The sequence below is a fragment of the Janthinobacterium sp. 13 genome, from assembly GCF_002749695.1.
Taxonomy (GTDB): Bacteria; Pseudomonadota; Gammaproteobacteria; order Burkholderiales; family Burkholderiaceae_D; genus Janthinobacterium; species Janthinobacterium kumbetense.
The window spans coordinates 6290702-6331742 of sequence record NZ_PEEQ01000001.1; the positions used below are offsets into that span (position 1 = coordinate 6290702).

Consider the following 41041-nt stretch of genomic DNA (forward strand, 5'->3'; position numbering starts at 1 on the left):
CTAGATCCCGGGGAGCGACGATGAGCAGCAAGGACAGCGGCAAGCAGGAACCCACCATCCTGGGCGTGGCCGAGGCCGGCGTGCCGTACGGCGTGGAGGGCGCGGCGGGTGCGGATGGCGCGGACGCGGCCCGGTCGCCCCAGTACCGCCCCCTGAACCTGGCCCGGCTGGCGGAGCAAGGCATGCTCACGCAGGAAGGCGGACGCAGCTCGGTGGCCGAGGATTTCCGCATCATCAAGCGCCCGCTGCTGCGCCAGGCGCGCGCCAGCGGCGCAGAGGCCATCCGCCACGGCAACCTGATCGTCGTCACCAGCGCCATGCCCGGCGAAGGCAAGACGTATTGCGCCGTCAACCTGGCCATGAGCATCGCCATGGAAATGGATATCACGGTGCTGCTGGTCGATGCCGACGTGGCGCGCCCGTCCGTGCTGAAAGTGCTGGGCCTGCCGCCGGAGCCGGGGCTGATGGACGTGCTGCTCGACCCGCAACTGGCCATGGGCGACGTGATCCTGAAAACCAACGTGGCCAACCTGAGCATCCTGCCCGCCGGGCGCAGCAACAAGCATGCGACGGAATTGCTGGCCAGCCGCGCCATGAGCCGCCTGCTGGCGGAAATTGCCAGCCGCTACAGCGACCGCGTCGTCATCTTCGATTCGCCGCCCCTCTTGATCACCAGCGAGGCGCACGCGCTGGTCGGGCAGATGGGACAAGTGGTGATGGTGGTCGAGGCGGAAACGACGACGCAGCACGCCGTCAAGGAAGCGCTGCGGCAGATCGAGTCGTGCGAACACATTCATTTGATCTACAACAAGACCAAATCGTTCCCCGGCAACGACTACTACGGCTATGGCTATTACGACTAGCGGCCGGGTTCCGCTGCCGCTGCTGCCGTTCCTGTCCCTGCTGCTGCCCCTGCCGGCCGGCGCCGTCGACTGGCTGGTGAAACCGTCGCTGCGCCTGCGCGAAAGCTATACGGACAATGCCTTGCGCGCGCCGCCCGGCCAGGCGCAATCGGACTTCATCACGGAAATCGCGCCCGCCATCGCCCTCATCGGAACGGGTCCCCGCCTGCGCGTGCACCTCGATTACAGCTGGCGCAAATACCTGTCGGGGCAGCGCGCCGATACGGATACCCACGAACTGCGCGCCTCGGCCGACGCCGAGCTGGTGCAGGACTGGTTCTTCATCGATGCGGACGCCAGCGTGAGCCGGCGCAACATCTCGCCATTCGGCCCGCAACTGATCGACGGCCTGCCCGACACGGACAATGCCAGCACCGTGCGCACGACGGGCATCAGCCCCTACCTGCGCCACCGTTTCCGCGGCCTGGCCTCGGCCGAGCTGCGCTACACGCGCAACACGGTCGACAGCGGCGGCGACCTGCTCTCCGTGCACAGCGATGAACTGGAGTTGCTGCTCAATGGCGAGCCGCGCGGCAACGGCTGGACCTGGAACGCCAGCCACGACGTGCGCCGCACGCAGGACAGCAAGCTGGCGCCCGTGCGCATGCAGCGCAGCAGCGCGGGCTTGCGCTATCCCATCAACAGCAAGTGGGCGGCCACGGCCAGCGGCGGCATGGAAAAGGAAGGCTATCTGTCGACCAGCGGCAAGGCGCCGGCGGGCCGCTTCTGGTCGCTGGGCGGCGTGTGGACGCCGTCGCCGCGCACCAGCGTGGCCTTCAGCACGGGCAAGCGCTTCTTTGGCACCACCTACAGCCTGGACGCCACCTTCCTGCAGCGCCATACCAACTGGCAATTGAGCTACGGCGAAAACATCACCACCATGCCGACGCAGTTTTCGCGCCTGGGCGACCGCGATGCGGGCCGGCTGCTCGATCAATTGTGGCGCGGCATCTTTCTCAATGCGCGCGACCGGCGCTTGCGCATCGACGCCTTCCTGCGCTACGCCAACAGCCTGGGGCCGGAACGGGGCGCCATCAATTACTTCAGCCACCGCTATTTCCTGCAAAAGCAGCTGAAGCTGACGATGGCGCGCGCCACGGCGAAAAGCACGATGATCGTCGGCGTCACGGCCGTCGACCGCACGGCGCAAACGGCCAGCGGCATCGACAGCGGCTTGCTGCCCGGCGTGGAGTTCGGCAGCGAAGACCGCACGCGCCAGGTCGGCGGCAACCTGGGCTGGGGCTGGCAAGCCAATTCGCGCACCACCGTCAATGTCAATGCCGGCTACGCCGGCGTGCGTTCGCTGAGCGCGCCCCGGCGCGACAACAACATCACCTTGACGGCCGGCTACACGCGCATCCTGCAGCCGGACATGACGGCCAGCATCGACGTGCGGCACACGCGGCACGCCAGCAACCGCGGCGGAGACTACCGCGAAAACGGCGTCAGCGCCACGCTCACCATGCAATTCTAAGGAGGCTGCAGCATGTCCGACCCTTCGCTGTCATCCGCCGCGCCGGCGCACCTGCTGTGCGTGGTGGCCGCGCGCCCCAACCTGATGAAGATGGCGCCCATCCTGGCCGCCCTGGCGCGCCATGCCCCCGCCGTGCACGTGACCTTGCTGCATACGGGCCAGCATTACGACACGGCCATGAACGAACAGCTGTTCATCGACCTGGACATGCGCCCGCCCGACATCGCCCTCGACGTCGGCTCCGGCAACCACGCGCAGCAGACGGCCGAAATCATGCGCCGCTTCGACGCCGTGCTCGACGCCTGGCCGCCGCTGGCGCCCGATGCCGTGCTGGTGGTGGGCGACGTCAATTCCACGCTGGCGTGCGCGCTGGTGGCGGCCAAGCGCGGCACGCCCGTGATCCACGTCGAGGCGGGCTTGCGCAGCGGCGACCGGCGCATGCCCGAGGAAATCAACCGCGTGCTGACGGACCAGTTATCCAGCCTGCTGCTGACCAGCGAGGAAGGCGCGCGCGCCAACCTGCTGCGCGAAGGCATCGCCGCCGAACGCATCCACTTCACGGGCAACGTCATGATCGACAGCCTGCGGCAGCAGTTGCCGCGCGCCGTAGCGCCCGCCGCCACCCTGCGCGCCCACGGCCACGCCTGCCCGCCCGCGTTTGGCCTGTTGACCCTGCACCGGCCATCGAACGTGGATGACCCGGCGCAACTCGAAGCGCTGCTGCAGGCGCTGGGACAGCTGTCCCGCCGGCTGCCGCTGCTGTTTCCCATCCACCCGCGCACCCTGGCCGGCCTGCGCCTGGCGGGCCTGGAAGCGCAGCTGGCGCGGCATGCCATCGTCAGCCTGCCGCCGCTGGGCTACCTGGAAATGCTGGGCCTGATGCAAGAGGCGCGCCTGGTGCTGACGGATTCTGGCGGCGTGCAGGAAGAAAGCACGGCCCTGGGCGTGCCCTGCCTGACCCTGCGCGACACGACGGAGCGGCCCGTCACCGTCAGCGACGGCACGAATACCCTGGCCGGCACGCAGCCGGCCGCCATGCTGTCGCTGGCGCGGGCCATCCTGGACACGGGCGGCAAGCGCGGTCGCCTACCGCCCCTGTGGGATGGCCACGCGGCCGAACGCATCGCCGCCGTCGTCGCGCCCTGGCTGGCGGCGCGCCGGGGCACGCCATGACGCCGCCGTCATCTTTGATCTTGCGCAATGCGCTGACCATCGACGTGGAAGACTATTTCCAGGTGTCCGCCTTCGCGCCGCACATCGCGCGCGCCGACTGGCCCCGCCTGGAATGCCGGGTCGAGGCGAATATCGAGCGCATCCTGCTGCTGCTGGAAGGCCGGCGCATCCACGCCACCTTTTTTACCCTGGGCTGGATCGCCGAGCGCTATCCGGCCATGCTGCGCCGCGTGGCGGACGCCGGGCACGAAGTGGCCAGCCACGGCTATGCGCACCAGCGCGCCTGCGACCAGTCGACCGCGCAATTCGCCCACGACGTGCGCCACAGCAAGACCATCCTCGAGCAGATAACGGGGCTGGCCGTGCACGGCTACCGGGCGCCCAGCTTTTCCATCGGCGCGGCCAACCTGTGGGCCTTCGACGTGCTGAAGGAAGCGGGCTACCGCTACAGTTCCAGCATCTACCCGATCCGCCACGACCACTACGGCATGCCGGACGCACCCCGCTTCGCCTGGCGCCCGCGGGGACCGCAGGGCGTGCTGGAGTTGCCCGTCAGCACCGTGCGCCTGCGCGGGCGCAACGTGCCGGCCGGCGGCGGCGGTTATTTCAGGCTGATGCCGTATGCACTGTCGCGCTGGCTTTTGCGACGCATCAATTCGCGCGACGGGCAAGCTGGCATATTCTATTTTCATCCTTGGGAACTCGATCCCGGCCAGCCGCGCCCGGCGGGCCTCGACGCCAGGACGCGCTTTCGCCACTACCTGAACCTGGGGCGCATGGAAGCGCGGCTGGCGCGCCTGACGGGCGATTTCTCCTGGGACCGCATGGACCGTATTTTTCTGGAAAGCACATGATGCACGAGGCCAGCCTTCCTCCCGACCCGCTACATGGCAGCGCCGCCATCGCCGTGCGCTCGCTGCAGGGGCACGAACATGCGCGCTGGGACGCCTTTGTCGACACGTGTCCGGAAGCGACCTTCTTTCACCGCGCCGGCTGGCACACCATCATGCAGCAGGGCTTCAAGCACGACAGCCATTTCCTGTACGCGGAACAGCACGGGCGCATCGCCGGCGTGCTGCCGCTGGCCCATTTGCGCAGCCGCCTGTTCGGTTCGTCCCTCGTTTCGCTGCCCTTTTGCGTGTACGGCGGCATCGCCGGCGGCGGCGCGGCCGTGCGCCAGGCCCTCGACGGCGCGGCGCTGGCGCTGGCCCGGCGCCTCGGCGTGGGCCACCTGGAATACCGCTGGCGCGAGGTGGAACAACAGCCGGACGCGGCCTGGCTGCACAAGCCCCTGTACGCCACCTTCCGCCGCGCCTTGTTCCCCGAGGCGGAACAGAATCTGCTGGCGATCCCCCGCAAGCAGCGCGCCGTCGTGCGCAAGGCCATGGCGGGCGGCCTGCACAGCGCCATCGACTATGACCTCGAGCGTTTCTACCCGCTCTACGCATCCAGCGTGCACCGGCTGGGCACGCCCGTCTTCGCGCGCCGCCACTTTGCCCTGCTGCGCACGGTGTTTGGCGGCGATTGCGAGATCCTCACCGTGTATCACGGCCAGCAGGCGCAAGCGAGCGTGCTGCTGTTCTATTTCCGCGACGAAGTGCTGCCGTACTATGGCGGCGGCAGCGTGCTGGCGCGCCGCACGGGCGCCAACGATTTCATGTACTGGGAAGCGATGCGCCGCGCCAGCGCACGCGGCTGCCGCCTGTTCGATTTCGGCCGCAGCAAGCTCGGCACCGGGGCATACGATTTCAAGAAGAACTGGGGTTTTACGCCGCAGCCGCTGCCGTATGCCTGCCGGCTCGTGCGCGCCAAGGCGTTGCCGGAAGTCAATCCCCTGAATCCGAAATACGCGCTGTTCATCCGCGCCTGGCGCCGCCTGCCGCTGCCGCTGGCCAACCTGCTGGGGCCGCACATCGTGCGGCAACTGGGCTAAGCAAGGAAATACACCATGCGCGAACTGCTCTTCCTCGCCCACCGCCTGCCGTATCCGCCCAACAAGGGCGACAAGATACGTTCGTGGCACATGCTGCAATACCTGAGCCGGCATTTCCGCGTGCACCTCGGTTGCTTCATCGACGATGACGACGACTGGCGGCACGCGAAAAGCGTGGCCGCCCTGTGCGCCAGCACGCGCTTCATCGGTTTGCAGCGCGGCACGGCCCGCTGGCGCGCCATGCAGGCGCTGCTGTCGCGGCAAGCCATGAGCGTGCACTATTACCGCGATGCGCGGCTGCTGCAATGGGTCGACGGCTTGCTGTCCGGCGGTAAGGTGCGCCATGCGCTGGCCTTTTCCGGGCCCATGGCGCAATACATCGACGGCAGCGCGGGCCGCGCCCTGCACCGCGTCATCGATTTCGTCGACGTCGATTCCGACAAGTGGCGCCAGTACGGCGACAGCAAACCCTGGCCCATGTCGCTGCTGTACCGGTGCGAAGCGCAGCTGCTGCTGCAGTACGAACGCCATATCGCCCAGCAATTCACGGCCGCCAGCTTCGTTTCGCCGGCCGAGGCGGCCCTGTTCCGCCAGTGCGCGCCGATGGCGCGGCGCAAGACGGGATACTTCAACAACGGCGTCGACACGGCGTATTTCACGCCCCAGCCGGGCCGGGCCAGCGTGTATCCGGCCGGCGTGCAGGCGCTGGTGTTTACGGGCGCCATGGATTACTGGCCGAATATCGACGCCGTGCAATGGTTCGTGCGCCACGTCTGGCCCGCCCTGCGGCGCGAGTTTCCCCGGTTGCAGTTCTATATCGTCGGCAGCGCGCCCGTGCCCGCCGTGACGGCGCTGGCCAGGATTCCTGGCGTGGTGGTGACGGGCAAGGTGCCCGACATCCGCCCCTACCTGGCGGGCGCGGCCCTGGCCGTGGCGCCCCTGCGCATCGCACGCGGCGTACAGAACAAGGTGCTGGAAGCGATGGCGATGGGCAAGATCGTGCTGGCCACGCCGCAGGCGCTGGAAGGCATCGTCGCCCAGCCAGGCCTGGAACTGCTGCTGGCGCGCGACGAGGCCGAATTCATCCACCATGCCGCGCGCGTGCTGCGCCATGCCCAGGATGGTGCGGCCGAAGCGAGCGGCGCGGCCATGGGCGCGGCGGCGCGCCAGCTGGTCTTGCAGGATTACGACTGGGAGCGCAACCTGCGCGGCCTGGGCGCCATGCTGGGCATATCGGCCGAGGCCGAGGCCGGGTCGAATACGCCTGCCGGCGCCGCCGCGCCCGTGCTGCCCGTGCGGGAACCCTCCACATGAGCGTGCAACTCGACCCGGTGGCCTGCTTGCCGGATGCGGCCGTCCGGCCGGACGGGCATGGCCAGCGGCATGCCCTGCCGCTCCTGCTGCTGGCCCTGGCCGCCGTCGTGCTGCTGTACCACGCCACCTTCTGGTCGATGCTGGAACTGTGGTCGCGCTCGCAGACCTTCGCGCACGGCTTCTTGATCGTGCCCATCAGTTGCTGGCTGGCCTGGCGCCGGCGCGCGCGCCTGGCCGCGCTGGCGCCCCAGCCGTCGCGGCCGGGCTTGCTGCTGCTGGGCGCGCTGGGCCTGGCCTGGCTGCTGGCCGACGCCGCCAACGTGCCCGTGGTGGAACAATATGCGGCCACGGCCATGCTGCCCGCCTGCGTGCTGGCCATCCTCGGCTGGCCGGCCGTGCGCCTGCTGGCCTTTCCCCTCGCGTACCTGTTCCTCGCCGTGCCGTTTGGCGAAGTCTTCCTCGAACCGCTGATCGACTTCACGGCCGCCTTCACCGTCACCGCGCTGCAATGGACGGGCGTGCCCGTGTTTCGCGATGGCAGCAATTTTTCTCTGCCCACCGGCAACTGGTCGGTGGTGGAAGCGTGCAGCGGCTTGCGCTACCTGATCGCCGCGCTGGCCCTGGGCGCCCTGTTCGCGCATGTCAACTTCCGCAGCACGCGGCGGCGCCTGGCCGTCATGGCCGCCGCGCTGCTCGTGCCCATCCTCGCCAATGGCGTGCGCGCCTATATGATCGTGATGCTGGGCCACCTGAGCAACATGCGCCTGGCCGTGGGCGTCGACCACCTGATCTACGGCTGGCTGTTCTTCGGCCTGGTGGCGCTGCTGCTGTTCTGGCTGGCCGCGCGCTGGCGCGAACTGCCGCCGGCGCGCGCCGTGCCGCCAGCTCAACCCGTACGCCTAGGCACCGGCGCGGCCAGCCTGCGCGCCGTCGTACGCGCCAGCGCCGCCTGCCTGCTGCTGGCGGCCCTGTGGCCCGCATTGGCGCTGGCCAGCCACCGCGACGACGGCACCGCGCTGCCTGCCATCGCGCTGGCCTTGCCCGATCCGCCCGCCTGGCGACGGCTGCACGATGCGGCAGCGGGGAGTATCGACTGGCAAGCGCCGTATGCGGGCAAGCCCGCGCTGTTTGCCGCCACGTATGCGCGCCAGGACGGCGACGGCGCGCCGGTGGGACTGCAACTGCGCTGGTATGCGCGCCAGGTGCGCGATGCCGAATTGCTGACGCATCTATCGTCGCCCTACGGCGCGCGCTGGACGGCCCTGGCGCAGCGCGTGCGGCAGGTCGGCTTGCCCGGCGGCGCCCTGGACGTTCGCGAAAGCGTGCTGGCCCACGGCGGCGAGCGCCTGCTGGTGTGGCGCGTCTACCGCCAGGGCGGCGTCGTCACGGCCCGGCCCGTGCTGGTGAAACTGCTGCTGGCGCAAGCCAAGCTGCTGGGCAAGCGCCAGGATGGCGCCGACCTCATCGTCTTTGCCGCCTACGACGAGCTGGCGCCGCCGCCGCGCGCGCACCTGCAAGCCTTCCTGCGGGCGGCGCTGCCCGTCATCGAACAACGCTTGCAGGAGTTGCCGCATGGCCCTTGACACCGACACGGGCCGCGCGCCGGCGGCCAGCACGGCCCCCTTGATCGTGCACGTGATCCACCAGCTCGACGTGGGCGGGCTGGAAAACGGCCTGGTGAACCTGATCAACCATTTGCCGCCGGAACGCTACCGGCACGCCATCGTCTGCCTGAAGAACGCCACCGCGTTTCGCCAGCGCCTGACCACGCCCGGTGTCGATGTCATCAGCCTGGACAAGCGCGAGGGCAAGGACTGGCGCCACTACCTGCACCTGTACCGCGTGCTGAAACAGCTGCGCCCGACGCTGGTGCACACGCGCAACCTGGGCTGCCTCGAAGCGCAACTGCTGGCCTGCCTGGCCGGCGTGCGCCTGCGCGTGCATGGCGAACACGGGCGCGACATGAGCGACTTGCACGGCACCCGCCGCAAGTACCGGCTGCTGCGCAAATGCATGCTGCCGCTGGTGCAGCACTTCATCGCCGTCAGCGCCGACCTGGGGCAATGGCTGGTGGACGCCATCGGCGCGGCGCCCGCGCAAGTGTCGCACATCGGCAATGGCGTCGACAGCGTGCAATTCCATCCACGCCTGGGCCCGCCGGCCGCCGTGGGCCCGCCCGGTTTTCTTTGCAACGGCGCCTTCGTCATCGGCAGCGTGGGCCGCATGGCGGCCGTCAAGGACCACGCCTCGCTGGTGCACGCCTTTCTGCTGTTGCTGGCGCAGCCGGGCGCCCGCGCGCGCCTGCGCCTGATCATCGTCGGCGACGGACCGTGCCGCCAGGCCTGCCTGGACTTGCTGCGCCAGTCCGGCGTGGCGCACCTGGCTTGGCTGCCCGGCGCGCGCGACGACGTGGCGCAGCTGCTGCGCGCCATGGACCTGTTCGTGCTGCCGTCGCTGGCCGAAGGCAGCTCGAACACCATCCTCGAAGCGATGGCGACGGGGCTGCCCATCGTCGCCACGCAGGTGGGCGGCAATGCGGAACTGGTGCAGTCGGGCTGGAGCGGCACCCTGGTTCCGCCCGGATCGCCCGAGATGCTGGCCGACGCCATGCTCGACTATTACAGCATGCCCGAACTGGGGCCGCGCCACGGCGCGCGCGGGCGGCGCCAGGTGCTGGCCGAACACAGCCTGCCCGCCATGGCCGGCGCCTACCTGGCCGTGTACGACCGCCTGACGGGCGCGCGCCAGCCCTCCCCCCTGTCCACCACTCCCTGAAAGGCCTCCCATGTGCGGCATCAGCGGCATCTTTGATTTGCAGGGCCAGCGCGACATCGACGTGCTGCTGCTGGCGCGCATGAACCACAGCCTGCGCCACCGGGGTCCGGACGAAGGGGGATTGCACCGCGAGCCGGGACTGGGCCTGGCGCACCGGCGCCTGTCCGTGATCGACCTGGCCAGCGGCCAGCAGCCGCTGTTCAACGCCGACCGCAGCATCGCCATCGTCTTCAATGGCGAAATCTATAACTATCGCAGCCTGATGGCGGAACTGCGCCAGTTCGGCCATGCCTTCCGCACCAGCAGCGACACGGAAGTCATCGTCCACGCGTGGGAACAATGGGGAGAGCAATGCGTGCAGCGCCTGCGCGGCATGTTCGCCTTCGCCCTGTGGGACCGCCGGCGCCACCTGCTGTTCCTGGCGCGCGACCGCCTGGGCGTCAAACCCCTGTACTACGGCGAGGCGGACGACGGCACCCTGCTGTTCGGCTCCGAACTCAAGGCCCTGCTCGCGCATCCGGCCATGCCGCGCGCGCTCGACCCGCTGGCCGTGGAAGAGTATTTCGCCTACGGCTACGTGCCCGAGCCGCGCAGCATCTTCCAGCACGCGCGCAAGCTGCCGCCCGGGCATACCCTGTCGATTCGCGCCGGCCAGCCGCTGCCCGCGCCGCAGTCGTACTGGAACGTTCCGTTCACGCCGAACCCGCCCGCCAGCGAAGCGCAGGCGGCCGACGAGCTGCTGGCGCGCCTGCGCGAAGCCGTGCGCATCCGCATGGTGGCCGAAGTGCCGCTGGGCGCCTTCCTGTCGGGCGGCGTCGATTCGAGCGCCGTCGTGGCGCTGATGGCGGGGGCCAGCAGCACGCCCGTCAACACCTGCTCCATCTCGTTCGGCGACCCGGCGTACAACGAAGCGCGCTACGCCGACCTGGTGGCGCGCCGCTACGCCACGGCGCACCATGCGCGCCAGGTCGAGCAGGACGACTTCGAGCTGATCGACCTGCTGGCCAACCTGTACGACGAACCGTTCGCCGACAGTTCCGCCATGCCCACCTACCGCGTCTGCCAGCTGGCGCGCCAGCGCGTCACGGTGGCCCTGTCGGGCGACGGCGGCGATGAAAGCCTGGCCGGCTACCGGCGCTACCGCCTGCACACGCGCGAGGAAAAGGTGCGCAAGGCCATGGACCCGCTGCTGCCGGCCGGCTTGCGCCAGTCGCTGTTCGGCACCCTGGGGCGGTGGTACCCGAAGGCCGACTGGGCGCCCCGCTTCCTGCGCGCCAAGACCACGTTCGAAGGCCTGGCGCGCGACACGACGGACGCGTATTTTCACGGCGTCAGCCTGCTGGGCGACGCCATGCGCGCGCGCCTGTTCAGTCCCGAGCTGCGGCGCAGCCTGCACGGCTACCGCGCCGTGGAAGTGCTGCGCCGCCACGCGCTGGCCAGTCCCGCGCAAGACCCGCTGTCACAGGTGCAGTACCTGGACTTGAAGACCTACCTGCCCGGCGACATCCTCACCAAAGTCGACCGGGCCAGCATGGCGCATGCGCTGGAAGTGCGCTCGCCCCTGCTCGACCATGAACTGGTGGCGTGGATGTCCGGCCTGCCGCCGCAGTTCAAGCTGCGGCGCGGCGTAGGCAAGTACCTGCTGAAAAAAGCCCTGCGCCCGCTGCTGCCCGACGCCCTGCTGTACCGCCAGAAGATGGGCTTTTCCGTGCCGCTGGCCGACTGGCTGCGCGGCCCGCTGCGCCAGCGCCTGCAACAGCGGCTGCTCGGCCCCACCCTGGCGCAGTGCGGCCTGTTCGACATGGATTACGTGCGCCTGCTGCTGGAACAGCATGCGAGCGGGCGGCGCGACTACAGCGCACCCCTGTGGGCGCTGCTGATGTTCGAGGCCTTCCTGCGCCAGGTATTGCCCGTCGATGGACGCCAGGCGCCGGCACCCGCGCCGGCCATGGCAATGGAGTAACTCCATGCGCATCCTGCACATCCTCGACCACTCGCTGCCCCTGCACAGCGGCTACACCTTCCGCACCCTGGCCATCCTGCGGCAGCAGCGCGCGCTGGGCTGGCACACGATGCAGCTCACCAGTGCCAAGCAGGGGCCGACGGATGGCGCGCAACAGCTGGTCGACGGCTGGCATTTTTACCGCACGGCGCCCGATGCGCGCTGGTGGGCGCGCCTGCCCGTGCTGCGGCAGGTGGCCGTCATCACCGGCCTGGCCGTGCGCCTGCGCCGGCTGGCGCGGCGGCTCAAGCCCGACATCCTGCACGCGCATTCGCCCGCCCTGAACGCCATCGCCGCCCTCAACGCGGGCCGCGCGCTGGGCATCCCCGTCGTATATGAAGTGCGCGCCTTCTGGGAAGACGCGGCCGCCGACCATGGCAGCAGCCGGCCCGGCAGCCTGCGCTACCGGCTCACGCGGGCGCTGGAAACCTACGCGCTGCGCCGCGCCGACGCCGTCACCACCATCTGCGACGGCTTGCGGCGCGAGCTGTGCGCGCGCGGCGTGCCCGCGCATAAAATCACGGTCATCCCGAACGCCGTCGATGCGGCCGCCTTCAGCGCCACCGCCGCGGAAGACCATTGGCTGGCGCACAAGCTGGGCCTGCATGGCCACCTGACGATCGGCTTCATCGGCTCGTTTTACGCCTACGAGGGACTGGCCCTGCTGCTGCGCGCCATGCCGCGCCTGCTGGCGGCGCAGCCGGCATTGCGGCTGCTGCTGGCCGGCGGCGGCCCGCAGGAAGCGGCGCTGCACGCGCTGGCGGCCCAATTGGGCATCGCCCACGCCGTGGTCTTCGCCGGCAGGGTGCCGCATGCGCAGGTGGCCACGTATTATCAGCTGATCGACATCTGCGTGTACCCGCGCCTGCCCATGCGCCTGACGGAGCTGGTGACGCCCTTGAAACCGCTCGAGGCGATGGCCCAGGGCCGCCTCGTGGTGGCGTCCGACGTGGGCGGCCACCGCGAACTGCTCCAGCATGGCAAGACGGGCATGCTGTTTCGCGCCGGCGACGCCGACGCGCTGGCGCACGCCATACTGGCCCTGCTGCTGGCGCCCGCCAGCTGGCCGGCGCTGCGGCGCCAGGCGCGCGCCTTCGTCGAGACGGAGCGCAGCTGGGACGCCAGCGTGGGCCGCTACGCGCCCGTGTATGCGCGCGTGGCCGCGGCACGCGTGGCGGCGGGAGCGATGCCATGATCTTCACGGGCCTGCGCATCGCACTGGTCGGCCCGCTGCCGCCGCCGGCCGGCGGCATGGCGAATCAGACGGCGCAACTGGCGCGCAAGCTGCGCGACGATGGCGCGCAAGTGCAGCTGCTGGCCGTCAACGGCCCCCTGCTGCCAGCCTGGCTGGCGCGCATCCGCTACCTGCGCGCCGCGCTGCGCCTGCCCGTGCACCTGTGGCGCCTGTGGCGCGCCGCCAATACGGTCGACCTGTTCCACATCATGGCCAATTCCGGCTGGTCCTGGCATTTGCAGGCCGCGCCCGCGCTGTGGATCGCCAGCCTGAAAGGCAAGCCGGCCCTGCTCAACTACCGCGGTGGCGAAGCGGCCGCTTTTTTCGCCCGCTCGCCGCGCCTGGTGGCCTTCAGCCTGCGCCGCGCCAGCGCCATCGTCGTGCCCTCGGCCTACCTGGCCGGCGTCTTCGAACGCCATGGCCATACGGCCCACATCGTGCCGAACGTGGTGGACTTGCAGCGTTTTACCCACGCCGCACGTGCCGCGCCGGCATCGGCCGATGGCCCGTGCATCCTCGTGGCGCGCCACCTGGAAAGCCTGTACGACAACGCCAGCGCCGTGCGCGCCTTCGCCCTCGTGCGACGGAGCTATCCCACGGCGCGCCTGGTGCTGGCCGGCGGCGGGCCGCAGCGCGCGGCGCTGGCGCGCCTGGCCAGGTCGCTCGGCGTTCTCGATGCCGTGCGCTTCGCCGGCCCCGTCGACAACGCCGCCATGCCGGCCCTGTACCAGGCCAGCGACATCGTCCTCAATCCCAGCCTGGCCGACAACATGCCCAATTCCGTGCTCGAAGCGCTGGCTTGCGGCGTGCCGGTCGTCAGCACCAACGTGGGCGGCATCCCCGCCCTGCTGCACGATGGCGTGACGGCGCTGCTGGTGCCGCCCGGCGAGCCGGCCGCCATGGCGCAAGCCATCGTGGCGCTGCTGCGCGACCCGCCCCGCGCGCGGGCCATGGCAGACGCGGGCCTGGCGCACGCCGCCACCTTCGGCTGGCCCGGCATCGCGCCCCGGCTGGCCGCCCATTACCGCCGCATCCGCGCCGCGCCGCGCCCCGGCGCCTACACGCGCTGCGTCGCCCGCTGGCTGTTTCCCCTGCACGAATGGTTGAAGGGGCACCACAGCGCGCGCCTGCTGCGCCGCCTGGAACGCTCGCAGTGGTGGAGCGCGCAGCAGCTGGAAGCGTGGCAGCTGGCGCGCCTGCGCGCGCTGCTGCGCCACGCGGGCGCGCACGTGCCGCATTACCGCGCCCTGTTCGCCCGCAGCGGCTTCGACCCGGAACAGGTGCGGCAGCTGGCCGATCTGGCGCGCCTGCCGCTGCTGCGCAAGCGCGACATCGCGGCTGCGCGCGACAGTTTCAAGTCCGCCCGCGCCGTGGGCTTGCGCCCGTTCGCCACGGGCGGCTCCAGCGGCGAGCCGCTGCAGTTTTTCCTGGGACGGCGCAGGGTCAGCCACGACATCGCCGCCAAGTGGCGCGCCACGCGCTGGTGGGGCGTCGACATCGGCGACCGCGAAGCCGTGTTGTGGGGTTCGCCCATCGAACTGCATGCGCAAGATCGCGTGCGCCGCCTGCGCGACGCGCTGCTGCGCACCACCCTGCTGCCCGCGTTTGCCATGTCGCCCGACCGCCTCGACGGCTACGTGCGGCAGTTGCGCCGCTGGCGTCCGCGCATGCTGTTCGGCTATCCGTCGGCCTTGTGCCGCATCGCCAGCCACGCCAGCGCGCGCGACCTGCCGCTCGACGGCCTGGGCGTGAAAGTGGCCTTCGTCACGGCCGAGCGCCTGTACGACGAGCAGCGCGCGCAGATCGCCGCCGCCTTCGGCTGCCCCGTGGCCAACGGCTACGGCGGGCGCGACGCGGGCTTCATCGCCCACGAATGCCCGGACGGCGGCATGCACATCACGGCCGAAGACGTGATCGTGGAAATCCTTGATGGCCAGGGCCAGCCGCTGCCGCCGGGAGCCACGGGCGAAATCGTCGTCACCCACCTGGCCACGCAAGACTACCCGTTCATCCGCTACGCCACGGGCGACGTGGGCGCGCTGGGCACGCAGCCGTGCGCCTGCGGCCGCGGCCTGCCCCTGCTGCAGAAAATCGAGGGGCGCAGCACGGATTTCCTCACCGCCGCGGACGGCACCGTCATGCACGGCCTGGCCCTCGTCTACATCGTGCGCGAACTGCCGCAGGTGCGCAGCTTCAAAATCATCCAGGAAACCCTGCTGCGCACGCGCGTGCTGCTGGTCTGCCAGCCCCGCCTGGACGACGCCACGCGCAACACCATCGTCACCGGCTTCCAGGCCAGGCTGGGCGCGCAAGTGGACGTCGCCATCGAGGAAGTCGACGAAATCGCGGCGGAGGCGTCGGGCAAATACCGCTATGTGCTCAGCAAAGTCGCCTAGCCAGGCGGCCTACGACGACATCAGATAATTCTTCCCCACCACGCGACCATGCCGGTCCAGTTCTAAGGACCATACCTCCAGTTCCGTGTTCAAGCGGTTCTCGAACCACAGCCGCTCGACGCAAGGCGCCGCGCATGGCGTGGTGGAATACTGTTTGAAAGAGACTCCCGCACGCTCCACATGCGTCGGCGCGCCGAAACGGTCAAGCACCGCTTGCCGCGTATCGCCCGTCTGGATTTGATAGAACGCCGCCTTGCGGCTGTTGGAAAACACGCAGCATGCGGCGACATACCAGGCCGGGCTGAGGATGAGCAGGCACAGCAGGATTTTTTTAGGCGATATCTTGATTGGCATGCCATATTGTCGATGACTTCATCCGGCGCGACAAGCGGGCCATGCTAGCGAAAGCGAGGCCACAGCTGGCGCAAACAGTGACGCTGGAGGAACCACATAAACCGCAAATCGCGCAGATGCGGTGTTCTTCCATATATTCCTGAAGCAAATCGGGCCTTCTATCTTAAAAGATTGCTAGTCATTACTATTTCCCTTATTTTTATTTCAAAATAGTAATGAAGGCCGCTATCCTCGCTATATTGATTTTCCAACACGACCACATCGACGTCTTTTTCAGGAAAATACACTTTAATCGATGCAAAGCCCAGGCCTTTTCCCGAGTGGCCTATATATTTGACGGGCGTTGTATCGCTCACATACACGCCGTAGCCATAACCGTTCTTTCCATCGCCGAAAGCGACATGCCGGCTGGATATGTCGTAACTCGTCATCCGCTGATAGGTTTCTGGTTTTAACATTCTGCCCCGATGCAGATTTTCATCCCAAATCGTCAAATCTTTTGCATTTGAAACAATACCGCCGGCCGGGATGAAGCCGATCCAGTCTTTTCCCTGCACGGGATGCGCCTTCAGCGCGAATACATTTTCCGTATTTACATAGCCATTGATGACCTTATTATTCTTATCTTCCTCATAGCAAAAACTGTTTTTCATCCCCAGTTCCTTGAACAAGTCATTTGCTGCCTCGATATACGTTTTCCCGCTGACTTTTTCAAAAATTTGACCCAGCATGGCATACGTTGTCACGCCATACAGAAAATCCGTTCCCGGCTTGAAGCTCAGCGGCTGGTCGATTTCAGTGATTCCCGCCGAAAAGTTGAGCAATTGATGCACCGTCACTTGATCGGCCCAGGCTTGCGGCAAATCGGGCAAGTATCGTCTTACGGGACTGTGCAAGTCTATCTTGCCTTTTTCAACTTCCCTTAAAATCAATACAGCCGTCATTTGCTTGCTGTTCGACATAATCCTGAAATTATCGTCCGGCCTTAACGGTATCCTGTTTTCAAAATCCGCATAGCCATACGCTTTCGAGTATTTTGTTTTTCCATTTTTCGTGATGAGAATGACGCCATTAAAACGTCGTGGACTGGTCGCCTGTACCAGCTTGTCAATCCTGGCGGAGTAATCATCGGCCTTTTCCGCATGGGCATGATCGCCGGCCTGGGCATGCACGAAGGCGGATGCCATCAGCAAGAAAAAAAACGCCACTGCTTTTAATGGCAGCAGCGTCTTGTTGTCCGTATCGGGATTTTTCATGGGAAATTGTCGGTTAGTTGTTTATTTCCAGGGAAACACCGTGCTCGACCGCAGCGTTCAGTCGTCCACCAGATCGAAGTCGGCAAACAAGCCGTCCGCCGTCAGGAAAACCAGCAGCGTACGCTCCGGCTGGATGCCGCTGACGTGGAAGGCAAGGACGCTGTCCACCTTGCTGCCATGCCGTTCGATCGCGCGGCCTGCAACAGCTTGCTCGTGCAAAAAAGTCAGCGACTTCACATTGGCGAGTTCGCCAATCGCCTGCGTGCCAAAGTTGCTCTTGATGCCAGATGTCGCAAAGTCCGAATTGGCCAGGGCGCTGCCGCCACGCGCAATGTCGGCCAGCAAGGCTTGCACACTCCGGGTACGCGCAGGCTTGGGGTCGGTGCGCGCTTTCAAGGTGTGCATCAGCGGGCCGATGCGCGGCGCCGTGCTGGCTTTGTCCTTGGTCGTCACGACGACGCCTGTCACCTCGCCCTGTGCATCGACGGCGAACGCCAGTTCGCAATTGCGCGACGTCGAATGGAAGCGGTGCGCGCCGACAGGCACGAAAGTTTCGTCCGGCAAGCCATCGTAAATGCTGCGCAGCTGGCCCCCCTGCATATCGAAGGTGCCTATCGTGTTGTTCGCCAACTCGTAGCGGCCCGTGTAGCGGCCGAGCGCCCTGGCATCGATCTTGATGGCGGGCTGCTTGCGCAAGACGGCGTAATCGGCATCCGGCCAGCGATAGGCGCGGCCGATGGCGTCGGTCAGGCGGTCCATCATGCGGGAATTGTCATTCGCGTTAATCATGATCACGGCGCCCTGGCCCGTGCGGGAAAATGCCGTCAACACGGTGTCGAAGCCTTCGTCACGCCCGCCGTGCGAGAAGCGTTGCGCGCTGCCGCTGCCGTGCAGGAAGACGCCCAGGCCCGCGTTCTCTATTTGCGGGGTCAGCATCTGTTGCGTCAAGGCTGCCGAAATGACCGGATTCGACGTGCCGGCCAGCGATTGCTGCACGCCGATGGCGAAGCGCGCCAGGTCCGACGCGTTGGTCCATAAACCGGCCGCCGCCATTTCCGGATACACATGCCAGCGTCCCGCCACCAGGCTGCGGTCGGCAAGGTGGCCGCTGGCATTCAGGCGCGCGCGCTCGGCTGGCGGCGGTTGCACATAGGAACTCTCATGCATGCCCAGGGGCGTGAGGACCGCGTCGCGCATGTAGTCGGGATACGCCTGGCCGCTCACGTCGGCCACCGTTTGTTGCATGACGGTATAGCCGCCACCGGAGTAACGCACCTTGCTGCCTGGAACCATGTCAACGCGGATGGGTGCCGTATTCGCCGGTTGCTCGCCGTTCAGCACCTGGATCACGGTGGGCAGCGGCGCATTGCTGGCGTAGCCGGGGAAGCCGTGCACGGTCAGCCCCGCGTTGTGGCTGAGCAGCCTGCGCAAGGTCACCTTCTGTTCGGCCGTCAGGGCGCTGTCCGGCAGCTTCCACGTGAGCAGGCGGGGATTGACGTCTTCGTCAAGGCCAAGCTTGCCCTGCTCTACCAGGTGCAGCGCCCCCAGCGCGGCAACCGGCTTGCTGACCGAACCGGCCTGGAACAGCGTGTGCGGGCTAACCGGCGTCTTGCCGCCTTTTTCCGTGACACCGTACCCTTGCGCCCTGACAATTTTGCCGTTCTCGATGATGGCCAGCGACAGTCCGGGGATTTGCCGCATCGTCATTTCAGCCTTGATGATGTCGTCCAATGCGTCCGCCCGGGCGCCACTTGCGAACAACAGGGGAAGGACCAGTGCCAGGGGATAAACTCGCATGAACGATTCTTTCAACGGTGATGGACGGATGCCAGGAAGGAAACGTTGACGATACGTCAGCGCACCCTGCCGCCATGCGGGATTGCGACAGGCCGTCAAATATCAGTCATGGACGGTCATTTTCCCGGATGAATTGCGGCCCGCATTTGCTGGCGCGGCGAATTCCGGCTGCTTGCCGCCGTTGGCAGGTTTTGCGCCGTTGTGGGCCTTCACGAATCGCCGGTACTTGAAATATTCTGCACCATACTTAGCTCCCAGTGCTTTTGCCATTTTTCTGAATCGTCCTGATCGAACCAGCCAGCTACGTAAGAGGATATTTCATCCGCATCCTGCAAGTTCGATTCTGCCAAATATGAAACTGTCGCTTGAAATCCCGCCCCAATAAAAAATTCCACGCCCATTGATGTTCCGACATCCATATTTATATGCTTTGCTACCCAAAGGCTATGGATATCGCTTGTGCTGCCGAGGCGATAAAGCAAGAAGGCACAACGATAAATTCCTTCGTAAGAATCACCATCATCCTTAATTGTCCCATTCCAAAGCGCAATTCTATACTGCACTTCCTTCTCGAAGACTTGTCGAATTAGCGTGGAGTATGGCGCGAGTGGCCGCTCCAGCAGAATTTTGTAGAGTTGTTGGCGTACCCGCGGCGAGTCGAGTTCACTCTCGCTGTCAGGTGTTGGAAATCCCTGGGAATGTTCAAAACACGCAAGAATTTTTTCAGCGCGCAAGAAGGATATTCTATTTGTTTCTGCAGACCTGTTTTGACCTGTCTCAACGTCAACCTGCGCCACAATCTGAGGCGTGATAGGCAATTCTGGCGTATTTTTACGCTTAAAAAAATTCCACATTCAACTTGGCCTTTTCCGTGTGAAAGCCGCCCACGCAAGCAGCACAATGCCGGCAACGACACATCCGGCCAGACTCACGGCGGCACCAAACATGTACCACGCCACATCGAATCCGTGACTGTAGAATGTTCCGACAAATGGGCCGCTCACCAGCCAGATCAACGCCGCCAATTTCAGCAGAAAGTACGTCGCTTTACGGAGCGGGCGAGCAAGGCGCATCTGTTGAATAGCAGCCATGCCCATGACTGAACAAGCCAAGCCAGCCGCAATGATCAAGCGTGAAAACGAATACTCCATGTCGCAACCTGACTTGTAGCTGAGCCAGCTGGCCCAGAAATTGAAAGACCGCGTAAAAGACCGTGGGGCTGCCGGTCATCGATCCTTGTCTACTTCTCGTAGATGGCCGGTCGGTTAATCTGCAAGAATAATTTGGGATTTTCCGGCGTCGAGAAGCCAAGCTTCTCATACAACCAATCGGCAGTCGTGGTCGCTAGAAGCAGCCGCCGGTAGCGGTCGACGCCAGGATAGCTCAGCATGCACTCGACAAGCCAGCGGCCAAGTCCCTTGCCACGATATTCTTCAATCACGAAAACGTCCGCCATGTAGGCAAAAGTAGCGTAATCGGTAATTAACCGGGCATATCCGACCTGCCGGCCTCTATGGTACAGACCAAAATTGAGACTATTCTTGACCGCCTCAGCCACGGTCTCCTCGTCAATTCCACGAGCCCAAGTGCTGCGGCTGAGATTCTCATGTATCACGTCGAGCTGTAACAATCCGTCTTCAGCAGAAACCTGGTAGTCCTCTTTCATCCAATTCATTCTTGATCCTGCATATCTAGTAAGTTGTGATGTGGGCATATAGGAGCAATGATGGCAAAGGCCTCTTTATACGAGGGAACAAATGCACACCACTGCCCGCTCCTGGCCGCCAGCGGACGATTACCATACCTCAGCAAAGATTTTATTACCATCCTGATAAAAAGAGATTTCTCAATCCCTTATATCACAGTGGCAAGGCGCCGATAAATTCTAAGGTGAACGGAAACAATCACTGCCCGAGCAGCTGTTCCAGTCTTTGCTGCTCCCCCGCCGTCACAAACCACGCCGCCTGCCAGCGCTGCGTGCGCTGTGCCTGGATGGACTCCGGCGCGCACCACGGCGGATACACGCGCAGCGCGCGCTTGCCGCCCTGGGCGGCGCGCGACATCACGCCGCGCTTGATCAGCACGCTGCGCGGGAAGATGAAAAAACCGTGCCGCGCGCCAACGTCGTCAGCCACGGCGATGATGACGATGTCGACGGGGTCCGCTTCATCCAGCGGGGCGATGTCGGCGTCGGGATGGGGGCGCTTCCAGACGGTGACGAACTGGCCGATCTTCGTCGGCGTGGTTTTCGCCACGCGCAAGACCAGGCGCTTGCCATGCAGCTCGGCGCGGCAGGCGCCGTAGTCCACGCTTTCCGCTTCCGGCACGGGCGCTTGCGGCAAGCCCAGGAAAGCCCAGGGACTGGCCTTCATTGCGCGCTGAACTCGGCTGCGGCCTTGGCCGCCCACAGCGCTTCGGCATGGCTGGCGAACGGGCTGTCATAACCGTCGACCTTGCCATCCTCGTCGACAAAGTACAGCCACCAGCCGTCGCCCTGCTCGCGGATGGCCGTCTGGCCCGGTGCGCAATGGGATTCGATGGCATCGCCAGCGGCCAGGGTGGCGATGCGGATGCCGCGGTGAACAAGATGCTGGGGTGTCATGGCAAAATAGCTAATGCAAAATAAATAATGGCGATAGTGTAGCCGCCGCGGCCCATCCTGGCCAGTGCGCTACACTGTTCTTTCACACGGAGGACGACATGGCATCACAGCAAGGCACGGTGGATTTTTTGCTCGACCAGATGGCGGGCGCGGGCAGCATCAGCGCGAAAAAAATGTTTGGCGAGTATGGCTTGTATTGCGACGGCAAGATGTTCGCCATCGTCGCCGACGACCAGCTGTTCATCAAGCCGACGGACGCGGGCCGCGCCTGGATCAGCGCACAAGGCACGCTGCTGGAAGCGCCGCCCTATCCGCAAGCCAAGCCGTATTTCCTCATCGATGGCGGGCTGTGGGACGAACGCGACTGGCTGAGCCAGCTGGCGCGGCGCACGGCGGACGCCTTGCCGCTGCCGAAACCCAAGCCGCCGCCCAAGCCCAGGAAGCAAGTATCAGCTAGTTAAGACGCTGTTTTCGCACGCCTTGCCCTGGCGGAAGCACGCGAGGTTGTGATACGTGATGGCGGCGATCTCGCGCAGCGCTTCCATGGTGAAGAAGCCCTGGTGGCCCGTCACCAGCACGTTCGGGAAGGTCATCAATCGCTGGAAGATGTCGTCGTCGATGATGTCGGACGAGCGGTCCTGGAAGAACAGATTGCTTTCCTGCTCATACACATCGATGGCCAGGGAGCCCAGCTGGCGCGATTTGAGCGCCTCGATGACGGCGCCCGTGTCGATCAAGCCGCCGCGCGACGTATTCACCAGCATGGCGCCCTTCTTCATCAGCGGCAAGGTTGCTTCGCTGATCATGTGGCGCGTGCTGTCCATCAGCGGGCAATGCAGCGAGACGATGTCGGACTCGGCCAGCAGCCGCGGCAACTCCACCATCGTGCCCAGGTCCGCGAACGCGGGCGCCGGATACGGGTCGTGGCCCAGCACCGTGCAGCCAAAACCCTTGAAAATGCGCGCCGTGGCCAGGCCGATCTTGCCCGTGCCGACGATGCCGACCGTCTTGCCGTGCAGGGTGGCGCCCAGCAAGCCGTCCAGCGAGAAATTGCCTTCGCGCACGCGGGCGTAGGCGCGGTGCGTGTGGCGGTTCAGGGTTTGCACGAGGGCCAAGGTGTATTCGGCCACGGCTTCCGGCGAATACGCGGGTACGCGGGCGACGAACAGGCCCAGGCGCCTGGCCGCTTCCAGGTCGAGGTTGTTGTAGCCGGCGCAGCGCAGCAGGATGGCGCGCACGCCGTAGCCATGCAAGGCTTCCAGCACGGGCGCGTCGAGCACGTCGTTGACGAAGACGCACACGGCATCGGTCCCTTGCGCCAGGACCACGGTTTCCTGGCTCAGCAAGGCGCTGTGGTAGACCAGTTCGATGCCGGCGGAATCGGGCTGGGCCGGCAAGGCTTCGTCGAAGAAACGGCGGTCGTAGGGCTGGCTGGCAAAGAAGGCGATTTTCATGGGGAGTCCTGGAACTTGCTGGATGGCAAAACATTATCATAGCGCAAGCGCCCTGCCCCACGCCGTACGGCTGGCGCCGTCGGTCGCCTATTTGGGTTCGCGGGGCAAGGTCAGCGCGTGGCGCAGGTAGGCCGTTTCCTCGGCGTGCTGCGCGTGGTAGCGCTCGCGCGCGGCGCGCATGGCCGCCTGGTGGGCGTCGATGCTGGCCTGCGTCAGTTCCACGCCGAAGTCCGCCGGCGGCGGCTCCGGGCCGCCGAACAGGCGCGCCAGGATGAAGCGGCCCACATTGTCGCGGTAGTGCGACGCTTCCCAGTAATAGCGCATCTCGCGCGCGCCCGTCACTTGGGGGATCGGCTCGCTGGTGATGCTGTTAAAGCCGGAAAAATCCAGCAGGCGCACGTCGCAACCCTGGCGCCGGTAGCGTCCGGCCATGTTCGCCAGGTCGCGCTGCCACGCTTCCATGGCAGCCCACTTGCCGCGCCAGTACAGGGCATCGAGCGTGAGCGCATGCGTGGGATTGATGTACAGGCGCAAGCGCGTGCCGCCGCGACACAGTTTCCCCACGCTCGCATCGAAGGCGTGCAGCGCGGACGCCGTGGGGCCCAGGCCGTCGCTGAATTCCTGCAGGCGCGGCGTGAACGCGCGCGCCGTGCCGGTCCAGGTACGGTTGCGGCTGGTGAGGCAGGATTCGTCGCGCTGGCCGTGCAAGGCCAGGCTGGACAGGCACACGCCGTCATAGCTGCCGCTGAGGATGCGCCAGGTGTCGCGCGTCATGTCGACCGTCAGGCCGCGCTTGATGTTGAGCAAGGCACGCCGCGCGAAAAACGCGGGGCCGGGGTCCGTCAGGCCCGGCTCCACGCCGGCCGAGCCCAGTTCCAGCGAGAACGAAGGCGCGTCGATGCCCCACACCATGGTGTCGACATGGCTGACCCTGGCCGCATGCTCGGCCAGGCGCATGGCTTCGCCGATGGAAGCGCCCGACACGGCGCTGTTGAAGACGCTCTTGCCTGCGAACAAGGTGCGCACGCGATGCGTCGGCAAGCCCATTTCCGTGCGCGAATTGCCGATGTAGACGACGGCCGGCCGGTAGCGCGCCACGGCATACGTCTTGCCCCACACGCTGAGCTTTTCGGTCGTCGGCCGCAATCGCTGCAGCAGCGGGCTGTCCCACTGGTGCAGCAGATATGGATCGACGTGGTAATTGACGGCGGACACGAGGGCCAGCGCGGCCAGCACGCAGGCGAAGAAGATGGCGAGGTAGCGGCGGGCGGTGGTATCCATGGTCGGCACGGGAAGTAACAACATGAGTAGATAAATGGCGTTCAGCGCCGGATCAGCGGCCCGTCCAGCACCCGCCGCGCATAGGCCGCCTCGCGCGCGTGTTCCACGCCATAGCGGTCGCGCGCCGCGCGCATGGCCTCCTGGTGGTCGTCGACGTTGGCCTGCGTCAGCTCCACGCCGAAATCGGCCGGCGGCGGCGTGTCGCCGCCGAACAGGCGCGCCAGGATCAAACGGCCCACATTGTCCCGGTAGTGCGACACTTCCCAGTAATAATGCATGTCGGGCTTGCCGCTGACGAGCGGGGTCGCTTCCGTCGTGATGCTGTTGAAGCCGGAAAAATCATGCAGGCGCACGTCGCAGCCGTGCAGGCGGTGGCGCTCGACGAGCTGCACCAGTCCCCGCTGCCAGGCTTGCATGGCATCCCACTTGCCGCGCCAGTGCAGCGCGTACAAGGTCAGCGCGTGCGTGGGGTTGATGTACAGGCGCAGGCGCAGGCCACTGCGGCACAACTTGCCGATGCTGGCGTCGAGCGCCAGTGTCGAGGGCGGCGTCGGCCCCAGTCCGTCGCCGAATTCCTGCAGCCGCACGGGAATGGCGTCCTTCGTTCCCAGCCAGTGCCGCATGCCCTTGCGGGTGCACGTCTCGTCGCGCTGCCCGTACAAGGCCAGGTTGGAGCGGCAGACGTCGCCGGCCTTGCCCGTGAGGATGCGCACGCTGTCTTCCGTCATGTCCAGGGTCAGGCCCCGCTTCAGGTTGACCAGGGCGCGCCGGGCGAAAAAGCCGTGCTCGGCGCCCGTCAGGCTGTCTTCCACCCGCGCCGCGCCCATGTCCAGGGAAAAAGTGGGCGCGTCGACGCCCCACACCATGGTCTCGACGCGGCTGACCCTGGCCGCATGCTCGGCCAGGCGGATGGCGTCGCCGATCGAGGCGCCCGACACGGCGCTGTTGAAGACGCTCTTGCCGTCGAACAAGGCGCGCACGCCCGTCGGCAAGCCCAGTTCCGTGCGCGAATTGCCGATGTAGATGACGGCCGGCCGGTAACGCGCCACGGCGTAGGTCTTGGCCCAGGCGCCGAGCTTTTCATTGAGCTGGCGCGGGCGCTGCAGCAAGGGACTGTCCCACTGGTGCAGCAGATAGGGGTCGACCTGGTAATTGAGCAAGGAGACGGCGCCCAGCACCAGGCAGACGCAGGCGAAAAAGCCGGTGAGGTAATGGCGGGCGGCGGTATCCATGCTCAGAACTGGAAGTAGAGAAACTCGGTGACCCGGTTCATGCCGAAGATGCAGGCGATGAACAGCGCGGCGAAACCCACGCTCCAGCGGCGCGTGGGGCGCCAGCTGAAGGCCCAGCGCCCTGCCGGCTGAAAGATTCTTTCAATGGCAGGCTCGTAGAGAAAGAATATTTCTTGCGTATTCGGCGCCTTGAAGGCCAGCAACATCGCCGCCAGCAGCACGGGCAAGCCCGGCCCCGCCAGTTCGATCCAGCGGATGCCGTCGAACGCGGGATGCAGGCCCCACTGCGCCAGGCTGGTCCCATGGCTGGCCAGGCCGCGCGGCAGGCTCACGCCGTTCGCGCCCACCAGCGCGCCCGCGATATCCCAGGCCGTGGCCACGTCGGGCGCGCGAAAAAAGATCCAGGCCAGCATGACGGCAAGAAAAGTCAACAAGCCCGGCCACCAGCGCAGCCAGCGGTACGCCCGCGCCGCGCCGAACACGCGCTGCCACGCCTGCTGCAGCACCAGGTACAGGCCGTGCAAGCCGCCCCAGATGACGAAAGTCCAGCCGGCGCCATGCCACAGGCCGCCCAGCAGCATGGTCAGCATCAGGTTGCGGTAGCGCATGACCTCGCCGCGCCGGCTGCCGCCCAGGGGAATATACAGATAGTCGCGCAGGAAACGCGACAAGGTCATGTGCCAGCGGCGCCAGAAGTCGGCGATATTGGCCGCCTTGTACGGCGAATTGAAGTTCAGCGGCAATTTCACGCCGAACAGGCGCGACAGGCCGATGGCCATGTCGGAATAGCCGGAAAAGTCGAAATACAGCTGGAAGGTGTAGGCCAGCACGCCGATCCACGCTTCGATCAGGGTGGGCGTGGCGCCGGCCGCGAAGACGGGAATGGCCAGCGGCGACAGGTTGTCGGCGATCAGCACCTTCTTTGCCAGGCCGATGGTAAAGATCGACAGGCCGATGGCGAAATTGGCTGCGCGCGGGTGGGCGTTGGCCGGGTCGGCGAATTGCGGCATCATGTCGCGGTGGTGCAGCACGGGCCCGGCGATCAGGTGCGGAAAGTAGCTGACGAACAGCACGTAATGGATGAAACGGTATTCGCGCACCTCGCCCCGGTAGCAATCGACGAGGAAGGCGATCTGCGTGAAGGTAAAGAACGAGATGCCAATCGGCAGGATGATGTCGAGGCCGGACCACGGCAGGCTGCCAGCGCCAGCACCAGCAAGCCCGGCGACGGCATTCACGCTGTCGATGAAGAAATTCGCATATTTATAGTAGGCGAGCAAACCCAGGTTCAGCGCCAGCGCCGCCAGCAGCACGCGCTTGCGGGCCGCGCCTGCGCGCGCGCCGATCAGGCGCCCGGCGCCATAATTGACGCAGATGGACGCCAGCAGCAGCGGCAGGTAGCGCACATCCCACCAGGCATAGAAGAACAGCGATGCGCCGGCCAGCCAAGCGGCCGGCGCCAGGCGGCGCCAGCTGGCGGGTGCGCCGGCGGTGGCCCAGCGGTCCAGCAGGAAATAGCCGGCCAGCACGATGGGCAGATAGCCGAACAGGAAGGCGAAGGAATTAAACAGCATGTTGCCTCCTGGCAGGCAGCGACTGCGCCTGGTAATAACACTCGGCGATCTGCGCCGCCACCCGTTCCCACGTAAAACGTTCCACCAGCGCTTGCACGCGGGCGCGTCCGGGGGGCAGCGCCAGCAATGCGAGGATGGCCTGGCGCTGCGCGGCGCCATCGTCCCAGCGCACCTTGCGCAGCGCAAACGCGGAATCGGGCAAGTCCAGCGCGCTTTGCGCCGTCATGACGACGGGCGTGCCGGCCGCCAGCGCTTCGAGCACGCTCAAGGGAAACACTTCGCCCTGGCTGGGCAAGGCCGCCACGGCCGCCGCATGGTAGGCGCTGGCCAGCAGCGGGTCGGCGTGGTCGAGCGCGCCCAGCCAGCTGACGTGCGGCAAGTCCAGCAATTGCTGCAGATACGCTTGCTGTTCGCGCGGCGCGGCGCCGATCAGCACCAGGGGCAAGCCGGCGCCCGCCAGCGCCTGGGCCAGCCCCAGCTGGTTTTTATACGGCGAAATGCTGCCCACCATCAGCACGAACGGCCCCGCGATGCCCGTCTCGCGCAGGAACAAGTCGCCATTGGCCGTGAAGAAATGCGGGTTGATCCCGTTCGGCAAGACGCGGATGGCTTGCGCCAGCATGCCGAAACCGTGCACGATGGCGTCGCGCTCGGCCTCGCCCAGGGCGATCACCACGTCGGCCAGCTGCAAGGCGCGCCGCGTCTGCGCATAGCTTGTCTGCACCATCCATTCCGTCAAGCGCCCCGCCAGCCGGTCGGCCAGCCGCGCGCGCCAGGCGCTGGCCCGGCCCCAGCCCGGCGACAGCAGCGGCGACAGCACCACGGGCACGCCTTGCTCGCTGGCCATTTCCATGATGCGGTAGGTGCCGTTGCTCGCCGAAAACACGTGCAGCACGTCGAAATCGGCCAGCCGCTGATGGTTGGCGTCGACCAGCTGCACGGCCAGGGGACGCGCCGGCAGCTGGGGCAACCGGTTCAGCGCGGCAATGGTTTCGCGTACCTGGATCTGCAAGCCGCCGTCGCGCTGGAACAGCATCGGGTAGGACAAGATACCGACACGCATGGTCATCCTTTCGTCCATTTGACTGCCAGCCAGCGTCCCGCCAGCTTGCGTTGCAATAACAAAAATTCTCCGGCCAGCTCATGCTGCAACAGGAAAATCCCCGCCAGCCAGCACAGCAAGGTGACGAGCGCCGTGCCCGCCAGCGCCAGCAGTGCCGGCGTGTCCACGGGCAGCCACAGCAGCGCAGCGACGGGCGCGACACTACTGACGCCGCAGAGCAGCAGGCTCTTGCGCAAGGCCCGCGCCAGGATGCGCCAGTCCAGGGCGCTCAAGCGCCGCAGACAGCCGTAGTTCAGCCAGCTGCGCAGCACGTTGCTGAGCACCACGGCCCAGGCCACGGCCACCAGGCCGAACGGCGCCGCGGCCAGCAGCAGCGCCACCTTGATGCCGCCGGCGCAGGCATCGAGCCGCACTTGCGCCTGCAGCTGCCCCGTCGCCACGAACAGGTAGCGGGCCATGCTGAACATGCTATACACGGCCGAGGACAGGCACATGATGCGGATCAAGGGCACACAGCCTAGCCATTGCGAGCCATACAACACCTTGACCAGGGGCAAAGCCATGCAGGCGAGAAAGAGAAAAAACGGCCAGGCCAGCGCCGTCATGTAGCTGATCGTGCGCAAATACACGAGTTCCGCCCCGCCCTGCCCCCCTTCCCCGCGGGCACGCGCCGCGAACAGGGGAAACACGACGGGAGAAATGGCGCTGGTAATGGCCTGGTTGAAGATATTGAGCACGCTTTGCGCCTTGCCGAACAGGGCCAGGCTTTCAATGCCGATCAGCTTGCCTATGATCAGGTCCGGCGCCGCCACGCCCGCCTCGTCGACGAGGCCGCCCCCCGTCGCATACGCGCCAAAACGGCCGATGGCGCCCATGCCCCGCCGTCCCGGCAGCCACGGCAGTTCCTTGGGACGCACCAGCAGGCTCACCAGCAGCGACGCGCAGGAACCGGCCAGCGCCGCCCACACCATGCTCATGTAACTGCAGCCCTGCAGCGCCAGCAGCACGGCCACCAGCAGGTTGACGGCGCTATTGGCCGCGTTGATGGCGTAGATGGCGCGAAAGCGCAGTTGCCGGCGCAGCATCGGCAAGGTCAGCGCGCTGAACGGGATCAAGACAAAATTGATGGCCAGCAGGCGCAGCACGAGGGTCAGCCGCGGTTCGCCATAGAATTGCGCGAGCGGCGCGCTGGCCAGCAGCACCACCCCCGCCAGCAGCCAGGCGACGAGCAGGCTGGTGGCCAGCGCGGCCCGCAATTTCACCGTATCGAGCTGCTTTTCCTGGATCAGGTATTGCCCCACGCCAAAGTCGCGCACCACTTGCGCCAGCGCCACCAGCACGGCGCCCAGCGAATACACGCCCACCTCGGCCGGCGTCAGCAGGCGCGACAGCACCATGGTGGCGATGATGCCCAGCAGCAGCACCGTGTATTTTTCGGCGAAGGAAAAGAAAAACGAATGGCGGGTGGCATTCATCCGCGTGACCGGCGCCTACACGAGACCGGCATAGAACTGGCGCAGCTGGCGCTCCAGGCGCGGCATCGAATAGCGCTGCACGGTTTCTTCACGGGCCAGCCGTCCCATGCGGGCGCGCCGTGGCGCATCCATCAGCAGCTGCGCCACGGCCGCGCAGGCGGCGTGTTCATCGTCCAGCGGCAGCAGCAAGCCGCCGGCGCTGTCGTGCAGGATATCGTGGGTTCCAGGCACATCCGTCCCCACGGCCGGCACGCCGCACGCCATCGCTTCGATGGTGGCGATGCCGAAACCCTCATTTTTGCTCAGCAACACATGCAGGTCGAAGGCGGGCATCAGCCATTCGACGCGCTGCTGGAAACCGGCAAACACGACTCTGTCCTGCAAGCCCGTCTGTTGCGCCTGCAGCCGCAGCATGGCATCCAGCGGCCCCGTGCCCACGAGCACCAGATACAAATGGGGAAACCGGGGCGCCAGGCGGGCGAACAGGGCCAGCAGCGCTTGCGGGCGCTTCTGTGCGGAAAGCCGCGCCACGCAGCCGAGCACGAGGGCGTCCGGCGGCAGCCCCAGCTGCTTGCGCGCCAGTACTCTCCGCTCCGGCGAGACGATGAAGGTCTCCGTATCGACGCCGTTGGGAATCACGGCCAGCCGCGTTTCCGGCGCCAGCATGTCGCGGTACAGGTCGAGGAAATGCTGCATGGACGAGGCCGACACGGCATACACGCCCTTGACGGCGCGAAACGCTTCCTGCAGCCGGGGCCGCTGCCAGTCGCTGAACGGTTCCAGGGGAAACGCATTGTGCACGCTGATCACGGCCGGCAGCCGGCATTGCCGGGCCAGCCACAGGATGGAAGCACCATATGCCGTCCAGCAAAACGCCACGTGGACGATGTCGGGCCGCAGCCGCCGCAACCGCCACGCGCCCGTGACCTTGGCGCGCAGCCAGTTCCAGCGCCGCCAGGCCCAGTGTTCGAGAAACAAGGGCGGCTCATACACGCACACCTGCAGCTGCTGCGCGCGCAAGCCTTGCGCCCATTGGTTGAAACCGGGAAAGCGCCGCAGGGCCAGCACGCTGTCATAACCGTTCGCGCCCAGCATCTTCGCCTCTTGCGCCATGCGCAGTTCCATGCCGCCCAGCTCGCCCGAATAACTGCTGATGATGATGCGCGGCAAGCGTTTGCGCCGTCCCCGCCACGCTTCATGGAAGAAGCCGCGCAGCCAGGCCCGTTCCCACTGGCGCAGGAACAGGTCGGCGTGGTCGCGCCGCAGCCAGGCCCGCACGGCGCCCAGGGTATCGCGCACGTATCTGCCCAGCATCCAGCGCGGCACGCCGAATAACTCCACGCTGGGGGCGAGGGTCGCCAGCCGGCATTGGCCACGGCCGAACAGCATGGCGCGGCGCAGTATCCAGGCGCGCCGCACTTGCGGGGCGCGGATGATGTGCGCCACTTGCGCCCGCGGACAGAACCAGGAAGGGTTGCCGGCCGCATGCATCTCCAGGTTGAGCCGGGTTTCGCTGCCCATGGCGTAATTGGCGCCCTGCGGGCCGATGCTTTCGTCATAGCGGGCGCCCGCCTCGAAGATGCGGCGGCGTATCGCCATGTTGGCGCCCCAGACGAGGCCAGGATAGACGGGGGCGTCGCGCAAGTCGGCGCTGGTGATGCCCCACGTCAAGCCGACGGGCGTCAGGCGCAGCAGCCACTCCTCCGGTTGCTGGCGCCAGGCGGGCACGATGGCGCCGCCGAACAGGGCGTAGCCGGGGTGGGCGCGCGCGCTGTCCTGCAGGCGGCACAGCCAGTCGGATGCGGGCATGGCGTCGTCGTCGCCAAACACGAACAGCTCGCCGCCGTCGCCGCCCTGGCGCAAGGCGTGTTCGACGGCGCCGTTCAGGGCGGGACTGCGTCCCCGCCGCGCCACGTAGAGATAGCTCAAGGGCAAGCGGCCGCGAAAGGCGGCGATCACCCGGGCCGTGGCGTCGGTGCTGCCATTGTCGGCGATGACCAGCCGCCAGCCGCCCCTGGGCGACTGCAAGCCCATGTAGGCGCGCAATACCTGGGGCAAGGTGCCGGCGCCATTGTAGGTCGCCATGAGAACGGTCAACAAGGACATGCCTCCTTGGTCTTACCATGACAAAACTGATTGGCAGTTTCAACAACGCCGGGCGGTATTGAACCAGTGTACTGAGCCTGCCCGCCAGCCCGTTGACAGGCATCAAGACCTTGGCAAGCCGGGCAACACCAGGAGCGTCCCCCTTCATGCGCGACATATTGATCACCGTCATCATCCTGGGTTCGCTGCCCTTCATCCTGAAGGCGCCGGCCATCGGCGGCCTGATGTGGGTCTGGGTCAGCGTCATGAACCCGCACACGCAGGGCTGGGGTTTCGCCACCCACATGCCGTTCGCCTTCATCATCGCCATCGCCACCCTGCTGGGCCTGCTCATGACGCGCGAACCGAAGAACCTGCCGCTGACCCCCGTCAGCGTGCTGCTGCTGCTGTTCGTCGCGTGGATGAACGTGACGGCGCCGTTCGCCCTGCTGCCCCAGTCGTCGTGGGTGCAGTGGAACAAGGTCATGAAGATCATGCTGATGAGCTTTGTCGTGATGATGGTGATACGCTCGCGGCGCGACATCGTGCGCCTGGTCTGGGTGCTGGTGGGCTCGATCGGCTATTACGGCGTGAAAGGCGGCATCTTCACCATCCGCAGCGGCGGCACGGAACGGGTGTGGGGGCCGGAAGACACGTTTATCGGCGATAACAACGCGCTGGCCCTGGCCCTGATCATCACCATCCCCCTCATGTATTACTTGCAGCAAAACACGGACCGGCGCTGGCTGCGCCACGGCTTGTCCGGGGCCATGCTGCTGTCGGCCCTCGCCGCGCTGGGCTCGTATTCGCGCGGCGGCTTGCTGGCCATCGCCGCCATGGGCCTGTTCATGTGGCTGAAAAGCGACCGCAAGCTGGTGCTGGGCGCGCTGCTCGCCGCGGTCACGCCGCTGTTGCTGGCCTTCATGCCCGAACGCTGGGCCGAACGCATGGACACCATCAATACCTACCAGGACGACGAGTCCGCCATGGGCCGCCTGAATGCGTGGCGCATGGCCTGGAACCTGGCGCGCGACCGCTTTTCCGGCGGCGGCTTCGACGTCTCCGACGCCGCCGTCTTCGCCCGCTATGCGCCGGACCCCATGGATGTGCACGCGGCGCACAGCATCTACTTCCAGGCGCTGGGCGAACACGGCTTTATCGGCTTGCTCATTTATCTGGCGCTGGGCATCGCCACCTGGCGCACGGCGGCCGCCATCATCCGCCGCACGCGAGGCAAGCCGGACCTGCGCTGGGCGCACGGCCTGGCCACCATGAGCCAGGCCAGCCTGATCGGCTTTGCCGTGGGCGGCGCCTTCCTCAGCCTGCTGTATTTCGACATGCCCTACTACCTGATGGCCGCCCTGATCGCCACGCGCATCGTCGTCGAGCAGCAGGCGCCGGCCCCGACATCGCGCCAGGCCAAGCCCCGCACGGCCATCGCGGAGCAGCCATGACGGCCGCCTTGTCCATCCTGATCTACCACCGCGTGCTGGCGCGGCCCGACCCGCTGTTTCCCGGCGAAGTCGATGCGGCCCTGTTCCAGCGCCAGTTGCGCCTGTTAAAGCGTTTCTATACGCCGCTGCCGCTGGGCGATGCCGTGCGGCGCCTGCAGGATGGCAGCCTGCCGCCGCACGCCGCCTGCATCACCTTCGACGACGGCTATGCGGACAATGCGCAAGTCGCCCTGCCGCTGCTGCAGCGCCACGGCTTGCATGCCACGTTCTTTATCGCCACGGGCTACCTGGACGGGGGACAGATGTGGAACGACACGGTGATCGACGCCGTGCGCCAGGCGCCAGGCGCCGTGCTGGACTTGCGCGCACAGGAATTGGGGGCTTTCCCCGTCGCCACCCTGGCGCAGCGGCAGGCGGCCATCGCCGCCTTGCTGGGCCGGCTCAAATACCTGCCCTTTGCGCAGCGCCAGCGCCTGGCCGTGCAGATCCGCCGCCAGGCGGGCGCCCGGGCAAGCGCGCCAGCCATGCTGAGCACGGCGCAACTGCGCCAGCTGCACGGGGCCGGCATGACGCTGGGCGGGCACACGGCCAGCCATCCGATTCTATCGACCCTGGCGGAGCGGGCCGCGCAGCTGGACATCGCGAATGGCAAGCAGCAGCTGGAAAGCCTGGTCCAGGCGCCCGTCACCCTGTTTGCCTATCCGAACGGCAAGGCCGGGCGCGATTATGGCGCGCCGCACGTGGCGATGGTCAAGCGCCTCGGTTTCCAGGCGGCCGTCGCGACGGACTGGGGCGTGGCGCGCCCCGGCGCGGATCTGGACCTGCTGCAGCTGCCCCGCTTTACGCCGTGGGATCGAGGACGGCTGGCGTTTCTGTGGCGCATGCGGCAAAACCGCCGGCAAGCGCACCCAGCGCGCCCGGATGCTGGCTGAGCCACTGTTCCAGCATCAGCAGCAGCCACACCATGGTGCCGTGATAGGCCGGGTGTTCCGCCAGCAAGCGCCCTTGCAGATCGTTGATGAAGGCGGGCCGCACGATGCCGCGTCCGCGCAGCTGCGTCAGGTTGTCGAAGGCAAACTCGCGCAGCGGCACGTGGCTGTGCAGCCACTGGCCGAAAGGCAGGCCGAAGCCGTGCTTTTTCTTGCGCACGATGGCCGGCGGCAAGATCTCGGCCAGCGCCCGCTTGAAGAACGGCCGCAAATTTTGTCCGTCGAGCTTGTCCCGCGGCGCCAGGCGCGCGGCAAACGCCACCATCGCATCGTGCAGGAAAGGAAACGCCGCTTCCACGCCGGCCAGCTCGCACGCCTTGCGCACCTTGAACAAGTCGTTGTCGGCCAGGGTGAAGCGCATGTCCAGGGCCAGCAGCTCATTGATCTGGCTCAAGCCCTGGCCTTGCCGCTCCCAATACGCGCCATTCACGCAGCCAGGCGCCATGCCGGGGTCGATGGTGTCGATGAAGCCAGTTTCCAGCACCGTGCGGTAACCATGGCGCAGCAGCAAGTTGTAGCCGTCGAGGCGGGCCGGCAGCGGCAAGCTGGCTTGCTCGATGTAGCGGCGCGCCTTGTCGCCCAGCCTCCACGGTTTACCTGTCTGTTCACGGAACAGCAGCGGTTCGATGATGGCCTGGCGCAAGATGACGGGCAAGCGCTCGTACTGCGACAGCAGGGCCTGGTGCGCATAGCGCTCGTTGCCGCCAAACAGTTCATCGCCGCCGTCGCCGCCCAGCAAGCGCGTCACGCCATCCTCGCGCGCCATCTGCGCGCAATAGTAGGCGGGAATGGCCGAGGCATTGCCGAAAGGCTGGTCGAAAATGGCCGCCATGGCGGGGATGGCGGCCAGCACGTCGCCTGGCGTCACATAGCGTTCGTGGTGCAGGCTGCCCGCATGGCTGGCCGCCAGGCGCGCATACGCCATTTCATCATAGCCGGGAAAGTCGAAGCCGATGGAATACGTGCGCGCAGGCCGGCCCGTCACCTGCCCCATGATGGCGGCCAGCGTGGAACTGTCCGTACCGCCGCTGAGAAACGCGCCCGTGTCCGCCCCATCCGCGCCCAGGCTGCTTTCCACGGCCAGTCGCAGCAGGCGCAGGAATTCCTGCTTGTTGCTGGCGAAGGTGGCCCGCGTGCGCGCCGCCGGCTCCTGGAAGGCCAGCTGCCAATAGCTGCCCTTGCATTGCTTGCCGCCCCGCATATGCAGGTATTCGCCGGGCAGCAGGCGCTGCTGGCCCAGGTAAGCCGTGGCCGGGCCCGGCACCATGTGGAAGTACAGGTAGTGATACAGGGCCTGCGGATCGAGCGCGCCCCGCACGGACGGATGGGCCAGCAAAGCGTCCGCCGAGGAGGCAAAGAACAGGCCTTGCGCATTGCTCGCATAGCTGAGCGGATGCATGCCGGCGCGGTCCACGGCCAGCAAAGCCGAGCCGGAAAAGGCGTCGAGGATGGCCAGCGCGAAGGGTCCGGACAGGCTGGCGCAAGCCGCCACGCCCCGGCTCAGCCACAGGGAAGCGAGGCGGCACGCCACGTCGTCGGCCGAACCGTCGAGCTCGGGCCGGCCCCACAGGGCCACTTGCAAGCCATCTTGCTGATACACATGGCGGCTGCCGTCGATGGCGGCCACGGCCACGCCGCCCACTTCGCTCAAGCTGCTGGCCAGCGGCGCGCCATCGAAACGCGACAGGGGCGCCGCCATGCTTGCCAGCGCGGTCGCCGCGTTGGGCGCGGCGCCATCGGACGCCATGCCGCCCTGCGCAGCGGCAAGGCTGGCAGCGCCGTGCGCCACCGCGCCAGGCGCGGCCAGCCAACCGCACAGGCCGCTCATACGAGCACCTCGGCCGGCAGCGGATGGCCGAGAAACGCCGTCGGGCTGGCCGTCAAGCCGTAGGCGCCCGACTGGAACACCACCACCAGGTCGCCTTCCTCGGCGCGCGCCATCTCCATTTGATCGGCCAGCAAATCCAGCGGCGTGCACAGCGGCCCCACGACGGACGCCACTTCGCGCGGCCCGCCCAGCAGCCGGTTGCCGATGGCGACCGGATAATTCTTGCGTATCAGCTGGCCAAAGTTGCCGGATGCGGCCAGGTGATGGTGCAAGCCGCCATCCGTCACGAGAAATACCTGCCCATGCGACACCTTGCGCTCAAGCACCTTGCACACATACACGCCCGCCTCGGCCACCAGATAGCGTCCCAGTTCCAGGTTCAGGCGCGCGCCGGGCGCTTCCTGGCCCAGGATGGCGAGCTGCCGCTGCAAGCCTTCGGCGACAAGCGCCAGGTCCAGCGCCTGGTCGCCGGGAAAATACGGCACGCCGAAGCCGCCGCCGATATTCAGGGTGCGCAAGGGCGACGGCGCGCTGTCGGCCAATTGCAGGGCCAGTTGCACGCTGAGCGCCTGCGCCTCGGCCAAGGCTGACGCCGACAGGCTTTGCGAACCCGCGTACAGGTGAAAACCGTGAAAATCCAGTCCCAGCTGGCCGATGCGCCCCAGCAGCGCCGGCACCAGGGCCGCATCGACGCCGAACGGCTGCGCCCCGCCGCCCATGCGCATGCCCGTGCGGCGCAAGGCGAAATCGGGATTCACGCGCACGGCCACCCTGGCCGTCAGGCCCAGCCGTTCGCTGGCCAGCGCCAGGCGTTCCAGCTGGGCGCCCGATTCCACGTTGACCAGCACGCCCGCGGCCACGGCCCGCGCCAGTTCCCCATCGCTCTTGCCCGGTCCCGCAAAACTGATGCGTTCGGCCGGCATGGGCGTATCGAGCGCGGTGGCCAGTTCGCCGCCGGACGCCACGTCGATGCCATCGACCAGGCCCGCCAGCGACTGCACCACGGCCGGCATGGGGTTGGCCTTCATGGCGTAATGCACGTGCACGCCGGCGGGCAAGGCGGCGCGCAAATCCGCCACGCGCCGCGCGATGTGCGCCCGTTCATAGGCATAGAACGGCGTACTGCCCACCCGCTGGGCCAGCCGGCGCAGGGAAACACCGCCCAGCTGCAGCATGTCGTTTTCCACCGCGAACTGGCGCAGCGGTTGGTGCGATGGCAATTCCGTATTGTTCGAGCGTATCAAGTCCTTCATGCCGCATCTCCTGATTGGACCGCATACGCATGCGCCAGTTCCCTGGCCAGCAAGGGGCGGTCGATCTTGCCGTTCGGGTTGCGCGGCAACACGCCGTCGCGGATCTCCACCCACAGCGGCACCATATAGCTGGGCAGGCGCGCGCGGCAGGCGGCCAGCACGCTGTCGCGCAGCAAGACGACGCCCGGCGCGGGCGTGACGAGCAAGGCGATGGCCTGGCCCAGCACGGCATGGGGCAAGCCCAGCGCGGCCGCCTCGCCCACCAGCCCGCTCGCATACACGACTTCCTCGATCTCGGCCGGGCTGACCCGGTAGCCGGACGTCTTGATCATGTCATCGCTGCGGCCCACGAAATACAGGTAGCCGTCCGCATCGCGGCGCACCGTGTCGCCCGACCAGACGGCCAGTTCCGGCAGCACCAGGCCGCTCGCCTGGGGCGGCAGCGGCTTGAAGCGCTCGGCCGTGCGCGCCGCATCGTTCCAGTAGCCGAGCGCCACCAGCGCGCCACGGTGCACGAGCTCGCCCGGCTCGTCCGTGTCGCACGCGCTGCCGTCCGGGCGCAGCACCAGCACTTCCGCGTTGGGGATCGCTTGCCCGATGGAATCGGGGCGCCGCTCCAGCTGTTCCGGCGCCAGGTAGGTCGAGCGGAACGCTTCCGTCAAGCCATACATCAGGTACACCTGCACGCGCGGCAGCGACTGGCGCAACCGGTCGAGCGTGGCGCGCTGCATCACGCCGCCCGAATTGGTGATATAGCGCAAGGGCGTGGACAAGGGCCAGCTCAGCTGCGACAGCTGCACCCACAGGGGCGGCACGGCGGCCAGGCCCGTGATGGCTTCCTGCTCGACGGCTTCGACGATATCGCGCAGCAGCAGGTAATTCATCAGCACGGCGCAGGCGCCGCTGGCAAACGCCGTCGTCAGCTGGCTCAAGCCGTAGTCAAAACTGAGCGGCAAGACGCACAGGATGCGGTCTTGCGGCGTATTGCGCAAATAGCCCGACACGCTGAGCGCGCCCGCCAGCATGTTGCGGTGCGACAGCACCACGCCTTTCGGCCGCCCCGTGCTGCCCGAGGTATATAGAATGGCGGCCATGTCCGCGTCGATCGCCGCATGCGGCCGGGGCGCGGACGCGCCGGCGGGCACGTTGGCGGGCACATTTGCGGGAACGGCGGTCCACGCCAGCACGCGCACCTTGCCCAGGCGCGATTCCGGCAGTGCTTCGCCCGTCAGCAGCACCGTGCGCAAGTCCGGACAGGCGGCCAGCGCGGGGCCCAGCTGCGCCAGGCGTTCGCGCGACGTGACGAGGATGTCCACGTTGCAATCGGCCAGGATGTACGCCACCTGCTCCGGCCTGAGCAGCGGGTTGACGGGCACGAACACGCCGCCGGCCGCCGCCGCGCCAAACATGGCGCTGACGTTTTCCGGGCGTTTTTCCAGGTACACGGCCACGCGCGCGCCACGCTGCAAGCCCAGGGCCAGCAGGGTGCAGGCCGCCTCGCGCACGGATTGCGCCAGCGCGGCATAGTGCATTTCTTCTCCCTGCCACGACAGGGCCGGCGCCTGCGGCGCGCGCTGCGCCGTTTCAAAGATCAGATCGTGTATCAGTGTCGCCATCGTGTCATCCCCGGGTTGCCATGATTGCCATGCATTCCCCTATGATTCAGACAAACGGCCACAGCGGTCTTGATTTTGATCAATTAACAGTTTCAGCAACACAGCTTGAGCCGGCGCAAGACCGCCGCTGGCCGCTGCGCTCTAATGGACAGCGTTGGCTGCATAGCCGCCCCATCCGTTACCGCCATGGCCCTGTCCCCGCAATTTCCCCTGCTGCAACGACTGGCCGCCAGCCTCGATCAACTGGGCTGGCGCGACAGCGCCTGGCTGGCCGTGGCGCGCTTGCTGGCGATGGCGCCGGGCGGACGCTGCGCGCTATATCGCTACCAGTTCGTCGCGCAGGCCGTGGCGCCCGGTTCGCTGTGCCGCGGGCGCGGCCAGTCGATCAAGGTGACGCCCTGCCTGGCGGAAGCGGACTTGCCGCCCGGTCCCGAACGCCGGCCCGGCGCCCTGCGCGAGCGCTACCGGCAAGGCGCGCAATGCCTGGTGGCGCGCGACGCGTCGGGCATGCTGGGCTGGATCTGGCTGCTGCGCCACGGCTACCAGGAAGACGAGGTGCGCGCCCGCTATGCGCTGGCGTCGCAGCAGTCGTCGTGGGACCTGGACGTGTGGGTGCATTCCGAACGGCGCGGCGGCCTCGTCTTCGCGCGCCTGTGGGAAGAAGCCAACGCCGTGCTGCACGCGCAGGGCGTGCGCTGGACGTGCAGCCGCATCTCGCGCTTCAACCGCGCCTCGCTGGGCGCCCATGCGCGCCTGGGCACGCACGCGCTGGGCACGGCCACCTTTCTTCGCTGCGGGCGCTGGCAAGCGATGGCCGCCAGCCTGCCGCCGTATCTGCACCTGTCGCGCCGTCCCGACGATATTCCCTGCCTGGCCTTCGATACGTCTTCCCTGCCGCACTACCCTTCCCTGGAGCTGACATGCCGCATCTTGAAGCAGTAAAGCACATCCTCGACACGACGCTGGGCTTGAACGGGCGCGTGCTGGAAGCCCACACGCCGCTGCTGGGCAGCGTGCCGGAACTCGACTCGATGGCCGTGATCGGCGTGATCGCCGCGCTGGAAGACCATTTCGGCATCGCGGTCGCCGACGACGACATCCATGCGCGCCACTTCGCCACCGTGGGCACCCTGCACGATTTCGTGTTTGCAAAGCTGCGGGCATGAACCGCGCCGCCCTCGACGCCCTGCCGCTGCTGCCCTTCTTCCTGCCCGCCAGCGGCGGCCAGCGCTACTGCCTGCTGCACCTGCCGCCGCCGGGCCAGGCCGCGCGCGGCGGCATCCTCTACGTGCATCCGTTCGCGGAAGAGCTGAACAAGAGCCGCCACGTGGCCGCCGCGCAGGCGCGCGCCTTTGCCGCGGCCGGCTACAGCGTGCTGCAGATCGACCTGTTCGGCTGCGGCGACAGCAGCGGCGACTTTGGCGAAGCGCGCTGGGACATCTGGCACAACGACCTGCACCTGGCTTGCGCGTGGCTGGCGCAGCGCGTCGACGGCCCGTTGAGCGTATGGGGCTTGCGCCTGGGCGCCCTGCTGGCCCTCGATTTCGCCAGCCGCGCGCCGCTGCCCCTGGCGCGCTTGCTGCTATGGCAACCGGAACTCGACGGACGGCGCAGCATCGACCGCTTCCTGCGGCTGCGCCTGGCGTCCCACATGCTGGCCGGGGCCTCGCAGGAAGCGCCCGGCCAGGCGCGCGCCGCGCTGGCGGAAGGTGAACCTGTGGAAGTGGCCGGCTACCTGCTGGCGCCCGAACTGGCGCAGGCCATCGACGGTGTCAACGCGTCGACGCTGCTGCCTTGCGTGCCCGTCTACTGGCTCGATTACCGCGCGGCGGAGCAAAAGGACGCCTGGTCGCCGCCGCTGCTGGCGCGGCAATGGCGCAAACGCGGCGCCGCCGTGCACGTGGCCAGCTTCGATGACGGCCCGTTCTGGCACAGCGGCGAGCTGCTCGCGTGTCCGCAACTGCTGTACGCCACGCGGGAACTGTGCCGCGACTGGCTCGACGAGGAAAGGCCCGCGCCATGAAGCGCGACGACAGCCGGCAGCACCCCGCGGCGCACGCCGTGCGCGAGCTGGCCCTGCGCTTTCGCAGCGCAGCCGAAGACGAGGAGGCGCAGGCGCGCCTGGCCGGCATCCTCAGCCTGCCCGACGCGCCTGGCCCGCGCGGCGTCCTGATCGTCACGGGCGGACCGCAGTACCGGGTCGGCAGCCACCGCCAGTTCGTCCTGCTGGCGCGCGCGCTGGCCGCGCAAGGCTGGCCCGTGCTGCGTTTCGACTTGCGCGGCATGGGCGACAGCGAGGGCGGCGCGCGCGATTACCGCGCCGCCGGTCCCGACATCGCCGGGGCGCTGGCACAATTCTTCGACGCCGTGCCATGCTTGCGCGAAGTGGCGCTGTGGGGCTTGTGCGACGGCGCCACGGCCGCCGCCTGCCATGCGCCGCGCGACGCGCGCGTCAAGGCGCTGGTCTTGCTCAACCCGTGGGTGCGCAGCAGCGCCGGCCTGGCGCGCGCCACCTTGCGCCATTA

Annotated in this window: 37 protein-coding genes (1 of these 37 only partly in view); 19 read left to right on the top strand and 18 right to left on the bottom strand. The window is 66.9% G+C overall.

Going from position 1 to position 41041, the window contains the following annotated elements; translation table 11 throughout:
* The 12 genes in view from CLU94_RS27695 to CLU94_RS27750 are tightly spaced (at most 16 nt apart) and all read left to right on the top strand, a layout consistent with a single transcriptional unit that may run on beyond the window.
* On the top strand, positions 1–4 hold the 3' end of the coding sequence (locus CLU94_RS27695; RefSeq protein WP_099668061.1) for an XrtA system polysaccharide chain length determinant. 1526 nt of this gene lie to the left of the window's left edge; the window shows 4 of its 1530 coding nt (coding positions 1527–1530); the start codon falls outside the window, past its left edge; the stop codon is at positions 2–4.
* Between the two features lie 16 nt (positions 5–20).
* The gene (locus tag CLU94_RS27700; protein WP_099668062.1) at positions 21–863 is read left to right on the top strand and encodes an XrtA-associated tyrosine autokinase; all 843 of its coding nucleotides are present in this window, start codon (positions 21–23) and stop codon (positions 861–863) included.
* Positions 847–2376, top strand: coding sequence for a TIGR03016 family PEP-CTERM system-associated outer membrane protein (locus CLU94_RS27705; RefSeq protein ID WP_099668063.1), 1530 nt, complete (start codon positions 847–849; stop codon positions 2374–2376). Before CLU94_RS27700 ends, CLU94_RS27705 begins: the two co-directional genes overlap by 17 nt.
* Before the next feature lie 12 nt (positions 2377–2388).
* A complete protein-coding gene (gene wecB, locus CLU94_RS27710) occupies positions 2389–3549 on the top strand; it encodes a non-hydrolyzing UDP-N-acetylglucosamine 2-epimerase (protein WP_099668064.1) in 1161 nt (386 codons plus the stop codon).
* Positions 3546–4403: an XrtA system polysaccharide deacetylase gene (locus tag CLU94_RS27715; RefSeq protein ID WP_099668065.1), complete on the top strand. Its 858-nt coding sequence runs from the start codon at positions 3546–3548 to the stop codon at positions 4401–4403. The genes wecB and CLU94_RS27715 overlap by 4 nt, the downstream gene beginning before the upstream one ends.
* Positions 4403–5482 (top strand): FemAB family XrtA/PEP-CTERM system-associated protein, encoded by a 1080-nt coding sequence (locus CLU94_RS27720; protein WP_099668538.1) that lies wholly within the window; start codon positions 4403–4405, stop codon positions 5480–5482. The genes CLU94_RS27715 and CLU94_RS27720 overlap by 1 nt, the downstream gene beginning before the upstream one ends.
* A gap of 15 nt (positions 5483–5497) precedes the next feature.
* Positions 5498–6796 carry a TIGR03087 family PEP-CTERM/XrtA system glycosyltransferase gene (locus CLU94_RS27725; protein ID WP_099668066.1) on the top strand — a complete coding sequence of 433 codons (1299 nt, stop codon included), beginning with the start codon at positions 5498–5500 and terminating at the stop codon, positions 6794–6796.
* Complete coding sequence (gene xrtA / locus CLU94_RS27730) at positions 6793–8379, top strand: exosortase A (protein ID WP_099668067.1); 1587 nt, start codon at positions 6793–6795, stop codon at positions 8377–8379. Before CLU94_RS27725 ends, xrtA begins: the two co-directional genes overlap by 4 nt.
* Positions 8369–9571, top strand: coding sequence for a TIGR03088 family PEP-CTERM/XrtA system glycosyltransferase (locus CLU94_RS27735; protein ID WP_099668068.1), 1203 nt, complete (start codon positions 8369–8371; stop codon positions 9569–9571). The genes xrtA and CLU94_RS27735 overlap by 11 nt, the downstream gene beginning before the upstream one ends.
* 10 nt (positions 9572–9581) lie before the next feature.
* Positions 9582–11534: an XrtA/PEP-CTERM system amidotransferase gene (locus CLU94_RS27740; RefSeq protein ID WP_099668069.1), complete on the top strand. Its 1953-nt coding sequence runs from the start codon at positions 9582–9584 to the stop codon at positions 11532–11534.
* Between the two features lie 4 nt (positions 11535–11538).
* Positions 11539–12768: a TIGR04063 family PEP-CTERM/XrtA system glycosyltransferase gene (locus tag CLU94_RS27745; RefSeq protein WP_099668070.1), complete on the top strand. Its 1230-nt coding sequence runs from the start codon at positions 11539–11541 to the stop codon at positions 12766–12768.
* Positions 12765–15203 (top strand): glycosyltransferase, encoded by a 2439-nt coding sequence (locus CLU94_RS27750; RefSeq protein ID WP_099668071.1) that lies wholly within the window; start codon positions 12765–12767, stop codon positions 15201–15203. Before CLU94_RS27745 ends, CLU94_RS27750 begins: the two co-directional genes overlap by 4 nt.
* A 9-nt stretch (positions 15204–15212) precedes the next feature.
* On the opposite strand, the gene CLU94_RS27755 is transcribed toward CLU94_RS27750, so the two are convergent.
* The 8 genes from CLU94_RS27755 to CLU94_RS27785 form a co-directional block, all read right to left on the bottom strand.
* A complete protein-coding gene (locus CLU94_RS27755; RefSeq protein WP_099668072.1) occupies positions 15213–15557 on the bottom strand; it encodes a hypothetical protein in 345 nt (114 codons plus the stop codon).
* 158 nt (positions 15558–15715) lie between these two features.
* Entirely contained in the window at positions 15716–16813 is a 1098-nt protein-coding gene (locus CLU94_RS27760; RefSeq protein WP_218965329.1) for a serine hydrolase domain-containing protein, read from the bottom strand.
* 57 nt (positions 16814–16870) lie between these two features.
* Complete coding sequence (locus CLU94_RS27765; RefSeq protein ID WP_099668073.1) at positions 16871–18610, bottom strand: serine hydrolase; 1740 nt, start codon at positions 18608–18610, stop codon at positions 16871–16873.
* A gap of 209 nt (positions 18611–18819) precedes the next feature.
* Positions 18820–19464 carry a hypothetical protein gene (locus CLU94_RS28265; RefSeq protein ID WP_143451580.1) on the bottom strand — a complete coding sequence of 215 codons (645 nt, stop codon included), beginning with the start codon at positions 19462–19464 and terminating at the stop codon, positions 18820–18822.
* Positions 19465–19761: a hypothetical protein gene (locus CLU94_RS27770; protein WP_099668074.1), complete on the bottom strand. Its 297-nt coding sequence runs from the start codon at positions 19759–19761 to the stop codon at positions 19465–19467.
* An 89-nt stretch (positions 19762–19850) separates the two neighbouring features.
* Positions 19851–20285, bottom strand: coding sequence for a GNAT family N-acetyltransferase (locus tag CLU94_RS27775; RefSeq protein ID WP_099668075.1), 435 nt, complete (start codon positions 20283–20285; stop codon positions 19851–19853).
* A gap of 229 nt (positions 20286–20514) precedes the next feature.
* A complete protein-coding gene (locus CLU94_RS27780; RefSeq protein ID WP_099668076.1) occupies positions 20515–20982 on the bottom strand; it encodes a MepB family protein in 468 nt (155 codons plus the stop codon).
* Positions 20979–21212: a hypothetical protein gene (locus CLU94_RS27785; RefSeq protein WP_099668077.1), complete on the bottom strand. Its 234-nt coding sequence runs from the start codon at positions 21210–21212 to the stop codon at positions 20979–20981. Before CLU94_RS27785 ends, CLU94_RS27780 begins: the two co-directional genes overlap by 4 nt.
* 98 nt (positions 21213–21310) lie before the next feature.
* Here CLU94_RS27785 and CLU94_RS27790 point away from each other — a divergent pair, with 98 nt between their 5' ends.
* Positions 21311–21673: a TfoX/Sxy family protein gene (locus CLU94_RS27790; RefSeq protein ID WP_099668078.1), complete on the top strand. Its 363-nt coding sequence runs from the start codon at positions 21311–21313 to the stop codon at positions 21671–21673.
* Here the strand turns inward: CLU94_RS27790 and CLU94_RS27795 are convergent.
* From CLU94_RS27795 to CLU94_RS27825, 7 genes are all read right to left on the bottom strand, one after another.
* Positions 21662–22666: a 2-hydroxyacid dehydrogenase gene (locus CLU94_RS27795; protein WP_099668079.1), complete on the bottom strand. Its 1005-nt coding sequence runs from the start codon at positions 22664–22666 to the stop codon at positions 21662–21664. The two genes, CLU94_RS27790 and CLU94_RS27795, sit on opposite strands and share 12 nt — an antisense overlap.
* An 87-nt stretch (positions 22667–22753) precedes the next feature.
* Positions 22754–23947 (bottom strand): hypothetical protein, encoded by a 1194-nt coding sequence (locus tag CLU94_RS27800; RefSeq protein WP_099668540.1) that lies wholly within the window; start codon positions 23945–23947, stop codon positions 22754–22756.
* Positions 23948–23988: 41 nt separating this feature from the next.
* Positions 23989–25179, bottom strand: coding sequence for a hypothetical protein (locus tag CLU94_RS27805; protein WP_099668080.1), 1191 nt, complete (start codon positions 25177–25179; stop codon positions 23989–23991).
* A 2-nt stretch (positions 25180–25181) separates the two neighbouring features.
* Positions 25182–26753 carry an MBOAT family O-acyltransferase gene (locus CLU94_RS27810; RefSeq protein ID WP_099668081.1) on the bottom strand — a complete coding sequence of 524 codons (1572 nt, stop codon included), beginning with the start codon at positions 26751–26753 and terminating at the stop codon, positions 25182–25184.
* A complete protein-coding gene (locus CLU94_RS27815; RefSeq protein ID WP_257219038.1) occupies positions 26743–27816 on the bottom strand; it encodes a glycosyltransferase family 4 protein in 1074 nt (357 codons plus the stop codon). Before CLU94_RS27815 ends, CLU94_RS27810 begins: the two co-directional genes overlap by 11 nt.
* Before the next feature lie 2 nt (positions 27817–27818).
* Positions 27819–29291 (bottom strand): lipopolysaccharide biosynthesis protein, encoded by a 1473-nt coding sequence (locus tag CLU94_RS27820; protein ID WP_099668082.1) that lies wholly within the window; start codon positions 29289–29291, stop codon positions 27819–27821.
* Between the two features lie 15 nt (positions 29292–29306).
* A complete protein-coding gene (locus CLU94_RS27825) occupies positions 29307–31391 on the bottom strand; it encodes a glycosyltransferase (protein ID WP_257219040.1) in 2085 nt (694 codons plus the stop codon).
* 152 nt (positions 31392–31543) lie between these two features.
* Here CLU94_RS27825 and CLU94_RS27830 point away from each other — a divergent pair, with 152 nt between their 5' ends.
* Both CLU94_RS27830 and CLU94_RS27835 read left to right on the top strand, forming a co-directional pair.
* Positions 31544–32830 (top strand): putative O-glycosylation ligase, exosortase A system-associated, encoded by a 1287-nt coding sequence (locus tag CLU94_RS27830; RefSeq protein WP_099668084.1) that lies wholly within the window; start codon positions 31544–31546, stop codon positions 32828–32830.
* On the top strand, positions 32827–33762 hold the full coding sequence (locus tag CLU94_RS27835) for a polysaccharide deacetylase family protein (protein WP_099668085.1): 936 nt from the start codon (positions 32827–32829) through the stop codon (positions 33760–33762). Before CLU94_RS27830 ends, CLU94_RS27835 begins: the two co-directional genes overlap by 4 nt.
* Here CLU94_RS27835 and CLU94_RS27840 read toward each other — a convergent pair.
* Genes CLU94_RS27840 through CLU94_RS27850 form a run of 3 tightly spaced genes read right to left on the bottom strand, consistent with a single transcriptional unit; the run spans position 33671 to position 38516 of the window.
* Positions 33671–35647 (bottom strand): asparagine synthetase B family protein, encoded by a 1977-nt coding sequence (locus CLU94_RS27840; protein ID WP_099668086.1) that lies wholly within the window; start codon positions 35645–35647, stop codon positions 33671–33673. The two genes, CLU94_RS27835 and CLU94_RS27840, sit on opposite strands and share 92 nt — an antisense overlap.
* Positions 35644–36900: a pyridoxal-dependent decarboxylase, exosortase A system-associated gene (locus CLU94_RS27845; protein ID WP_099668087.1), complete on the bottom strand. Its 1257-nt coding sequence runs from the start codon at positions 36898–36900 to the stop codon at positions 35644–35646. The genes CLU94_RS27840 and CLU94_RS27845 overlap by 4 nt, the downstream gene beginning before the upstream one ends.
* Positions 36897–38516 (bottom strand): acyl-CoA ligase (AMP-forming), exosortase A system-associated, encoded by a 1620-nt coding sequence (locus CLU94_RS27850; protein ID WP_099668088.1) that lies wholly within the window; start codon positions 38514–38516, stop codon positions 36897–36899. The genes CLU94_RS27845 and CLU94_RS27850 overlap by 4 nt, the downstream gene beginning before the upstream one ends.
* Positions 38517–38702: 186 nt before the next feature.
* On the opposite strand from CLU94_RS27850, the gene CLU94_RS27855 reads away from it, so the two are divergent.
* From CLU94_RS27855 to CLU94_RS27870, 4 genes are all read left to right on the top strand, one after another.
* The gene (locus CLU94_RS27855) at positions 38703–39458 is read left to right on the top strand and encodes a GNAT family N-acetyltransferase (protein WP_099668089.1); all 756 of its coding nucleotides are present in this window, start codon (positions 38703–38705) and stop codon (positions 39456–39458) included.
* A complete protein-coding gene (locus CLU94_RS27860) occupies positions 39437–39682 on the top strand; it encodes an acyl carrier protein (protein ID WP_099668090.1) in 246 nt (81 codons plus the stop codon). The genes CLU94_RS27855 and CLU94_RS27860 overlap by 22 nt, the downstream gene beginning before the upstream one ends.
* On the top strand, positions 39679–40539 hold the full coding sequence (locus CLU94_RS27865; RefSeq protein WP_099668091.1) for a hydrolase 2, exosortase A system-associated: 861 nt from the start codon (positions 39679–39681) through the stop codon (positions 40537–40539). The genes CLU94_RS27860 and CLU94_RS27865 overlap by 4 nt, the downstream gene beginning before the upstream one ends.
* Positions 40536–41041, top strand: a 506-nt coding sequence (locus CLU94_RS27870; protein WP_099668092.1) for a hydrolase 1, exosortase A system-associated, incomplete at its 3' end; no start/stop codon positions are given. The genes CLU94_RS27865 and CLU94_RS27870, both read left to right, overlap by 4 nt.

Excerpts from the sequence above, each read along its gene's own strand:
- CLU94_RS27860 (WP_099668090.1), top strand. The coding sequence starts at position 39,437 with ATGCCGCATCTTGAAGCAGTAAAGCACATCCTCGACACGACGCTGGGC.
- CLU94_RS27840 (WP_099668086.1), bottom strand. The coding sequence starts at position 35,647 with ATGAGCGGCCTGTGCGGTTGGCTGGCCGCGCCTGGCGCGGTGGCGCAC.
- CLU94_RS28265 (WP_143451580.1), bottom strand. The coding sequence starts at position 19,464 with ATGTGGAATTTTTTTAAGCGTAAAAATACGCCAGAATTGCCTATCACG.
- CLU94_RS27770 (WP_099668074.1), bottom strand. The coding sequence starts at position 19,761 with ATGGAGTATTCGTTTTCACGCTTGATCATTGCGGCTGGCTTGGCTTGT.
- CLU94_RS27715 (WP_099668065.1), top strand. The coding sequence starts at position 3,546 with ATGACGCCGCCGTCATCTTTGATCTTGCGCAATGCGCTGACCATCGAC.
- CLU94_RS27705 (WP_099668063.1), top strand. The coding sequence starts at position 847 with ATGGCTATTACGACTAGCGGCCGGGTTCCGCTGCCGCTGCTGCCGTTC.
- CLU94_RS27775 (WP_099668075.1), bottom strand. The coding sequence starts at position 20,285 with ATGAATTGGATGAAAGAGGACTACCAGGTTTCTGCTGAAGACGGATTG.
- CLU94_RS27805 (WP_099668080.1), bottom strand. The coding sequence starts at position 25,179 with ATGGATACCGCCGCCCGCCATTACCTCACCGGCTTTTTCGCCTGCGTC.
- CLU94_RS27820 (WP_099668082.1), bottom strand. The coding sequence starts at position 29,291 with ATGAATGCCACCCGCCATTCGTTTTTCTTTTCCTTCGCCGAAAAATAC.
- CLU94_RS27830 (WP_099668084.1), top strand. The coding sequence starts at position 31,544 with ATGCGCGACATATTGATCACCGTCATCATCCTGGGTTCGCTGCCCTTC.
- CLU94_RS27720 (WP_099668538.1), top strand. The coding sequence starts at position 4,403 with ATGCACGAGGCCAGCCTTCCTCCCGACCCGCTACATGGCAGCGCCGCC.
- CLU94_RS27855 (WP_099668089.1), top strand. The coding sequence starts at position 38,703 with ATGGCCCTGTCCCCGCAATTTCCCCTGCTGCAACGACTGGCCGCCAGC.
- CLU94_RS27845 (WP_099668087.1), bottom strand. The coding sequence starts at position 36,900 with ATGAAGGACTTGATACGCTCGAACAATACGGAATTGCCATCGCACCAA.
- CLU94_RS27700 (WP_099668062.1), top strand. The coding sequence starts at position 21 with ATGAGCAGCAAGGACAGCGGCAAGCAGGAACCCACCATCCTGGGCGTG.
- CLU94_RS27755 (WP_099668072.1), bottom strand. The coding sequence starts at position 15,557 with ATGCCAATCAAGATATCGCCTAAAAAAATCCTGCTGTGCCTGCTCATC.
- CLU94_RS27850 (WP_099668088.1), bottom strand. The coding sequence starts at position 38,516 with ATGGCGACACTGATACACGATCTGATCTTTGAAACGGCGCAGCGCGCG.
- CLU94_RS27780 (WP_099668076.1), bottom strand. The coding sequence starts at position 20,982 with ATGAAGGCCAGTCCCTGGGCTTTCCTGGGCTTGCCGCAAGCGCCCGTG.
- CLU94_RS27795 (WP_099668079.1), bottom strand. The coding sequence starts at position 22,666 with ATGAAAATCGCCTTCTTTGCCAGCCAGCCCTACGACCGCCGTTTCTTC.
- CLU94_RS27800 (WP_099668540.1), bottom strand. The coding sequence starts at position 23,947 with ATGGATACCACCGCCCGCCGCTACCTCGCCATCTTCTTCGCCTGCGTG.
- wecB (WP_099668064.1), top strand. The coding sequence starts at position 2,389 with ATGTCCGACCCTTCGCTGTCATCCGCCGCGCCGGCGCACCTGCTGTGC.
- CLU94_RS27735 (WP_099668068.1), top strand. The coding sequence starts at position 8,369 with ATGGCCCTTGACACCGACACGGGCCGCGCGCCGGCGGCCAGCACGGCC.
- CLU94_RS27785 (WP_099668077.1), bottom strand. The coding sequence starts at position 21,212 with ATGACACCCCAGCATCTTGTTCACCGCGGCATCCGCATCGCCACCCTG.
- CLU94_RS27835 (WP_099668085.1), top strand. The coding sequence starts at position 32,827 with ATGACGGCCGCCTTGTCCATCCTGATCTACCACCGCGTGCTGGCGCGG.
- CLU94_RS27865 (WP_099668091.1), top strand. The coding sequence starts at position 39,679 with ATGAACCGCGCCGCCCTCGACGCCCTGCCGCTGCTGCCCTTCTTCCTG.
- CLU94_RS27745 (WP_099668070.1), top strand. The coding sequence starts at position 11,539 with ATGCGCATCCTGCACATCCTCGACCACTCGCTGCCCCTGCACAGCGGC.
- CLU94_RS27810 (WP_099668081.1), bottom strand. The coding sequence starts at position 26,753 with ATGCTGTTTAATTCCTTCGCCTTCCTGTTCGGCTATCTGCCCATCGTG.
- CLU94_RS27750 (WP_099668071.1), top strand. The coding sequence starts at position 12,765 with ATGATCTTCACGGGCCTGCGCATCGCACTGGTCGGCCCGCTGCCGCCG.
- CLU94_RS27765 (WP_099668073.1), bottom strand. The coding sequence starts at position 18,610 with ATGCGAGTTTATCCCCTGGCACTGGTCCTTCCCCTGTTGTTCGCAAGT.
- xrtA (WP_099668067.1), top strand. The coding sequence starts at position 6,793 with ATGAGCGTGCAACTCGACCCGGTGGCCTGCTTGCCGGATGCGGCCGTC.
- CLU94_RS27740 (WP_099668069.1), top strand. The coding sequence starts at position 9,582 with ATGTGCGGCATCAGCGGCATCTTTGATTTGCAGGGCCAGCGCGACATC.
- CLU94_RS27815 (WP_257219038.1), bottom strand. The coding sequence starts at position 27,816 with ATGCGTGTCGGTATCTTGTCCTACCCGATGCTGTTCCAGCGCGACGGC.
- CLU94_RS27725 (WP_099668066.1), top strand. The coding sequence starts at position 5,498 with ATGCGCGAACTGCTCTTCCTCGCCCACCGCCTGCCGTATCCGCCCAAC.
- CLU94_RS27760 (WP_218965329.1), bottom strand. The coding sequence starts at position 16,813 with ATGAAAAATCCCGATACGGACAACAAGACGCTGCTGCCATTAAAAGCA.
- CLU94_RS27790 (WP_099668078.1), top strand. The coding sequence starts at position 21,311 with ATGGCATCACAGCAAGGCACGGTGGATTTTTTGCTCGACCAGATGGCG.